Here is a 54,318-nt window from a genome sequence, read left to right as displayed (position 1 = left end):
CTAGTCTAAAAACTAGTATTAAGACTATCACTTAAATAAGTGATATTGGTTGTCTGGAGATTCAGGGGGCCAGTCTATTCTTGCCGATGCTATCATTTTTTAAATTACTTTCAACAAGAGCGATAGCTTTGATCAAATTTGGTTCGATTCTGAAAATTGATCCTGCTTCATTAAAGCAAGCGCTACTGGCGAAAGACATTTTTGTAATTAATACAGAAAACATGAAGATGGATAAGATTTTAACTTTGGGTAAGCGCATATATTTTTATGTGTAGGATTGAAGGAAAGGAACGAGATACTAATATAATCAGTATCTCGTTAAACATTTAAGTGGTCAATTGTCTACCACTCCAGTTCATAGTAAGGAGAGATAGGATTATCTTTCGAATACATATCATTTTGAAAAGATGCCATCCATGTTGAAACTATAAATGCTTGTATTTGATCTGTATCAGTAGCACTGGTGGTGATGTGTTTAACTAATGAAACTACTTCTTCACCCGTTGCAGTTGCTATATTTAAACTTTGAGAAAAATTATTCATATTGATTGGATTAGTCATAAAGTTCCCTTTTTATTTGTCCAGGCCAATAGCCTATACACAATACTTTTTAATCTAGAGTATTTGATATATATTGCAATAAGGTAAATATCTTAGATATTTTCATCTCTGCTGTTTAAATAACTAGCTGCATACATCTAAACAATAAAATTGCGACAATAAAGATTTATCGCATACAAATTCTCGTCAGTTGCTTTAGTTTCAAAATGTTGTCAATTATAACTCGATGGCTTTCACTCGAAGTTTCTTTATAGTAGCGTTTCATGTTGCTTTTGAGCGGGTTAGGCACATACATATCTACACACTCTTTTATCACAACTGCTTTTCGTCTTCTGGGTTCGAGTTGTAGTGATTTGTCTATACAAATCCTTGCCTCTTCAATTCTTTCATTATGAAAGTTGACAAGTGCTCTATAGTAGTAGAGAGAGGCTATATCAGTTGTGTTTATCTTAGCCTGTTCAAATAAGATATGAGATACTTTTGCTTGTCCAGACAGGCCAGTTATCAGTCCCATAATAGCTAAAATTTTTCCATCGACATTGGTTATGTCTGATACATAATGTAAAAGCTCTAATGCTTTTTGAGCAGCAAGTTCAAGTTCATATTTTCCATGAAGTGCCAAAGACATATGGCATTCCGCTAGCAGACAATAACATTCTGTTTTTAGCGTCTGTATATCACTTTTATTTTGTAATCCATCAAATATAGTCATAGCCCTGTAAATGCTTTCAGGAGTAAACTCGTAAAGTTCTTTCTTACCAGCCAACAGTTCATCTGATAAATAATGATTCTTGTAACCTTGATCCGGTTTAGCTAATCTTACAGAACGCTCTGGATTATGTACCGTTTGAAGGATATTATCTATAATAAATTGTGATGTGTTATGTAGTTCATCAACAGGAAGATGATTACTGGCGATGAGGAAAAGATTTTTAGCGTCGATCAGTTCAATATATAAAGTTTTCACTGCGTTATTCTGGTTTATTCTTCCTGTAACGAAATAATCTGGCTTGAATCTTCTCAAAAATGAATTTTGCGATATGTGATCATTACAAAAATTTGTCGCAGCCATCGGATAGGTATAAAGGCCCTCGATTTTTTTATTTGAAATGTTTTGCACTAATTCCTGATTAAGTATTAACGGATCCAGGGTATTCAATGAAGTGGTGAAAGGAAATATAGCTATGGAATAGTCTGAAGTGTTATCTTCATTTATTCTAGTTTTGAAAACCTGTCCACTGAAACGATAACCTTTCCGGTAGATTGTTTCTATGCAACGATCATAGCCAATTTTTTCAAAAATGCAGCGCAAAGAATAGATACATCTTGTCAGGGACTCGTCACTTACAATAATATTTTTCCATACTGATTCGATGATCATATCTTTCAGGACAACATGACCAGCGGATTCAAGTAATACGATCAATACTCCTAACTCTTTCGGTGGAATATAAATTTGCTCATTTCCTTGAGTAAGAATTCCATCTTCCGTGAGCGTTAATCCCTCAAGAAAATGATATGAGAATTTATTTTCTAAGTCCATTAGTTAACCTCTATGAAAAAATTGGTTTCTTGCATCCTGCATAAGCAATAGAAATAGTGGCTATTCATATTTATGTGTCATTAATGCTATAGGAGTTTACATTCGACATATCTATGGTTGTGTTCACTAATTTATCTTAGGAATTCAGTGATGTAATCTGAAATAGCCTTATTCAATTTTGATAAAATAGATTGTTCTCTAACGCGTTGAAAAATAATAATTTATAGTGTGTTCTTAACTGTTTTAAGATGTTGATTTAAGAAAACATAAGAGAAGCTGGTCATAGTGGTTAACTGCACTATAACCAGCAATTTTAACCAAATGATTGTAATGCTTAGCCATTATCTTCTGAATTATCAGTTAAGAGTTCAATATATGCCTGCGCTTTGCTCTTAACACTTTCATCCTCACAATTGTTAATAATATGATAGAAACATTGCATTGCGTTATCGATATTTTTAGCCCCAATTTGACATTGACCCATACGATAAATAACTGAATAGTCATCATACGGGGAGTAATTGTAACTTAGTTTGTAAAGGTCATATGCTTGTTGATATTTCTTTTTTTACTGGCATACTGATGCAAAACCTTTTAGATATTCATGATTTTCGAACGCATAAATGCACAGAAATTTATAATAAATTTCTGCGTCCGTTATGTTACCTTTTTCATGGTAGTCGAATGCATATGCATATATTCTATCAAGGATATCAGGAGTCAATCCATGTAGTAATGCCAGATTTTCTCCTTGCGATAATGCGTGTTTTAGTTGACTTGCCCATTCATCACTGTTATTGAATATTTCAAGTGTATCTGTGCTCATAATATTCCTCTGTGATGTGTTTCGTGATGCTAAATTATTATTGATTGACTCATTAATTTTTTTGTATTTATCTTTTTTGAATTATGAGTTTTAAGCTTGCATTGCTTATGGGTATATTGGTTCATTATTAGTAAAAATATTGACCACTATAAACCAATAATGTCATTAGTTGTTTTCTAATATTCACCTTATTAGTTATCTTATTTACGATATTTCATAAATGCCTTAATATGCATGACCTTGATTCATATTATCAATTTCCATTTTTTCGATGAAAATTAAAAAGGGGATTTTTGCGAAGGGTAGTAAGTCGTCTGGTTTTTTTTCTTTATTATGTCTGATGACGAGGGGGGATAGTACGTCGGTGCATATAGTAGAGAATTTATTCAGGTCTAAATTATTCTCTATTTTGGCCAGTTTTATGAGTTCATTTGTAGCCATACTCATTAAATCATCTGTTATCGGAAATTTATATATGCTCATAGCAGATAATATTGCTTGCTGAATTATTTCTTCAGAAATATCCGCTATCTTTATTGACAAATCATGTGTTAGATATTTTCCTCCAAGAGATTCTTGTTCAATATAATTTAAACCAGACCTCATCGTAATTTTAACTGGATTCACGAATTTCTCTTCGTTTTTCTTATTTTTGTTCTCTTGATCAGGAACTAATGGTTGCAGTGGTAGGCTATTATTAATATTTCGTGGCTTCATTTTACATTTCTCTCATTTGATTAGAGCAAAATCCGAATTCGCAGCTTCTGATAATGTCAAATATCACCTTTTCTAATGCTTTATTCTATCAAAAATCGCTCATTTTTACTTTTTTTACCATAATGTTACTTAGTAGCATCGGCAATTTACATAACTTACATGTTGTTTTTTATATCCTGAAAAAACAGATAGATAGTGTGCACACTCGAAATGATATTGGTAACATAAATAGCTTTATTCGTGACAAACATCTCAAAAGATTTCCTTTTATTATTTTTGAAATTCATTTGATCAAGGTTATCACCTTATGGAGACGTTACGTAGAATGACTATATTTGTTATCGGCACATTAGGGGTATTAAATTTAGTATTGATGGAAGGTGATTATTGAACAGTAACATCGAGTCACGGTAAAAATGTGAGGTATATAATGGACATTGAGTTTTCGCAGATTCATGAAATGGTCTATATGCATGATATTGTAAATTCGGACTCGAAAAAGAAACCAAGGATTCCGTTAAAAAAATTCCTTAATGCTGAGAAGGTTCTCACGCAAACAACATCATGGGCACTAAATTCAAGATATGTGAATGTTAATTCTGTCAGTAAAGTCAACGTAAAGAGTAAAGTTAAAAACAGTTATATCTCACGATCTGTCAATGATGAGTTTAGTTTAACAGATGATGAAATCAATTCTTTTAAAGAAACGTTAGTCCTTTCCTCTATTGATTCACTAAGTAAACTGGTTCTTAATAATCCTCTTTCTGTATTGTTTACATCGACTGTACGAAGGAATAATAATAGAGCTAAGATGAATGTTGAGTTCGACTCATGGATTTGCACCAGATGTTGTTGATACATGATATTTTACATTGCAAGGTGATGTCTAAAATGAAAGATGTTGATCAAAACTTTGATGCTTTATACTGGCATATACTACAAGCATATTTAATTTTATTGTTTTATGATTAACGAGGTTCCATCTTTTTGTTATCTATTTAAGTTTACCTTGCACAATGCATGATTGCTCTGTTACCAATACTCAAAATAAAAGCATGCTTACCTTGCTTTAGTATATTATAGCTTACACTTTTTTCTGGAAAGACATAAAAATCAGGAATAAGTTCTGCAAGTCTATCATCATCGACTTGATCCATGATCTCAAATTTATTAACTTTCTTTGATGTTAAATGGGCTGTGTCATAGTTTTCAATCCATGTGTATTCAATATTTCGCCGTATTGATTTACTTTCTCTGTTGCCTTGTTGCCAGGTTCCGCTCAACGCAACAGTTCCTGTTTTATTTTTTTGGTTATACATAAAGTCGATGGTAAGATTTGCTCGCCCCTTGTCATTAAAAATTACCCAATTTGCAGTGCATGTTTCATTATATATCATTTTTTCTGCAGTATAAGAGTAAACAATGAAGAGAATAAACCCACTGATGAAAACTAAAATAAATAATAAGTTTTTTTTATAATCAATCACGATTAACCTCACGGTAAGACAGGGTTAAACAGCCTGCCACTTCATGTTGGTTATAATTTTTATTGCATGCCATAACAATCATCCTTGGTGAGGATTTTGCAAGAGGGAAGTATAACCACGGATATTTTTTACAGTTAATCCCCGAATCCAGTATCCGTGTCTTATATTTATCGAACTCTTTCAACCCATCAATTGTATCTTCTGTCACATTAAAATGGCAGCCATTAATTTCCGCAACAGTCTTGTAATCCTTGAAGAATGGCTTCGGTTGATTATTATTCCATAGCCAATGTGCAGAATATACGCCTATAGCAAATATGCTCAACATAATTAGATAACTTTTTATATGTTTGAGGATTTTGTTATTGAAATTGTTTGCGCTACCAATGCTCTCTTTGTACCCCGCATTACCTTTTACGGCAGGTGGGGTATTGTGTGTATGTGCGTCTGTTGAAGAGTTTATTGCATGATTTTGTATGTTAATGTCATTATGAATCTTGAATCCTCTTCTCGGCACGGTTGCAATAAGCGAGTGGGTGGTATCACCAACAGCGCGAAATCCGCGTCTGATAATGGATATGTTCTGATATAACGTGTTAGTTGGCACACGCATACCTTCTTCTTCCCAGACTCTGGTGAAAAAATCTTGTTGTGCAACCACATCAGGAAAAGCTTCAAGTAGAAGTGATAAACAACGACTGGCTGGCGTTGTCAGAACGACGTTAAGATCGGCGTTATGTACCGATATTAATTTTCGGTGCTCAGGCCAGAACTCGATATTATCGTTAATAATCCAGTACATACGTCAATAGACACTAAATCAATCGAAATGGAAATCACATAGTTTGCTAAGTATATTGGTATTTACGGCATAAATATATATTAATTTTATATTTATCATAATGATTGAAATGAGGCTTTAATGTCGCAACGTAAAACTTTACGTAAATTAACATGATTAACATTTACGCCACTATTGTTTGTAAATTCATATTTCGTAATGCTTCTGAATTTTTCGTGTGATGGTTTTAAATACCATGTTGTTTACTCTTGGGGTTACTGCTTATTTATAAAATACGGGCATTTCAATAGATGCCCGTATAAGCAGAGTATGATTCTGGCAGATTGTTGAGTATCAATGTTGGACCGAATGTGAACGAATAAATAACTCGTTTATTTTACCACCCATTCTCTTTTCGATTCGTTGCTTGTACGCGTAGATGCTACGGATATCCATATCCAGAACTTCAGCAATCTGATATGGATTATAACCAGAAACCATATACCCCATTATGGTGAATTCCATCTGAGTTAATGTGTTCCCTCTGGTAAATGATAAATAACGACCAATAAATAGTTGTCTGATCTTTTCATTGGCAACATCAAGACCATCATCATTATATATGACAGCAGATATTGCAGAGTTGTGTTTTCGCCAGTAGTTAGCTAACGATTGCATATTGCGGTCGCTGACTAAAACAATCCCCATGTCAGTACTTGCAAGATAGTCAATCCAGTCTTTTTCAAGGAATAGACGTAAAAAACTTACTGAAAAATCGACAAAAATATATCCGCTTAATCTCGCATTGTGGTTTTTTGTTAAGATACCTTCCACCACACCACGATTAAAATATGAACTTTCTTCGGGCCACATACAAAAACACGAGTTTGCGCAATACTGCAAACGCGGTGACTCTTCTGGCATTATTTGGCAATGCATTGAGCAACTATTGCATGTAAGACTTTTATAACGACTACAAAGCCCCATGTTAAGAACCTCCCTATCCGTATATAATTGCATAATTTCATTGGTTATTGATGATGTCAATACACCATGATTTTGTAATTTTGCTGGGAAAAATTGCGATTAATCTGTATTTGCTATAATTCTGAGTAAGGCATTTAAAAATGCATTTCTCGTTATCAAATATGATTATGTTTCACTGATTTAATCTTGCATGGTTGAGAACGGTTCAGATAACTATCTCATGGTATAAGAATATCTATATCGCAAATTGTTTTTGAATGACCAGAAGATATCTTGCGAATCTAAGTTATGCATCTTAAATAGTCTTATTTAAGATGTTCAGATCTCTTTGTGTGTTTAACTAACTGATAATACTACGATATGACGAGAGAAGTGATAGAGCGGAATAATAACAAATGAACATTATGAAAACTGGAATGGTTCAAAATTGTAGCAATTTTGAACCATTCACAACGGATATTAGCTAAAGAACATTACCGATACGCACAGGATACCCACGATCAGCGTAATCAGATTTCCGATGGAACGCCAGGGTTTAAGCGCCGGGATGAGATATGTTGACAGCGTAGGCATGATGAAAAGTATCATGGCAATGAGCGGGCCGCTGATCGCGTAAATCATCGAAATCGCGTTCGGGTTAATGCAACAAACAAAGAAGGTAATGAGCGATACCAACATAATTGATAGTGCGCGGTTAAATGCACGACTTTTCTTTACACCAACCTGCTGTAGTGTTGTTTTGACGACCTCCGTGGCACCTTCAATAACGCCAAAGTACGTACCCAGGAATGATTTCGACATCGCAACTACTGCGACAATAATCCCGGAAATTGACAACCATGCTGGGGCGTTCGGCAGCATAGAAAGTGCCGATAAAATGGTAACCCCTTCTTCTTTAGCCGCTTCAATATACGAAGGTGGAATAGAAAGCAGGCAGCTAAAGACAAAGAACAATACACTTATGCAGATGATGAGATAAGCGACTTTCATAATTTTTTTGCATTTATCCATAGCATGTTCGCCATATTTTTCACGTCTGTCTATGGCAAACGTAGAAATAATGGGCGTATGGCTAAAAGCGAAAACCATCACGGGAATCGATATCCATATCTGGTGAAGGGTATTCTGATTGAACTCTACCTGGGTAGTTAATAGATCAGGTTGCCAACTACCGACCAGGTAAATAGATAGAAATAAGAAATAGGCAATCAATGGGAATACCAAAAATCCCATTACCCGAATAGTGGCATGGCGTCCCATCAGAAAAATGAGATTCAGGATTAATACAACACCCAGACTCACCAACATACGGATGCGAAGATCAATAACCATATGCTTTGCCAGCTGTTCCGTAAGTGAGTTGGTAATTGCCACGGCATATATCAACACGACGACAAAAAAGGCGATGAAGTACAGCGTGGTAATCAGATTACCAATCTTCTTGCCATAGTAGTGTGTTACCGCGCCCGTTATCCCTTCACCTGCTGATGTTTTTGATGAGAGGATGAATTGGCATAAGGCTTTATGTGGCCAATATGTTAAAGGCCAGGCGACCAGAGCAGTAATAAACAGGACCACAGCCCCTGCCGAACCTAACTGAATAGGAAGGAAGAGCGTGCCTGCACCAACGGCTGTGCCGTAGAGCGCGAAACTCCACAGAGTTTCTTCTTTTGACCAAATATTAGACATTATCTGAACGTATCATCTACAAATTAAACAAAATGGAGGGCAATTTACCATAAACCAGGTTAAGTATGGGAGATTAACGCCCTTTCTACCTCTCTATTGGTGGGTTAGTGGTTGCAAACCTTACGTGCCAGTTATGTCTCTGACTGCTGGTCAGGCGTATTTCCTTTGTGATAAAAATCACTTTTTTTAAACAATTAAGATAACTGTAATTAACAATCATTTACTATTGCACTGTTAATTGGTGCGAGGTTGTGATGAAAGACGTTGTGATTGTCGGGGCGTTACGGACACCTATCGGCTGTTTTCGTGGTGCGTTAGCGGGTCATTCCGCCGTGGAACTTGGCAGCCTGGTCGTGAAAGCGTTAATAGAACGTACCGGTGTTTCTGCATATGCGGTGGATGAAGTGATTCTTGGTCAGGTGTTGACTGCAGGAGCAGGGCAGAATCCGGCAAGGCAATCGGCTATTAAAGGTGGTCTTCCTAACAGCGTTTCTGCAATCACGATTAATGACGTTTGCGGTTCCGGGCTTAAAGCACTGCATCTGGCTACTCAGGCGATCCAGTGTGGCGAGGCGGATATTGTCATCGCCGGTGGCCAGGAAAACATGAGCCGCGCACCACACGTTCTTACAGATAGCCGCACCGGTGCACAGCTTGGCAATAGCCAGTTGGTTGATAGTCTGGTGCATGACGGCTTGTGGGATGCCTTCAATGATTATCATATTGGTGTCACCGCCGAAAATCTGGCTCGCGAATATGGCATCAGCCGTCAGTTGCAGGATGCTTACGCACTTAGCTCGCAACAAAAAGCGCGAGCGGCGATTGACGCCGGACGATTTAAAGATGAAATCGTCCCGGTAATGACCCAAAGTAACGGTCAGGCGTTGGTTGTTGATACCGATGAACAGCCACGCACTGACGCCAGTGCAGAAGGCTTGGCCCGTTTAAATCCTTCATTTGATAGTCTCGGTTCTGTGACAGCGGGTAATGCATCATCCATAAACGATGGCGCAGCTGCGGTAATGATGATGAGCGAAGCCAAAGCGCGAGCGTTGAATTTACCCGTGCTTGCCCGCATTCGCGCATTTGCCAGCGTTGGTGTAGATCCGGCATTAATGGGCATTGCGCCGGTGTATGCGACACGCCGTTGCCTGGAACGTGTCGGCTGGCAGTTGGCTGATGTCGATCTTATTGAGGCTAATGAAGCGTTTGCTGCTCAGGCGCTTTCGGTTGGCAAGATGCTTGAATGGGATGAGCGTCGGGTCAATGTTAATGGTGGCGCGATCGCGCTCGGTCACCCAATAGGCGCGTCCGGTTGCCGAATCCTGGTTTCTCTGGTTCATGAAATGGTGAAACGTAATGCCCGCAAAGGACTGGCTACGCTTTGTATCGGCGGGGGCCAGGGCGTGGCATTGACCATTGAACGTGACGAATAGCTCTGCATTTCCTCCTTACCGATAAATATCAGCCGTCATTAATCTGTTGAATAATGGTGGCTGGCGAGTCGACATACATTTTCAGGGCTCCCTGATTTTTCCATTCTCATGACATATTCGTGATCGACACTGCACTTTTTTCAGTCCTTACCTTAAAAATGAAACATTGTTTTATTTTTAATTGAAAACCCTATCCTGTGGGCATATCATCCCCTTATAGAGAAAACGAAACAGCGTTTCACTATCGTTTTCTATTTTCACGCTTCACTGATTATCGGAGGTTGATGTGGACGTAAGACAGAGTATCCACAGTGCGCATGCAAAAACGCTGGATACCCAGGGGTTGCGCAATGAATTTTTGGTTGAAAAGGTATTTGTCGCCGATGAGTACACCATGGTTTACAGCCACATTGACCGTATTATTGTTGGCGGCATTATGCCGGTAACTAAAACGGTTTCCGTTGGCGGGGAAGTTGGTAAACAACTCGGGGTAAGCTATTTCCTGGAACGTCGCGAGCTAGGTGTTATCAATATTGGCGGTGCCGGTACGATTACCGTCGATGGTCAATGCTATGAAATCGGTCACCGCGAAGCCCTGTATGTTGGTAAAGGCGCAAAAGAAGTTGTCTTTGCCAGTATTGATACCGCTACTCCGGCGAAGTTTTATTACAATTGCGCACCTGCGCATACGACGTATCCCACCAAAAAAGTCACACCGGACGAAGTATCTCCAGTCACGTTAGGCGATAACCTCACCAGCAACCGTCGCACGATTAACAAATATTTTGTCCCGGATGTGCTGGAAACCTGCCAATTGAGTATGGGGCTGACGGAGCTGGCTCCGGGTAACTTGTGGAACACCATGCCGTGTCACACCCACGAGCGCCGGATGGAAGTTTATTTCTATTTCAATATGGATGATGACGCCTGCGTTTTCCACATGATGGGGCAGCCGCAAGAAACGCGTCATATTGTGATGCATAACGAGCAGGCGGTGATCTCCCCGAGCTGGTCGATCCATTCCGGTGTCGGAACCAAAGCTTATACCTTTATCTGGGGCATGGTCGGTGAAAACCAGGTCTTTGATGATATGGACCATGTGGCCGTTAAAGATTTGCGCTAGTTGTGGGCATAAACGAATAAGGTATTGTTATGATTTTAAGTGCATTTTCTCTCGAAGGTAAAGTTGCGGTCGTCACTGGTTGTGATACTGGACTGGGTCAGGGGATGGCGTTGGGGCTGGCGCAAGCGGGCTGTGACATTGTTGGCATTAACATCGTTGAACCGACTGAAACCATCAAGCAGGTCACGGCGCTGGGGCGTCGTTTTTTAAGCCTGACCGCCGATCTGCGAAAGATTGATGGTATTCCTGGACTGCTGGATCGCGCGGTAGCTGAGTTTGGTCATATTGATATCCTGGTGAATAACGCCGGATTGATTCGGCGCGAAGATGCTCTCGAGTTCAGCGAAAAAGACTGGGACGATGTCATGAACCTGAATATCAAGAGCGTATTCTTCATGTCTCAGGCAGCGGCGAAACACTTTATCGCACAAGGCAATGGCGGCAAGATTATCAATGTCGCGTCAATGCTCTCCTTCCAGGGCGGGATCCGTGTGCCTTCTTATACCGCATCAAAAAGCGGCGTGATGGGCGTGACGCGATTGATGGCGAATGAATGGGCTAAACACAACATTAATGTTAATGCGATAGCTCCGGGTTACATGGCGACCAACAATACTCAACAACTACGGGCAGATGAACAACGTAGCGCGGAAATTCTCGACCGCATTCCAGCTGGCCGTTGGGGACTGCCGAGTGACCTGATGGGGCCGGTAGTGTTTCTTGCCTCCAGTGCTTCAGATTATGTGAATGGTTATACCATTGCCGTGGATGGCGGTTGGCTGGCTCGTTAATCCATTCTTCTTACTTTTATGACCCTGCCGCATGGCAGGGTTTTTTATACCTGTAGATCATCATAATCCATATCATGGTTATGAAATAATCCATATCAATTATCAATTAGTGAACTTTATGAATTTTATCTGCTTTAAAATTAGTTGGTTAATAATAATCTCAATAATTCAACTTAATTTGAAAATTGGAATATCCATCACATAACGACATGTCGCAGCAATTTAATCCATATTTATGCTATTTCCGACCTGACACCTGTTTGAATTGTTCACGTATTTTTTCACTATGTCTTACTCTCTGCTGGCAGGAAAAAATGGTTACTATCAATACGGAATCTGCTTTAACGCCACGTTCTTTGCGGGATACGCGGCGTATGAATATGTTTGTTTCGGTAGCTGCTGCGGTCGCAGGATTGTTATTTGGTCTTGATATCGGCGTAATCGCCGGAGCCTTGCCGTTCATTACCGATCACTTTGTGCTGACCAGCCGTTTGCAGGAATGGGTGGTCAGTAGCATGATGCTCGGCGCAGCAATTGGTGCGCTGTTTAATGGGTGGCTGTCGTTCCGCCTGGGGCGTAAATACAGCCTGATGGCGGGGGCTATCCTTTTTGTGCTCGGTTCGATAGGGTCCGCTTTTGCGACCAGCGTAGAGATGTTAATCGCCGCTCGTGTGGTGCTGGGCATTGCTGTCGGGATCGCGTCTTACACCGCTCCTCTGTATCTTTCTGAAATGGCAAGTGAAAACGTTCGCGGTAAGATGATCAGTATGTACCAGTTGATGGTCACACTCGGCATCGTGCTGGCGTTTTTATCCGATACAGCGTTCAGTTATAGCGGTAACTGGCGCGCAATGTTGGGGGTTCTTGCTTTACCAGCAGTCCTGCTGATTATTCTGGTGGTCTTCCTGCCAAATAGCCCGCGCTGGCTGGCGGAAAAGGGGCGTCATATTGAGGCGGAAGAAGTGTTGCGTATGCTGCGCGATACGTCGGAAAAAGCGCGAGAAGAACTCAACGAAATTCGTGAAAGCCTGAAGTTAAAACAGGGCGGTTGGGCACTGTTTAAGATCAACCGTAACGTCCGTCGTGCTGTGTTTCTCGGTATGTTGTTGCAGGCGATGCAGCAGTTTACCGGTATGAACATCATCATGTACTACGCGCCGCGTATCTTCAAAATGGCGGGTTTTACGACCACAGAACAACAGATGATTGCGACTCTGGTCGTAGGGCTGACCTTTATGTTCGCCACCTTCATTGCGGTCTTTACGGTAGATAAAGCAGGGCGTAAACCGGCTCTGAAAATTGGTTTCAGCGTGATGGCGTTAGGCACTCTGGTGCTGGGCTATTGCCTGATGCAGTTTGATAACGGTACGGCTTCCAGTGGCTTGTCCTGGCTCTCTGTTGGCATGACGATGATGTGTATTGCCGGTTATGCGATGAGCGCCGCGCCAGTGGTGTGGATCTTGTGCTCTGAAATTCAGCCGCTGAAATGCCGCGATTTTGGCATCACTTGTTCGACGACGACAAACTGGGTGTCGAATATGATTATCGGCGCGACCTTCCTGACTCTGCTCGATAGCATTGGTGCGGCAGGTACGTTCTGGCTCTACACTGCGCTGAACATTGCGTTTGTGGGCATCACTTTCTGGCTCATTCCGGAAACCAAGAATGTCACACTGGAACATATCGAACGCAAACTGATGGCTGGTGAGAAGTTGAGAAATATCGGCGTCTGATTTCACGGGCCGGATGTGCTGTACATCCGGCCCTTTTTTCGTTAATAGAGATTGGGCACCTGGCCGTTGAGGCGTTTGTCTCGTTCCTTATTCAGCCTTGTTGCGGTAACACACATCAGGAGAGAGGAATGAAAACAATTGGTTTGCTGGGAGGAATGAGTTGGGAATCCACTATTCCTTATTATCGTCTGATTAATGAAGGTATTAAACAGCGGCTTGGTGGGCTTCACTCTGCGCAAGTGCTGCTACATAGCGTCGATTTTCATGAAATAGAAGAGTGCCAGCGTCGCGGCGAGTGGGACAAAACCGGGGATATTCTGGCTGAGGCGGCGCTTGGCTTACAGCGGGCGGGCGCAGAAGGCATTGTGTTATGTACCAATACGATGCACAAAGTGGCGGATGCCATTGAGTCTCGTTGCTCGCTGCCTTTCTTACATATAGCGGATGCCACCGGACGTGCAATTACCGGGGCCGGAATGACTCGTGTGGCGCTGCTGGGTACGCGTTACACCATGGAACAGGATTTTTATCGCGGGCGGCTGACGGAACATTTTTCCATCAACTGTCTCATTCCTGAAGCGGATGAACGGGCGAAAATTAATCAGATTATTTTTGAAGAACTGTGTCTGGGGCAATTTACCGAAGCGTCACGCACTTATTATGCGCAAGTGATTGCTCGCCTTGCAGAACAGGGCGCACAGGGTGTCATTTTTGGCTGTACGGAAATTGGTTTACTGGTGCCAGAAGAGCGCAGTGTTCTGCCTGTGTTTGATACTGCGGCGATCCATGCCGAGGATGCTGTCGCTTTTATGCTGTCGTAGCTGACGACAAAATAGCGTCAAGAGAAGTGACCAGTTTCGGTAATCCCGCTTGTAAATGCTCACTAAACGCCTGAACCAGCGCTGATGACGGGCGGTGCAGGGGGCGGATCAGGCTGACGGTGAACGGAACCGCAATACTGAACCGCCGTACCACTAAACCGCTTGCCGCATAATCCAGTGCGGTGAGCGGGTTAACCACCGAAACACCTACCCCCGCCCGTACCATTGCGCAGACTGACGCGGCGCTGTGGGTTTCTACGATCATGCGTCGTTTAACCTGATTCTCAGTAAACAATTGATCCAGCAACTGGCGATAGCTGTCAGTACGGGAAAGGCTGATGTAGTTCTCACCCTGAAAATCATCCGGCGTTAATACCTTTTTTACCGCTAGCGGATGACCCGGAGGTAACACACACACTTCATCTAAAGAGAGTAATTCGGTACGTTCTGTTCCCGCAGGCGTATGGAGCGTCTCAGTGAGCCCTAAATCATGACGCTGGGCCGAGAGCCACTCTTCAAGTAGCGGTGATTCCTGGGGCACGATATTTAAGCTGACATCGGGATAACGTGCCAGAAAGGGTTGCAGGAGCTGCGGTAAAAAAGATTGCGAAAAGACCGGCAGGCAGGCTATAGACAGTTCTCCCTGGCGAAACTCGCGCAGACTTTCTGCGGCGCTGACTATGCGATCCAGTCCGTACCAGGATCGTTGCACTTCTTCAAACAGACGCAGTCCTTGCACGGTAGGATGTAATCGTCCACGTATGCGCTCAAACAATTTCAGCCCGATCACCTTCTCAAAGCGCGCCAGTTCGCGGCTGACGGTTGGCTGTGAGGTGTGTAGCAGGTGTGCCGCCTCAGTCAGGCTTCCGGCGGTCATTACCGCATGAAAAATTTCAATATGACGTAAGTTAACGGCGGCCATTAGCGCTCTCTCGCAATCCGGTAATCCATATCATTTTTGCATAGACTCGACATAAATCGATATTTTTTATTCTTTTTATGATGTGGCGTAATCATAAAAAAGCACTTATCTGGAGTTTGTTATGCCACATTCACTGTTCAGCACCGATACCGACCTCACCGCCGAAAATCTGCTGCGTTTGCCCGCAGAATTTGGCTGCCCGGTGTGGGTCTACGATGCGCAAATTATTCGTCGGCAGATTGCAGCGCTGAAACAGTTTGATGTGGTGCGCTTTGCACAGAAAGCCTGTTCCAATATTCATATTTTGCGCTTAATGCGTGAGCAGGGCGTAAAAGTGGATTCCGTCTCGTTAGGCGAAATAGAGCGTGCACTGGTGGCGGGTTACAATCCGCAAACGCACCCCGATGATATTGTTTTTACGGCAGATGTTATCGATCAGGCGACGCTTGAACGCGTCAGTGAATTGCAAATTCCGGTGAATGCGGGTTCTGTTGATATGCTCGACCAACTGGGTCAGGTTTCGCCAGGGCATCGGGTATGGCTGCGTGTTAATCCGGGGTTTGGTCACGGGCATAGCCAAAAAACCAATACCGGTGGCGAAAACAGCAAGCACGGTATCTGGTACACCGATCTGCCCGCCGCACTGGACGTGATACAACGTCATCATCTACAGCTGGTCGGCATTCACATGCACATTGGTTCTGGCGTTGATTATGCCCATCTGGAACAGGTATGTGGTGCTATGGTGCGTCAGGTCCTCGAATTCGGTCAGGATTTACAGGCTATTTCTGCGGGCGGTGGGCTTTCTATTCCTTATCAACAGGGTGAAGAGGCGGTTGATACCGAACATTATTATGGTCTGTGGAATGCCGCGCGTGAGCAAATCGCCCGCCATTTGGGCCATCCTGTGAAACTGGAAATTGAACCGGGTCGCTTTCTGGTGGCGCAGGCTGGCGTATTAATTACTCAAGTGCGGAGCGTCAAACAAATGGGTAGCCGCCACTTTGTGCTGGTTGATGCCGGGTTCAACGATCTGATGCGCCCGGCAATGTACGGTAGTTACCACCATATCAGTGCCCTGGCATCTGATGGTCGTTCTCTGGAACACGCACCAACGGTGGAAACCGTCGTCGCCGGACCGTTATGTGAATCGGGCGATGTCTTTACCCAGCAGGAAGGGGGAAATGTCGAAACCCGCGTCTTGCCGGAAGTGAAGGCGGGTGATTATCTGGTACTGCATGATACGGGGGCATATGGCGCATCAATGTCATCCAACTACAACAGCCGTCCGCTGTTACCAGAAGTTCTGTTTGATAATGGTCAGGCGCGGTTGATTCGCCGTCGCCAGACCATTGAAGAATTACTGGCGCTGGAATTGCTTTAACTGCGGTTAGTCGCTGGTTGCATGATGACTTGCCTCCAGCGATGGCGTTGACACTGAATGGCGACGTACCAGCGTCGGACTAAAGACATTAGTGATTTCCGGGAGAGGGCGATTATTAGCCAGCGCCAAAGCCAGTTCGGCAGCCTGGGTCGCCATCGTCACGATTGGGTAACGCACGGTGGTCAGACGCGGGCGCACATAGCGTGACACCAGCACATCATCAAAGCCAATTAACGAAATCTCACCCGGTACTTCAATACCATTATCATTGAGAACGCCCATCGCACCCGCCGCCATTGAATCGTTATAACAGGCTACCGCAGTGAAATTCCTTCCGCGTCCCAAAAGCTCGGTCATTGCCTGTTCGCCGCCGCTTTCGTCCGGTTCGCCAAATGTCACTAGCCGGTCATTGGCCGGAATACCACTTTCAGCAAGGGCATCGTAATACCCTTGCAGACGATCTTCGGCGTCAGAAATAGAGTGGTTAGAGCACAGATAACCAATGCGGGTATGACCTTGCTGAATTAAATGACGCGTTGCCAGCCAGGCACCGTAACGATCGTCCAGAGCAATACAACGGTTTTCAAAGCCAGGCAGGATACGGTTGATCAGCACCATACCGGGCATTTGTTTCATTAATGAGGCTAAATCGGCATCCGGGATCATTTTGGCATGGACAACCAGCGCAGCACAGCGGTGGCGGATCAGTTGCTCAATGGCCTGACGCTCTTTTTGCTCGTTGTGGTAACCGTTGCCAATCAATAAAAAATTACCAGTGTGATAAGCCACCTGCTCGACCGCTTTCACCATTGCACCGAAAAACGGATCGGAAACATCACCAACGACCAGACCGACCGTTTCAGTGGTCTGTTGCGCCAGCGCACGGGCGTTGGCGTTCGGGTGATAACTAAGAGACTCCATTGCACTATGCACAGCCAGCCGGGAGGCTTCGCTGGCTTTGGGTGAATTATTAATGACGCGGGAAACGGTGGCGACTGAAACGCCTGCCAGTCGGGCTACATCCTTTATGGTCGCCATGAAAATACCTTAGTGGGTAAACGCTTACATTCTGTCAGTGTTACGGAAAATACCTGTTGGTTCAAGTGGCGACGTGTTTTCATCGTGGGAATGTGAGCCAAACGCAAATAAATAAGACAAAAAAAGAGATTGCAAACCTTTGGTTACACTTTGCGAAACGCTGTTGCGATTGACCGCTGGTTGCGTTTGGCTTCAGGTTGCTAAAGTGGTGGTCCCAGAGGTATTGATAGGTGAAGTCAACTTCGGGTTGAGCACATGAATTACACCAGCCTGCGCAGATGCGCAGGTTTTTTTTTGCCGGTCATCAATCTGTAACAGTAACCGACAATTTACACACCTCGTTGCATTTCCCTTCATTCCTTTGCGTTTTATCGCTGGCGAAGAGTCGTCGTGCAGACCACAATCAAGATCCCAGAGGTATTGATTGGTGAGATTATTCGGTACGCTCTTCGTACCCTGTCTCTTGCACCAACCTGCGCGGATGCGCAGGTTTTTTTTCGCACCTAATTTACTGTCGCTCGCGTTCTTTATCTCGTGTAATCTCCCTCCATTCGCTTTTACTGAATCAGAGCAAAGGGAGTTGGAATGCTTTTTAGCTTTTTTCGAAATTTGTGCCGTGTTTTGTATCGCGTTCGCGTTACGGGTGACACCAAGGCACTGAAGGGCGAGCGCGTTCTAATTACGCCTAATCACGTCTCTTTTATTGATGGCATACTGCTGGCATTGTTTTTACCCGTACGTCCGGTATTTGCCGTTTACACCTCAATAAGCCAACAGTGGTATATGCGTTGGCTGAAATCATTTATCGACTTTGTTCCTCTCGACCCGACGCAACCTATGGCGATTAAACATCTGGTACGTCTGGTGGAACAGGGCCGACCAGTGGTGATTTTCCCTGAAGGACGCATCACCACCACTGGCTCGCTGATGAAAATCTACGATGGCGCAGGATTTGTCGCGGCGAAGTCTGGTGCAACGGTTATTCCTGTGCGTATTGAAGGGGCGGAACTTACGCACTTCAGCCGCCTGAAAGGTCTGGTTAAACGTCGCTTGTTTCCGCAAATTACTCTGCATATTTTGCCACCAACGCAGGTGGAGATGCCGGATGCGCCGCGTGCCCGTGACCGTCGTAAAATCGCTGGCGAAATGCTGCATCAAATAATGATGGAAGCGCGTATGGCGGTGCGCCCGCGTGAAACGCTGTACGAATCTTTACTGAGCGCAATGTACCGCTTCGGAGCCGGGAAGAAATGTGTCGAAGACGTTAACTTTACCCCGGACTCCTATCGCAAATTGCTTACGAAAACGCTGTTTGTTGGACGCATCCTTGAAAAATACAGTGTTGAAGGCGAACGCATCGGCTTAATGCTGCCCAATGCAGGCATCAGTGCGGCAGTGATTTTTGGGGCCATCGCCCGTCGCCGCATTCCTGCAATGATGAACTACACCGCCGGGGTAAAAGGGCTGACCAGTGCTATTACGGCGGCTGAAATCAAAACCATCTTCACTTCCCGCCAGTTTCTCGATAAAGGCAAACTCTGGCATCTGCCAGAGCAACTTACTCAGGTGCGCTGGGTCTATCTGGAAGATTTAAAAGCGGACGTCACCACTGCCGACAAAGTGTGGATTTTCGCTCATTTGCTGATGCCGCGTCTGGCACAGGTAAAACAGCAGCCGGAAGAAGAGGCGCTGATCCTCTTTACCTCCGGTTCTGAAGGCCATCCGAAAGGCGTCGTCCATAGCCATAAAAGCATTCTGGCGAACGTCGAGCAAATTAAAACGATTGCCGACTTCACCACCAACGATCGCTTTATGTCGGCGTTACCGCTGTTTCACTCCTTTGGGCTGACGGTAGGCCTGTTTACGCCACTGCTCACAGGTGCAGAAGTGTTCCTTTATCCAAGCCCGCTGCATTACCGCATTGTGCCGGAGTTGGTGTATGACCGCAGTTGCACCGTGTTGTTCGGTACCTCGACTTTCCTCGGTCACTACGCGCGCTTTGCCAACCCGTATGACTTCTATCGTCTACGCTATGTGGTGGCAGGCGCAGAAAAACTACAAGAAAGTACTAAACAGCTTTGGCAGGATAAATTTGGCCTGCGCATCCTTGAAGGCTACGGTGTGACCGAATGCGCGCCTGTCGTTTCTATCAACGTACCGATGGCGGCGAAACCCGGTACGGTAGGGCGTATTCTACCAGGAATGGATGCGCGCCTGTTGTCGGTTCCTGGTATCGAAGAGGGCGGACGCCTGCAACTGAAAGGGCCGAACATAATGAACGGCTATCTCCGGGTGGAGAAGCCAGGTGTACTGGAAGTGCCCACCGCCGAGAATGTTCGCGGCGAAATGGAGCGCGGCTGGTATGACACTGGCGATATCGTGCGTTTTGACGAGCAGGGCTTTGTGCAGATTCAGGGCCGCGCAAAACGCTTTGCCAAAATTGCAGGCGAAATGGTGTCGCTGGAAATGGTGGAACAACTGGCACTTGGTGTTTCGCCAGATAAAGTCCATGCCACTGCGATTAAGAGCGATGCCAGCAAAGGCGAGGCACTGGTGCTTTTCACCACAGATAACGAACTGACGCGCGATAAGTTACAACAGTATGCCCGCGAGCACGGCGTGCCGGAGCTTGCTGTACCGCGCGATATTCGCTATCTGAAACAGATGCCATTACTTGGCAGCGGCAAACCTGACTTTGTCACGTTGAAAAGCTGGGTAGACGAAGCGGAACAACACGATGAGTGAGTCAGTGCACACTAACACTTCGTTGTGGTCGAAGGGGATGAAAGCGGTTATCGTGGCGCAGTTTCTCTCTGCGTTTGGCGATAACGCGCTGCTGTTTGCCACTTTGGCGTTACTGAAAGCGCAGTTCTATCCGGAGTGGAGCCAGCCCATCCTGCAAATGGTGTTTGTAGGTGCTTACATTCTGTTTGCGCCGTTTGTCGGGCAGGTGGCGGATAGCTTCGCCAAAGGCCGGGTGATGATGTTTGCCAACGGCCTGAAGCTGCTGGGCGCAGCCAGTATCTGCTTTGGTATCAATCCGTTTCTCGGCTATACGCTGGTGGGTGTTGGTGCTGCAGCCTATTCACCGGCGAAATACGGTATTCTCGGCGAATTAACCACGGGTAGTAAGTTAGTGAAAGCTAACGGTTTAATGGAAGCGTCTACCATAGCGGCGATTTTGCTCGGTTCCGTAGCCGGTGGTGTACTGGCTGACTGGCATGTCCTGGTCGCCCTGGCCGCATGCGCACTGGCCTACGGTGGTGCGGTCGTTGCCAATATCTACATTCCTAAACTGGCGGCGGCGCGTCCGGGGCAGTCCTGGAATCTCATCAGCATGACCCGCAGTTTCCTGAATGCCTGCACATCGCTATGGCGCAATGGTGAAACGCGTTTTTCGCTGGTGGGTACCAGTTTATTCTGGGGAGCGGGTGTCACGCTGCGTTTCCTGTTGGTGCTGTGGGTACCGGTGGCGCTGGGTATTACCGATAACGCTACGCCCACCTATCTCAACGCGATGGTAGCGATTGGTATCGTGGTTGGTGCAGGTGCGGCAGCGAAGTTAGTTACGCTGGAAACCGTGTCACGCTGTATGCCAGCCGGGATTTTGATTGGCGTGGTGGTACTGATTTTCTCCCTGCAACACGAGCTGCTGCCAGCCTATGCTTTGTTGATGCTGATTGGCGTGCTGGGAGGCTTTTTTGTCGTTCCGCTCAATGCGTTGCTACAGGAGCGGGGTAAAAAAAGCGTCGGGGCGGGGAATGCGATTGCAGTACAAAACCTTGGCGAAAACAGCGCCATGTTGTTGATGCTGGGCATTTACTCGCTGGCGGTAATGGTAGGCATCCCGGTCGTGCCCATTGGCATTGGCTTCGGTGCGCTATTTGCGCTGGCAATAACGGCGCTGTGGATCTGGCAGCGCCGTCATTAAGCTTTCACCAGATGGCATATTCAGCCATCTGGTGAAGATCACATTCCCGAAGGGTGCATACCTTTCGGATACTTCACGCTGTATGAGAATGGCAGACTCACGTTCTCTTTGCCTGACAGTTTCAGCGTCCAGGACAGTTCACCCGTTTTCGCATCAAACTGTGCCTGGCCATATTGCATTTTTTCCACCGTAATATCACTGTTAGCACTGACTGGGATCTGGTCGAGTAGAGTGATATCCACCGCTTCGCCGTAGCTGTTCTTTACATTGAGGGTGTAACTGAAGTTGCGTACCGCGCTGTCGTTAAAGATAGATAACGCATTCTCTTTTTTGAGTACGGCTTTACGCTGAATAATCAGCTTAGGATCGCGGTTAAGCTGAATATCCAGCGACTTACCATCTTCTGGCGGCTGCAAATAGCCCACGCCGGTACGGTTGTTACCAAAGAAGATCTGACTTTCGCCGGGGATTAAATTTAACTGTTCCCACTCTTTAATTTGCACCTGGAGATACGCGTCATTACTGATCTTCGGAATAGCAAAGAAGCGATATTTACCGCTGACCGACTCTTCCTTAATGACCACCGTGCGCGCGGTATTATCGCTGTCGATTTGCCACGGCAGCGAAAGCGCATAGCGGACATTTTGCGCAGTGAAACTTTCTGGTCGAGCCGAAGCTGGCACTGCCTGTTCGGCATACTTGCGCCCGGCTTGTCGCTCCCTTGTTTTTTGCATCTCTGCCACCAGGGTTTTCTGCAATTCTGAGGCATCCTGGTTAGACGAATATTCCGAACGCTGTTCCATCACGGGTGATGCTGAAAGCGAGCCGCTTACACCACCATACTCCGGAACATCCACATACAGGGTTTCCAGGTGTGGCAACGTAAGATGAGTATCAGGTTCACTGGTCGAGAGCACGAGATTAACGCCTTTCCAGGGCAACCCCGTATACTGGCGAATATTAGCCTTGTAAACCAGACGCAGCGGCTGGTTTATGGCAGTGGCGTGAATATCATAGATCGGCGTCCAGGTAGCATCAGGGGTCATATAACGTACCACCGCTTTCGCTGTGACGGCTTTTGGGGCATAGACCTTAGCGACAATAACCTGCGGATCATTGGCTGCCACCGAATCGCCGTTACTCATGCTCTCGCGTTGCTCCAGCTTTTCAATTTCAAGCTGCTTATCAGCAAGTTTCTGCGTCAACTCATTGTCGGCTCGTAATAACTCACCATTTTTCTCTTTCACCATTTGCAGATACTTGCCAACTTCGGCGGCACTTTTATTGGTTAATGTGCTATTTGCCTCTAATACCTTAATTTGAGCCGCGATATTGTTTTTCTCGGCGGTCAGTTTTGCCTGTTCCACCTTTGCTGCTTTTAACTGTTGCTGAATATCTGACGGCAGCGCATTCGGCTGTGTTTCCATTAGCGCGATACGTGAGGAAAGCACAGTCACTCCGTTATCGATAGAAATGGCGATGCTGTCGTCGGTTACCGAATTGGCGATATTAGTGAAAATAATTTCGCTTTCACCTGCCGGTAAGTTGAGTGTCTCTTCACCTTGTAGGCTGGCACCATGCAGATAAACAGTGACGTCTTTGAGTGTTAGCGGTTGAGTTAACTGCGCCCCCCAAGCGGAGGACAGACACCCGGTAAGCAACATGGCGAGGGGAATAGGTTTGAAAATCAACATGGTTATCCTTAACAATGGGCACAGACATTGAAACGCGCGCTGGCGTTGGCCAAAGGAGTCTATTGCTCTTTGTCAGGAAAGATGTGGCGAAAAGTAGTGAATATATTCTGAAAAGTGGGGAAAAGAGACGCCTGGTGCAAAACACCAGGCGAAAGGATCACGGTGCCGGATAAGTATAAACCTGATGCACCGCTTCAATTTCAGCTAATACGTCTTCGCTTAACTCCAGATGCAAACTTTCGACGTTAGTTTTCAGCTGCGCCATCGTGGTTGCGCCCAGCAGAGTGCTGGCAACAAACGGTTGACGGCGTACAAAAGCGAGCGCCATCTGAGCAGGATCCAGGCCATGACGTCTGGCGATATCGACATACGCCGCGACGGCTTTTTGCGTTTGCTCACCGCTATAGCGAGTGAAGCGGCTAAAGAGCGTATTACGTGCGCCAGCAGGTTTTGCACCGTTGAGGTATTTCCCGGTCAGCGTGCCGAAACCCAGACACGAATAGGCCAGCAGCTCGACCCCTTCATACTGGCTGACTTCTGCCAGACCCACTTCAAAACTGCGGTTTAACAGACTGTAGGGGTTCTGAATGGTGACAATACGCGGCAGATCGTGTTTGTCCGCCAGATGCAGGTAACGCATTACGCCAAATGCAGTTTCGTTCGACACGCCGATATAACGAATTTTTCCCGCGCGTTGGTACTCTGCCAGTGCGTCCAGCGTATCCAGCAGCGAAACCGCAGGGGCAGAATCTGTCCAGCTATAACCGAGTTTGCCGAAGCAGTTGGTTGGGCGCTGCGGCCAGTGCACCTGATAAAGATCGAGGTAATCAGTCTGCAGGCGCTTGAGGCTGTCATGCAGAGCTTCGCGGATATTCTTCCGATCCAGCGCCTGATCCGGGCGGATGCCCTTGTCATTATTGCGCGACGGTCCGCTCACTTTGGAAGCGATAATTAACTTTTCGCGGCTGCCATGTTTTGCCAGCCAGTTACCGACGTAGGTTTCGGTTAACCCTTGCGTTTCGGGGCGCGGCGGCACTGGGTACATTTCGGCAACGTCGATAAGGTTAATGCCCTGAGCGACGGCATAGTCGAGTTGTGCGTGGGCGTCGGCTTCGCTGTTCTGTTCACCAAACGTCATCGTGCCAAGCCCCAGCGTGCTGACTTCCAGCGAACTGTGGGGTATACGGTGATATTGCATAGCCGTTTCCTTTTTATAATCACGACATAAGGAATATAAAAATGGCAGAGGGAAGGGAAAAGGGAAAGCGAAAAATCTTAAGGCCAGCCGGATGCTGACCTTATTTTTTAACGTTCAATAATTTGCGAAACATCATCACGGTTAATTTGCATCGCGTTACCTTGCTGATCGTGATAACTCACCAGCCCGGTATCATCATCAATTTCAGGTTTTCCATCGGTCAAAATCATACGGCCATCTTTGGTCGCCATGACGTAATCACTGGAACACCCGGAAACAGCAAACGCCAGTCCGACTGCAGAAATTATTACTGCCCATTTTTTCATCCGGTTATCCTCATTTGGCCCACCTATGATAATAGTCTTTTTATAAACCGACGTTATATATCTTGAAAGCAGGAAAATCTTAAACTGTGAGGGTAACAGGAGTGAGTACGCTCTCCTGCAGGAGAGCGTACGGAGTATCAGAGCGGATTCTTTTTGTTGCGAATCAGGTTGAGACTTTCAACCGCAATAGAGAAGAACATCGCGAAGTAGATGTAACCTTTCGGTACGTGGATGTCGAAACTTTCCAGAATCAGGGTAAAGCCCACCAGAATCAGGAAAGAGAGCGCCAGCATTTTTACCGAAGGATGGCGTTCGACAAAATCACCAATCGAGCGCGCGGCAAACATCATCACGCCTACGGCAATCACCACGGCTGCCATCATAATAAACAGGTGATCTGACAGACCCACAGCGGTAATCACCGAGTCGAGGCTGAAGATAATATCCAGCAGCATAATTTGCACGATAGCGCCGAGGAATGATGAAACGCGTGTTTTCAGCCCTTCTTCTTCACCTTCGATGGATTCGTGGATTTCCTTGCTGGCTTTCCAGATAAGGAACAAGCCACCCAGAAGCAGAATCAAATCACGGGCGGAAATTTCCTGGCTGAATATTGTAAAAAGCGGATTTGTCAGGCGCGTAACCCAGGCTATTGACGCCAGCAGCGCCAGACGCATAACCATGGCTCCCGCCAACCCCAGACGCCGCGCATGAGCACGTTGTGCTGTGGGGAGCTTTGCCACCACCAGAGAAAGAAAAATAATATTGTCGATCCCAAGAACGATCTCCAGCAGCGTCAGCGTACCGAGCGCAAGCCAGGCGTTAGGATCGGTTATCCATGCAAATAACATCTAAAAAGCCCTGCCAAAAAAATGAAGCGGTAATTATATGCCCGGAAAGCGGCAGGTCAAAGCGATGGCTACTGGATCAGAAAATGACGGGCCAGCAGCGCACTGGTGAAATTCTTCTTCAAATAAAAGCCACGCGGCAGCGTCAAAATCCGTTCGCCCCGGGCACCAATGGCTTCGGTAAGCGCTTTCGCATTCGCTGCTTTCGGGCGTATCTGTAAATACTCCCCGTGACGAGCGGTGATCCGCTCAACCTGACCGAGAACAATCATATCCATTAATTCTTCCCAGTCTTCGCGCAGTTGCCGGTCTTCCTCTTCATTCGGGCTCCATAGCAATGGTGATCCTACGCGACGCTGCGCCAGCGGGATGCTACGTTCGCCTTCAACCGGTATCCACAACACGCGTTTGAGCTTGTGGCGCACGTGGCTGGTTTCCCAGGTCACTCCACTATTGCCCGTTAATGGGGCAACACAAACGAATGTTGTTTCCAGCGGACGCCCAAGACTATCCACAGGAATAGTTTTAAGTTCCACACCCAGAGCAGCAAAATCTTGTTCTGGTTTACTCCCTGCACTGGCACCTAGCCAGATCTCCAGCAACACGCCGATCCAGCCCTTATCGCGTTTTAAATTCTCCGGCGTAACCAGCCCGGCAAGTGCCGCCAGTTCACCCAGTGTATAACCGGAAAGTTGCTGTGCTTGCGCTAACAACTGTGCTTCTGTTTCGGGAGGAGAAAGCAGTGGGCGAGGTTGGGACATGTCGTGATACCTTGATTAAAAAACAAACAGCTGTTCTTTGCCGAATATTCGCAGTGTAACTTTTTCCACATGCGTTATTCAATTCTATGATTTATATTGCTTTTTAGATTGTCGGTAATCGAGTTGCGCAACACTGCAACGGGTTTTCCAAATCTGGTCACTGAAAATAAACAGGATCTTACACCATGTTATCCACAGAAAGCTGGGATAACTGTGAAAAACCTCCACTACTGTTTCCATTTACAGCCTTGACGTGCGACGAAACTCCAGTTTTTAGTGGTTCAGTGCTTAACTTAGTGGCACATTCTGTGGATAAATACGGCGTTGATTGATATTTCGCCAACCTGTAAATGAGAGGTGTGACCTGGGTCACGAATTACTCCTTTTTATTACTTAAATTACATGTAATGCATTGACTAATAATGATTATTTTAAAGTATCGATATCAGGCTTATTCAGAATGCTCCGGGTTTTCCCGTAGTAATTCCGTAGTTCTTCACAACTCTATCCACAGAAAAGGTGAATAAAAACGGCTATCCACCCCTTCCTCTGTTTATAACTCTGCACATAACTGTGAGTTATTCAATTGTTATTAGTGTGTAATGCCCTGCAGAGAGTGGTTTACCGTCTTCATGGAGTATGAAACAATCATTCGTATATAAAGCTTTATTTTGAGGTAGTCCGGTGATTGATGACGATGGCTACCGCCCAAACGTAGGTATCGTGATTTGTAATCGCCAGGGGCAGGTAATGTGGGCCCGGCGATTTGGTCAGCACTCCTGGCAATTTCCGCAAGGCGGAATTAACCCAGGAGAATCCGCAGAACAGGCGATGTACCGTGAATTGTTTGAAGAAGTAGGATTAAGCCGCAAAGACGTTCGAATCCTTGCTTCAACGCGTAACTGGTTGCGCTACAAATTACCGAAACGTTTGGTGCGTTGGGACACGAAGCCGGTTTGTATCGGCCAAAAACAAAAATGGTTTCTCTTGCAGCTGGTGAGCGGCGATGCAGAAATCAATATGCAAACCAGCAGTACACCAGAGTTTGATGGCTGGAGATGGGTAAGTTACTGGTATCCGGTCAGACAGGTGGTGTCATTTAAACGTGATGTCTACCGTAGGGTAATGAAAGAGTTCGCGAGTGTGGTGATGGCGCTGCAGGATAATACGCCAAAACCACAAAACGCATCTGCTTATCGACGTAAAAGAGGTTAAGTCACGCCAATTATGCTCACTCGCCTGCGCGAAATAGTCGAAAAGGTAGCCAGCGCACCACGCCTGAATGAGGCGTTAAATATTCTGGTTACCGACATCTGTCTTGCGATGGATACCGAGGTCTGTTCGGTCTACCTGGCCGATCATGACCGACGTTGTTACTACCTGATGGCGACCCGGGGGCTGAAAAAACCACGCGGTCGCACTGTAACGCTTGCGTTTGATGAAGGGATCGTCGGCCTGGTTGGCAGGCTGGCGGAACCGATAAACCTTGCAGATGCGCAAAAGCACCCCAGCTTCAAATACATCCCCTCCGTAAAAGAAGAACGTTTCCGCGCGTTTTTAGGCGTACCAATTATTCAACGTCGCCAGTTGCTTGGTGTACTGGTGGTACAGCAACGAGAGTTGCGCCAGTATGACGAAAGTGAAGAATCCTTCCTGGTGACGCTTGCCACCCAGATGGCAGCGATTCTTTCTCAGTCGCAGTTGACTGCCTTGTTTGGGCAATATCGCCAGACGCGAATCCGTGCATTACCGGCAGCGCCTGGTGTGGCGATTGCCGAAGGCTGGCAGGATGCCACGTTACCTTTAATGGAACAGGTGTATCAGGCATCAACGCTGGATCCGGCTCTGGAACGCGAACGACTGACCGGGGCGCTGGAAGAAGCGGCAAACGAGTTTCGCCGCTACAGCAAACGCTTTGCCGCCGGTGCACAAAAAGAAACGGCGGCTATTTTCGATCTTTACTCGCACCTGCTTTCGGACACCCGGCTGCGTCGCGAATTGTTTGCCGAGGTTGATAAAGGCTCGGTGGCAGAGTGGGCGGTAAAAACGGTCATTGAAAAATTTGCCGAACAGTTTGCCGCGCTAAGCGATAACTATCTCAAAGAGCGGGCTGGCGATTTACGTGCGCTGGGTCAGCGATTGCTGTTTCATCTTGATGACGCTAATCAAGGGCCGAACGCCTGGCCGGAACGTTTCATTCTGGTGGCAGATGAACTGTCAGCGACAACGCTTGCTGAGCTGCCCCAGGATCGCTTAGTCGGTGTTGTCGTGCGAGATGGCGCAGCCAACTCCCATGCTGCGATCATGGTACGTGCGCTGGGGATCCCTACCGTAATGGGCGCGGATATTCAGCCTTCGGTGCTGCATCGTCGGACGTTGATCGTCGATGGTTATCGCGGTGAATTGCTGGTCGATCCGGAGCCGGTACTGCTGCAAGAATATCAGCGGCTAATTAGTGAAGAGATTGAGCTTAGCCGTCTGGCGGAAGATGACGTCAATTTACCCGCCCAGTTAAAAAGCGGCGAGCGCATTAAAGTCATGCTCAATGCCGGTTTAAGCCCGGAACATGAACAAAAACTGGGCAGCCGTATTGATGGCATAGGACTTTATCGCACTGAAATCCCATTCATGTTGCAAAGTGGTTTTCCGTCGGAAGAAGAACAGGTGGCGCAGTATCAGGGGATGCTGCAAATGTTCAATGATAAACCCGTCACCTTGCGTACGCTGGATGTCGGAGCAGATAAGCAGCTGCCTTACATGCCGATCAGCGAAGAGAATCCATGCCTGGGTTGGCGTGGGATTCGCATTACGCTCGATCAGCCGGAGATCTTCTTGATTCAGGTGCGTGCGATGCTGCGTGCTAATGCCGCTACGGGCAACCTGAATATTCTGTTGCCGATGGTCACCAGCCTCGATGAAGTTGACGAAGCACGCCGCCTGATTGAACGTGCCGGACGTGAAGTCGAGGAGATGATCGGTTACGAAATTCCCAAACCACGTATCGGCATCATGCTTGAAGTGCCGTCAATGGTATTTATGCTGCCGCATCTGGCAAAGCGGGTCGATTTTATCTCTGTTGGCACCAACGATCTGACTCAATACATCCTGGCCGTTGATCGCAACAATACCCGGGTGGCGAACATTTATGACAGTCTTCATCCTGCAATGTTACGAGCTCTGGCGATGATCGCTCGGGAAGCGGAAATACATGGTATCGATCTCCGTTTGTGCGGTGAAATGGCGGGCGATCCCATGTGCGTGGCAATCCTCATTGGGCTTGGGTATCGCCATCTGTCTATGAATGGACGTTCTGTAGCGCGCGTAAAATACCTGCTGCGGCGCATTGATTATGCCGAAGCAGAAAATCTTGCGCAGCGTAGTCTGGAAGCGCAACTGGCGACCGAAGTTCGCCATCAGGTTGCAGCCTTTATGGAGCGTCGCGGCATGGGCGGGTTGATTCGCGGAGGGTTATAGCGCGGATCATATACATATCTTTTAACGGTATCCGGCAACCAGCCAGGTCCCCTTGTGCTATTATTCGCACCTTTGGAGCGCCTGAAACCTGCGGCGCGCATTTCAATCGCTGTTCTCTTTCAGCGAAATAACAAGAACTTGTGGTGACAGATGACCAGTAGCTATCTGCATTTTCCGGAGTTTGATCCGGTCATTTTCTCAATAGGACCCGTAGCGCTTCACTGGTACGGCCTGATGTATCTGGTGGGTTTCATTTTTGCAATGTGGCTGGCAACACGTCGGGCGAATCGTCCGGGCAGCGGCTGGACCAAAAATGAAGTTGAAAACTTACTCTATGCGGGCTTCCTCGGCGTCTTCCTCGGTGGACGTATTGGTTATGTTCTGTTCTACAACTTCCCGCAGTTTATGGCCGATCCGCTGTATCTTTTCCGTGTCTGGGACGGCGGCATGTCCTTCCACGGCGGCCTGATTGGCGTTATCGTGGTGATGATTATCTTCGCCCGCCGTACTAAACGTTCTTTCTTCCAGGTTTCTGATTTTATCGCACCACTCATTCCGTTTGGTCTTGGTGCCGGGCGTCTGGGCAACTTTATTAACGGTGAATTGTGGGGCCGCGTTGACCCGAACTTCCCGTTTGCCATGCTGTTCCCCGGCTCCCGTACAGAAGATATTTTGCTGCTGCAAACCAACCCGCAGTGGCAATCCATTTTCGACACTTACGGTGTGCTGCCGCGCCACCCATCACAGCTTTACGAGCTGCTGCTGGAAGGTGTGGTGCTGTTTATTATCCTCAACCTGTATATTCGTAAACCGCGCCCAATGGGAGCTGTCTCAGGTTTGTTCCTGATTGGCTACGGCGCGTTTCGCATCATTGTTGAGTTTTTCCGCCAGCCCGACGCGCAGTTTACCGGTGCCTGGGTGCAGTACATCAGCATGGGACAAATTCTTTCCATCCCGATGATTGTCGCGGGTGTGATCATGATGGTCTGGGCATATCGTCGCAGCCCACAGCAACACGTTTCCTGAGGAACCATGAAACAGTATTTAGAACTGATGCAAAAAGTGCTCGACGAAGGCACACAGAAAAACGACCGTACCGGAACCGGAACGCTTTCCATTTTTGGTCATCAGATGCGTTTTAACCTGCAGGATGGATTCCCGCTGGTGACAACCAAACGTTGCCACCTGCGTTCCATCATCCACGAACTGCTGTGGTTCCTGCAGGGCGATACTAACATTGCTTATCTACACGAAAACAATGTCACCATCTGGGACGAATGGGCCGATGAAAATGGCGACCTCGGTCCGGTGTATGGTAAACAGTGGCGTGCCTGGCCAACGCCAGATGGTCGTCATATTGACCAGATCACTACGGTACTGAACCAGCTGAAAAACGACCCGGATTCCCGCCGCATTATTGTTTCAGCGTGGAACGTTGGTGAACTGGATAAAATGGCGCTGGCACCGTGCCATGCATTCTTCCAGTTCTATGTGGCAGACGGCAAACTCTCTTGCCAGCTTTATCAGCGCTCCTGTGACGTCTTCCTCGGCCTGCCATTTAACATTGCCAGCTATGCGTTACTGGTACATATGATGGCGCAGCAGTGCGATCTGGAAGTGGGTGATTTTGTCTGGACCGGTGGCGACACGCACCTGTACAGCAATCATATGGATCAAACCCATTTGCAATTAAGCCGTGAACCGCGCCCGCTGCCGAAGCTGATTATCAAACGTAAACCTGAATCCATCTTCGACTACCGTTTCGAAGACTTTGAGATTGAAGGATACGATCCACATCCGGGCATTAAAGCGCCGGTGGCTATCTAATTACGAAACATCCTGCCAGAGCCGACGCCAGTGTGCGTCGGTTTTTTTTACCCTCCGTTAAATTCTTCGAGACGCCTTCCCGAAATTTTGCAACCTCCTGCAACGGCGTAAATAGTCCGGAAGATGCGCCGAAGAAATAGAAACTGGCCCTCGTCTTTTTTTCTCCTCGCTCCATACTGCCGGCATGAAAACACAACGTGGTTATACGCTGATTGAAACGCTGGTCGCGATGCTGATTCTGGTCATGCTAAGCGCAAGTGGACTCTATGGCTGGCAATACTGGCAGCAGTCGCAACGGCTATGGCAAACCGCCAGCCAGGCGCGGGACTATTTGCTCTATTTACGTGAAGATGCCAACTGGCATAACCGCGACCACAGTATCAGCGTTATCAGGGAGGGGGCGTTATGGTGCCTTGTGAGTTCCGCGGCTGGGGCCAATACCTGTCATGGCAGTTCACCATTGGTCTTTGTGCCACGCTGGCCCGAAGTCGAAATGAGCGACCTGACACCTTCGCTTGCTTTCTTTGGCCTGCGCAATACCGCTTGGGCCGGACATATTCGCTTCAAAAACTCAACGGGCGAGTGGTGGCTGGTGGTTTCGCCGTGGGGAAGACTCCGGCTTTGTCAGCAAGGAGAAACAGAAGGATGCCTGTAAAAGAGCTAGGTTTTTCTCTGCTGGAAGTGTTGATTGCTATGGCGATCAGTAGCGTATTGTTGCTGGGGGCTGCACGCTTTCTGCCCGCGTTACAGCATGAAAGTTTAACGAGCACCCGTAAGCTGGCGCTGGAAGATGAAATCTGGCTGCGGGTCTTTACTGTCGCGAAGCATCTCCAGAGGGCGGGTTATTGTCATGGCAACTGTACTGGCGAAGGGCTGGAAATTGTCGGACAGGGTGACTGTATCATTGTGCAGTGGGATGCGAACAGTAACGGTATCTGGGATCGCGATCCGGTAAAAGAGTCTGACCAGATTGCATTTCGTGTGAAGGAGCATGTGCTGGAAACGCTACGCGGTGCGACATCCTGTGAAGGTAAGGGCTGGGATAAAGTCACTAATCCGGATGCCATCATTATCGACACTTTTCAGGTTACCCGACAGGATGTCAGCGGTTTCTCGCCGGTGTTGACGGTTAATATGCATGCTGCCAGCAAGGCTGATCCACAAACTGTGGTGGATGCCAGCTATAGCGTGACAGGATTCAACCTGTGAACCGCGAAAAGGGGGTTTCGTCACTGGCTCTGGTCCTTATGCTGCTGGTTTTGGGTAGCTTGCTATTGCAAGGAATGAGTCAGCAGGATCGCAGTTTTGCCTCTCGCGTGAGCATGGAAAGTCAGTCATTGCGCCGCCAGGCCATCGTTCAGTCGACGCTGGAGTGGGGAAAAATGCACGCCTGGCAGACGCAGCCCGCAGTTCAGTGCTTACTGTACGCTGCCACCGGTGCCCGGGTTTGTCTGCGTTTATTGGCAGATAATGAAGCCTTATTGATTGCCGGTTATGAAGGCGTTTCGTTGTGGCGAACAGGCGAAGTCATCGATGGAAACATTGTTTTTTCGCCACGCGGCTGGAGCGATTTTTGTCCGCTGAAAGAGAGGGCGTTATGTCAGCTTCCCTGAAGAATCAACAAGGCTTTAGCCTGCCGGAGGTGATGTTGGCGATGGTGCTGATGGTGATGATTGTCACTGCGTTATCGGGTTTCCAGCGAACATTAATGAACAGTCTTGCCAGTAGAAACCAGTACCAACAGCTCTGGCGGCATGGCTGGCAGCAAACGCAACTGCGCGCGAATTCGCCACCTGCCCACTGGCAGGTCAACCGAATGCAGACATCGCAGGCGGGATGTGTCAGCATCAGCGTTACGCTAGTTTCACCCGGGGGCAGAGAAGGCGAGATGACCCGCCTGCATTGCCCGAATCGTCAGTAGTCAGGAGCCGCTATGTTAAGGGTCTACCATTCCAATCGTCTGGACGTGCTGGAAGCGTTGATGGAGTTTATTGTCGAACGCGAACGGCTGGACGATCCTTTCGAACCAGAGATGATTCTGGTGCAAAGTACCGGTATGGCGCAGTGGCTGCAAATGACCCTGTCGCAAAAGTTTGGTATTGCGGCAAACATTGATTTTCCGCTGCCAGCGAGCTTTATCTGGGATATGTTCGTCCGGGTGTTACCGGAGATCCCCAAAGAGAGCGCCTTTAACAAACAGAGCATGAGCTGGAAACTGATGACTCTGCTGCCGCAATTGCTGTATCGCGAAGACTTTACCCTGTTGCGGCATTATCTGACTGACGATAGCGACAAGCGAAAACTGTTCCAGCTTTCCTCAAAAGCGGCGGACCTGTTTGACCAGTATCTGGTCTATCGCCCGGACTGGCTGGCACAGTGGGAAGCCGGGAATCTGGTAGAAGGACTTGGAGAGGCGCAGGCCTGGCAAGCGCCGTTGTGGAAGGCGCTGGTGGAATATACCCATGAACTCGGGCAACCGCGCTGGCACCGCGCCAATCTCTATCAGCGCTTTATCGAAACGCTGGAGTCCGCGACGACCTGCCCGCCGGGGTTACCTTCGCGCGTCTTTATATGCGGTATTTCCGCGTTACCGCCTGTTTATCTCCAGGCGCTACAGGCGCTGGGTAAACATATTGAAATCCATCTCCTGTTTACCAACCCTTGCCGTTATTACTGGGGCGACATTAAAGATCCTGCTTATCTGGCGAAACTACTGACTCGTCAGCGCCGACACAGTTTTGAAGATCGCGAATTACCGCTATTTCGCGACAGCGAAAATGCCGGGCAGCTCTTTAACAGCGATGGTGAACAGGATGTCGGCAACCCGCTGCTGGCCTCATGGGGCAAGCTTGGGCGCGACTACATTTATCTCCTTTCTGATCTGGAGAGCAGCCAGGAGCTGGACGCTTTTGTCGATGTGACGCCAGATAACCTGCTGCATAACATTCAGTCTGACATTCTGGAACTGGAGAACCGCGCCGTTGCGGGTGTGAACATCGAAGAGTTTTCCCGTAGCGATAACAAACGCCCTCTTGATCCACTGGATAGCAGTATCACCTTCCACGTTTGCCATAGCCCGCAGCGTGAAGTTGAAGTTTTACACGATCGCTTGCTGGCGATGCTGGAGGAAGACCCGACACTGACTCCGCGCGACATCATCGTGATGGTGGCCGACATCGACAGCTACAGTCCGTTTATTCAGGCTGTGTTTGGTAGCGCACCTGCGGATCGTTACCTGCCTTACGCCATTTCCGACCGTCGGGCGCGGCAGTCGCATCCGGTACTTGAAGCGTTTATCAGCCTGTTATCGTTGCCAGACAGCCGATTTGTGTCGGAAGACGTGCTGGCATTACTGGATGTGCCGGTGCTGGCGGCGCGGTTTGACATCACCGAAGAAGGGCTGCGTTATTTACGTCAGTGGGTCAACGAGTCCGGAATTCGTTGGGGGATAGATGACGATAACGTTCGCGAGCTGGAACTCCCCGCCACCGGTCAACACACCTGGCGGTTTGGCCTGACGCGCATGTTGCTGGGCTACGCGATGGAGAGCGCGCAGGGCGAGTGGCAATCGGTTCTGCCTTATGATGAATCGAGTGGCTTAATTGCAGAACTGGTGGGGCACCTGGCGTCGCTGCTAATGCAACTGAATATCTGGCGTCGTGGGCTGGCGCAGGAGCGTCCGCTGGAAGAGTGGTTGCCGGTTTGTCGCGATATGCTCAACGCCTTCTTCCTGCCGGATGCGGAAACCGAAGCGGCGATGACGCTGATCGAACAACAATGGCAGGCGATTATCGCCGAAGGTTTAGGTGCGCAGTATGGCGACGCGGTGCCGTTGTCACTATTGCGTGATGAACTGGCACAACGTCTGGATCAGGAACGTATCAGCCAGCGTTTTCTCGCCGGGCCGGTTAACATTTGTACTCTGATGCCAATGCGTTCCATCCCATTCAGAGTGGTGTGCCTGCTGGGAATGAACGACGGCGTTTACCCACGCCAGCTTGCGCCATTGGGCTTTGACCTGATGAGTCAGAAACCGAAGCGTGGCGACCGTAGCCGTCGCGATGACGACCGCTATCTGTTCCTGGAAGCGTTAATTTCCGCGCAGCAAAAACTCTATATCAGCTATATCGGGCGTTCCATTCAGGATAACAGTGAACGTTTCCCGTCGGTACTGGTGCAGGAACTGATCGACTACATCGGGCAAAGCCATTATCTACCGGGCGATGAAGCGCTCAACTGTGATGAAAGCGAGGCAAGGGTAAAAGCGCATCTTACTTGCCTCCATACCCGAATGCCGTTTGATCCGCAAAACTACCAGCCAGGCGAACGACAAAGTTATGCTCGTGAATGGCTACCTGCGGCCAGCCAGGCTGGTAAAGCACATTCTGAATTTGTTCAGCCGCTGCCGTTTACCTTACCGGAAACCGTGCCGCTGGAAACGCTACAACGATTCTGGGCACATCCGGTGCGGGCATTTTTCCAGATGCGTTTGCAGGTGAACTTCCGTACCGAAGACAGCGAAATTCCCGACACCGAACCTTTTATTCTTGAAGGGCTTAGTCGTTATCAAATCAACCAGCAGTTATTGAATGCACTGGTTGAGCAGGATGATGCCGAACGCTTGTTCCGTCGCTTCCGGGCGGCAGGGGATTTACCGTATGGCGCTTTTGGTGAAATTTTCTGGGAAACACAGTGCCAGGAGATGCAGCAGCTTGCCGACAGAGTCATTGCCTGTCGCCAACCGGGGCAAAGTATGGAAATTGATCTCGCCTGCAACGGTGTGCAAATAACGGGTTGGTTGCCGCAGGTGCAGCCGGATGGCCTGTTACGCTGGCGTCCCTCTTTATTAAGTGTGGCGCAGGGAATGCAACTTTGGCTGGAACACCTTGTCTACTGTGCCAGCGGTGGTAATGGTGAAAGTCGCCTTTTTCTACGCAAAGACGGCGAGTGGCGTTTTCCGCCGCTTGCAGCCGAACAGGCTTTACATTACCTCTCAGAACTGATTGAGGGGTATCGTGAAGGGATGTCCACGCCGCTGCTGGTGTTACCTGAAAGTGGCGGCGCGTGGCTAAAAACCTGTTATGACGCGCAAAACGATGCCATGCTGGATGACGATTCCACGTTGCAAAAAGCCCGTACGAAATTCCTTCAGGCTTACGAAGGCAACATGATGGTGCGTGGCGAAGGTGATGATATCTGGTATCAACGGCTCTGGCGGCAATTAACGCCAGAGACAATGGAAGCCATCGTTGAACAGTCGCAACGTTTCCTGTTACCGCTGTTTCGCTTTAATCAGTCATGAGTGCTGTATAAAAATTGCGCAATTCATCTGCTTACTTTATGATGCGCACCAGTCACGGACTGATGGTTATATAGACATAGGCTGACTCGTGCAGCACAAGATTAAATTCTGCCGGATAATTTTCGTTAACGTATTGAATCTGGTTAGAAAATAAAGTTGATAATGAGGTCCGTGAATGCCCCGCAGCACCTGGTTCAAAGCATTATTGTTGTTTGTTGCCCTTTGGGCACCCTTAAGTCAGGCAGAAACGGGATGGCAGCCGATTCAGGAAACCATCCGTAAAAGTGATAAAGATAACCGCCAGTATCAGGCTATACGTCTGGATAACGGTATGGTGGTCTTGCTGGTTTCTGATCCGCAGGCGGTTAAATCGCTCTCGGCGCTGGTGGTGCCCGTTGGGTCGCTGGAAGATCCCGAGGCGTACCAGGGGCTGGCACATTACCTTGAACATATGAGTCTGATGGGGTCGAAAAAGTACCCGCAGGCTGACAGTCTGGCCGAATATCTCAAAATGCACGGCGGCAGTCACAATGCCAGCACGGCACCGTATCGCACGGCTTTCTATCTGGAAGTTGAGAACGACGCCTTGCCCGGTGCGGTAGACCGCCTGGCGGACGCTATTGCAGAACCCTTGCTCGACAAGAAATACGCCGAACGTGAACGTAATGCAGTGAATGCCGAATTAACCATGGCGCGTACGCGTGACGGGATGCGCATGGCACAGGTCAGCGCAGAAACCATTAACCCGGCACACCCCGGTTCAAAGTTTTCTGGTGGTAACCTCGAAACTTTAAGCGACAAACCCGGAAATCCGGTGCAGCAGGCGCTGAAAGATTTTCACGAGAAATATTACTCTGCCAATCTGATGAAGGCGGTTATTTACAGCAATAAACCGTTGTCGGAGTTGGCAAAAATGGCGGCGGACACTTTTGGTCGCGTGCCGAACAAAGAGAGCAAAAAACCGGAAATCACCGTGCCGGTAGTCACCGACGCGCAAAAGGGCATTATCATTCATTACGTCCCGGCGCTGCCGCGTAAAGTTCTGCGCGTTGAGTTTCGCATCGATAACAACTCAGCGAAGTTTCGTAGTAAAACGGATGAGTTGATTACCTATCTGATTGGCAATCGCAGTCCTGGAACGCTTTCTGACTGGCTACAAAAGCAGGGATTAGTTGAGGGCATTAGCGCCAACTCCGATCCTATTGTCAACGGCAACAGCGGCGTATTAGCCATCTCTGCGTCTTTAACCGATAAAGGTCTGGCTAATCGCGATCAGGTTGTGGCGGCAATATTCAGCTATCTCAATCTGTTGCGTGAAAAAGGTATTGATAAACAATATTTTGATGAACTGGCCAATGTACTGGATATCGACTTCCGTTATCCGTCGATCACTCGCGATATGGATTATGTTGAATGGCTGGCGGATACCATGATTCGCGTTCCTGTTGAGCATACGCTGGATGCAGTCAATATTGCCGATCGGTACGACGCTAAAGCGGTAAAAGAACGTCTGGCGATGATGACGCCGCAGAATGCGCGTATCTGGTATATCAGCCCGAAAGAGCCGCATAACAAAACGGCTTATTTTGTCGATGCTCCGTATCAGGTCGATAAAATCAGCCCACAAACTTTCGCTGACTGGCAGAAAAAAGCCGCCAATATTGCGCTCTCCTTACCGGAGCTTAACCCTTATATTCCTGACGATTTCTCGCTGATTAAGTCAGAGAAGAAATACGACCATCCAGAGCTGATTGTTGATGAGTCGAATCTGCGCGTGGTGTATGCGCCAAGCCGTTATTTTGCCAGCGAACCCAAAGCCGATGTTAGCCTGATTTTGCGTAACCCGAAAGCCATGGACAGCGCCCGCAATCAGGTGATGTTTGCGCTCAATGATTATCTTGCCGGACTGGCGCTTGATCAGTTAAGCAACCAGGCGTCGGTTGGTGGCATAAGTTTTTCCACCAATGCTAACAACGGCCTTATGGTTAATGCCAATGGTTACACCCAGCGCCTGCCGCAGCTGTTCCAGGCTCTGCTGGAGGGCTACTTTAGCTATACCGCTACGGAAGATCAGCTTGAGCAGGCGAAGTCCTGGTATAACCAGATGATGGATTCCGCAGAAAAGGGCAAAGCGTTCGAGCAGGCGATTATGCCCGCGCAGATGCTCTCGCAAGTGCCGTACTTCTCGCGAGATGAACGGCGCAAAATTTTGCCTTCAATCACTTTGAAAGAGGTGCTGGCCTATCGCGACGCCTTAAAATCAGGGGCTCGACCAGAGTTTATGGTTATTGGCAACATGACCGAAGCCCAGGCAACAACGCTGGCACGCGATGTGCAAAAACAGTTGGGCGCTGATGGTTCGGAGTGGTGTCGTAACAAAGATGTCGTGGTCGATAAAAAACAATCCGTCATCTTTGAAAAAGCCGGTAACAGCACCGACTCCGCACTGGCAGCGGTATTTGTACCGACTGGCTACGATGAATACACCAGCTCAGCCTATAGCTCTCTGCTGGGGCAGATCGTACAGCCGTGGTTCTACAATCAGTTGCGTACCGAAGAACAGTTGGGCTATGCCGTGTTTGCGTTTCCAATGAGCGTGGGACGTCAGTGGGGCATGGGCTTCCTGTTGCAAAGCAATGATAAACAGCCTTCATTCTTGTGGGAGCGTTACAAGGCGTTTTTCCCAACCGCAGAGGCAAAATTGCGGACGATGAAGCCAGAAGAGTTTGCGCAAATCCAGCAGGCGGTAATAACCCAGATGCTGCAGGCACCGCAAACGCTCGGCGAAGAAGCATCGAAGTTAAGTAAAGATTTCGATCGCGGCAATATGCGCTTCGATTCGCGTGATAAAATCGTGGCCCAGATAAAACTGCTGACGCCGCAAAAACTTGCTGATTTCTTCCATCAGGCGGTGGTTGAGCCGCAAGGTATGGCTATTCTGTCGCAAATTTCCGGCAGCCAAAACGGGAAGGCAGAATATGTGCATCCTGAAGGTTGGAAAGTGTGGGAGAACGTCAGCGCGTTGCAGCAAACAATGCCCCTGATGAGTGAAAAGAATGAGTGATGTCGCCGAGACACTAGATCCTTTGCGCTTGCCCTTACAGGGCGAGCGCCTGATTGAAGCCTCTGCCGGCACAGGCAAAACCTTTACGATTGCGGCGCTCTATTTGCGCCTGTTACTTGGACTAGGCGGTTCTGCCGCCTTTCCCCGCCCGCTGACCGTTGAAGAACTGCTGGTGGTGACCTTTACCGAGGCTGCCACGGCAGAATTGCGCGGTCGTATCCGTAGCAATATTCACGAGTTGCGTATCGCCTGTCTGCGTGAAACCACCGACAATCCACTGTACGAACGCCTGCTGGAAGAGATCGACGATAAAGCGCAAGCCGCGCAGTGGTTGTTGTTAGCCGAACGGCAGATGGATGAAGCGGCAGTCTTTACTATTCACGGTTTTTGCCAGCGCATGCTCAACTTGAATGCCTTTGAATCCGGCATGCTGTTTGAGCAGCAGCTGATTGAAGATGAGTCTCTGCTACGCTACCAGGCCTGCGCCGATTTCTGGCGTCGCCACTGCTACCCGCTGCCGCGTGAAATTGCCCAGGTGGTCTTTGAAACCTGGAAAGGGCCGCAGGCGTTGCTGCGCGATATTAATCGTTATCTGCAAGGCGAAGCACCGGTTATCAAAGCACCGCCGCCCGATGATGAAACGCTGGCTTCCCGCCACGCGCAAATTGTGGCGCGTATTGATACGGTAAAACAGCAGTGGCGCGACGCAGTGGGTGAACTGGATGCGCTGATCGAATCTTCTGGTATTGATCGACGCAAGTTTAACCGTAGCAATCAGGCTAAATGGATCGAGAAGATCAGTGCCTGGGCAGAAGAAGAGACCAACAGTTATCAGTTACCGGAGTCGCTGGAAAAATTCTCTCAGCGTTTCTTAGAAGATCGCACGAAAGCCGGGGGGGAAACCCCGCGACATCCACTGTTTGAGGCGATCGATCAACTGCTTGCAGAACCATTGTCGATCCGTGATCTGGTGATCACCCGCGCATTGGCTGAGATCCGCGAAACAGTAGCGCGTGAAAAACGCCGCCGTGGCGAATTGGGTTTTGATGACATGTTAAGTCGGCTCGATTCCGCGCTGCGTAGCGAAAGCGGCGAGGTGTTGGCAGCGGCGATCCGTACGCGATTCCCGGTGGCAATGATTGATGAATTTCAGGATACCGACCCCCAGCAGTACCGAATTTTTCGCCGTATCTGGCACCATCAGCCGGAAACCGCTTTGTTGCTGATTGGCGACCCGAAACAGGCCATATATGCATTCCGGGGTGCGGATATCTTCACTTATATGAAGGCGCGTAGCGAAGTTCACGCCCACTACACCTTAGATACCAACTGGCGCTCCGCACCAGGAATGGTGAACAGCGTGAATAAGCTTTTCAGTCAGACTGATGACGCGTTCATGTTTCGCGAAATACCGTTTATTCCAGTGAAATCAGCCGGGAAAAATCAGGCGTTACGTTTTGTGTTTAAAGGTGAAACGCAGCCTGCGATGAAAATGTGGCTGATGGAAGGCGAAAGCTGCGGCGTTGGCGACTATCAAAGTACCATGGCGCAGGTATGTGCTGCGCAAATCCGCGACTGGCTACAAGCCGGACAGCGGGGCGAAGCGTTGCTGATGAACGGCGACGACGCGCGTCCGGTGCGTGCTTCGGACATCAGTGTGCTGGTGCGCAGCCGCCAGGAGGCCGCTCAGGTGCGCGATGCCTTAACGCTGCTGGAAATCCCTTCCGTTTACCTTTCGAACCGCGACAGTGTTTTTGAAACTCTGGAAGCGCAGGAGATGCTTTGGCTGTTGCAGGCGGTGATGACACCAGAACGTGAGAACACCCTGCGCAGTGCGCTGGCAACGTCAATGATGGGGCTGAATGCGCTGGATATTGAAACGCTGAATAATGACGAACATGCGTGGGATGCGGTAGTCGAAGAGTTCGATGGTTATCGGCAAATCTGGCGCAAACGTGGCGTTATGCCGATGCTGCGGGCGCTGATGTCGGCGCGTAACATTGCAGAAAACTTGCTGGCAACAGCAGGCGGTGAGCGGCGTCTTACCGATATCTTGCATATCAGCGAATTGCTACAAGAAGCCGGAACGCAGCTGGAAAGTGAACATGCGCTGGTACGCTGGTTATCACAACATATCCTCGAGCCAGACAGTAATGCCTCCAGCCAACAAATGCGTCTCGAAAGTGATAAACATCTGGTGCAGATTGTCACGATCCACAAATCGAAAGGGCTGGAATATCCATTGGTCTGGCTGCCGTTTATCACCAATTTCCGCGTCCAGGATCAGGCGTTTTATCACGATCGCCACTCGTTTGAGGCTGTTCTGGATCTTAATGCTGCGCCAGAAAGCGTCGACCTCGCGGAGGCCGAACGTCTGGCGGAAGATCTGCGTTTGCTTTACGTTGCGCTGACGCGTTCGGTTTGGCATTGCAGTCTCGGCGTTGCACCGCTGGTGCGCCGTCGTGGCGATAAAAAAGGTGACACCGACGTCCACCAAAGTGCGCTCGGGCGTTTGCTGCAAAAAGGGGAACCGCAAGATGCGGCAGGGCTTCGCACCTGTATTGAAGCGTTATGCGATGATGATATTGCCTGGCAAACGGCACAAACGGGTGATAACCAGCCCTGGCAGGTTAATGATGCTTTAACTGCAGAACTGAATGCGAGGACGCTACAACGATTGCCTGGCGATAACTGGCGCGTCACCAGCTATTCAGGTTTGCAGCAGCGTGGTCACGGTATCGCCCAGGATTTGATGCCACGATTGGATGTTGATGCCGCAGGCGTGGTCAGCACCGTAGAAGAACCGACGTTAACACCGCATCAGTTCCCGCGTGGTGCGTCACCAGGGACATTCTTGCACAGTTTGTTTGAAGACCTCGATTTTACCCAGCCGGTTGACCCGAACTGGGTACAGGAAAAACTGGAGCTCGGCGGCTTTGAATCGCAGTGGGAACCAGTGTTGACCGAGTGGATCACGGCTGTCCTCCAGGCACCTCTCAATGAAACGGGTGTTAGCCTGAATCAGCTTTCCGACCGCGATAAACAGGTGGAGATGGAGTTTTACCTGCCGATTAGTGAACCGCTCATCGCCAGCCAGCTTGATGCACTAATTCGCCAGTTTGATCCGCTATCCGCTGGCTGCCCGCCGCTGGAGTTCATGCAGGTACGCGGCATGTTAAAAGGCTTTATTGACCTGGTATTCCGCCACGAAGGGCGTTATTACCTGCTCGACTATAAATCCAACTGGCTGGGTGAAGACAGTTCGGCTTATACCCAACAGGCTATGGCAGCGGCGATGCAGGCACACCGCTATGATCTGCAATATCAGCTTTATACCCTGGCGCTGCATCGTTATCTGCGCCATCGCATTGCTGATTACGACTATGATCGTCACTTTGGCGGCGTTATCTATCTGTTCCTGCGTGGCGTTGATAAAGAACATCCGCAACAAGGGATTTACACAACCCGACCCAACGCCGGGTTGATTGACCTGATGGATGAGATGTTTGCCGGTATGACCCTGGAGGAGGCGTAATGAAATTGCAAAAGCAATTACTGGAAGCTGTGGAGCACAAACAGCTACGCCCGCTGGATGTGCAATTTGCCCTGACCGTGGCGGGAGATGAACATCCTGCCGTCACCCTCGCGGCAGCCCTGTTAAGCCACGACGCCGGGGAAGGGCATGTCTGTTTACCGCTCTCACGACTGGAAAATAACGAGGAGTCACATCCGCTGTTAGCAACCTGCGTCAGCGAAATCGGTGAGTTACAAAATTGGGAAGAATGCTTGCTGGCTTCACAAGCGGTCAGCCGGGGAGATGAACCAACGCCGATGATCCTCTGTGGTGATCGTCTTTATTTGAATCGCATGTGGTGTAACGAGCGCACAGTGGCACGCTTTTTCAACGAAGTGAATCATGCCATTGAGGTTGATGAAGCTTTACTGGCGCAAACCCTGGACAAACTTTTTCCAGTAAGCGATGAAATTAACTGGCAAAAAGTGGCGGCGGCAGTGGCGCTGACGCGGCGGATCTCGGTGATTTCCGGCGGCCCTGGCACCGGTAAAACGACCACCGTAGCGAAGTTGCTGGCAGCGTTAATTCAAATGGCAGACGGCGAACGCTGCCGTATCCGTCTGGCTGCACCAACGGGTAAAGCTGCTGCGCGCTTAACCGAATCTCTCGGCAAGGCTTTGCGCCAGTTACCGCTGCCCGATGAACAAAAGAAACGCATTCCGGAAGATGCCAGCACTTTGCACCGATTGCTGGGTGCGCAGCCGGGTAGCCAGCGTTTACGCCATCATGCCGGTAACCCGCTGCATCTTGATGTGCTGGTGGTAGATGAAGCGTCAATGATCGATCTCCCCATGATGTCGCGCCTGATCGATGCGTTGCCCGATCATGCCAGAGTGATCTTCCTCGGTGATCGCGATCAACTGGCCTCAGTTGAGGCTGGAGCTGTGCTGGGCGATATCTGCGCTTATGCCAATGCGGGCTTTACCGCAGAGCGTGCCGGGCAGCTAAGCCGCCTGACGGGAAGCCACGTCCCGGCGGGAAGCGGTACGGAAGCGGCATCTTTGCGCGACAGTCTCTGCCTGCTGCAAAAAAGCTATCGTTTCGGCAGCGATTCTGGCATTGGTCAGTTAGCTGCGGCGATCAACCGTGGTGATAAAACGGCAGTGAAAACCGTTTTTCAGCAGGATTTTACTGATATCGAAAAACGGCTTTTACAGAGCGGCGAAGACTATATTGCGATGCTTGAGGAGGCTCTTGCGGGTTACGGGCGTTATCTGGATCTGCTTCAGGCACGTGCCGAGCCGGATTTAATCATTCAGGCGTTCAATGAGTATCAGCTTTTGTGCGCCCTGCGGGAAGGGCCGTTTGGCGTGGCTGGACTGAATGAGCGAATTGAGCAGTTTATGCAACAGAAGCGCAAAATTCATCGTCATCCGCACTCTCGTTGGTACGAAGGCCGACCAGTGATGATTGCCCGTAATGACAGCGCGCTTGGGTTGTTTAATGGCGATATCGGTATTGCGCTGGATCGCGGGCAGGGGACGCGCGTCTGGTTTGCGATGCCGGATGGCAATATTAAGTCTGTGCAACCGAGCCGCCTGCCAGAACACGAAACCACGTGGGCGATGACGGTACATAAATCGCAGGGATCGGAGTTTGACCATGCGGCGTTGATTTTACCGAGCCAACGCACGCCAGTTGTAACGCGAGAGCTGGTTTACACTGCGGTGACCCGCGCGCGTCGCCGTCTGTCGTTGTATGCCGATGAGCGCATATTAAGTGCGGCAATCGCCACTCGTACTGAGCGGCGCAGTGGTCTGGCGGCGTTGTTTAGTTCGCGGGAATAAACGTGATTGCCTGATGCGACGCATGCGCGTCCTGTCATGCCTCCGGGCATTGCGCATATGCGCATCTGGCGATTTCCGTCGCTTACCCTAAATCCGCCATCAACACCTTTGATTTGATGTAGGTCGGATAAGGCGTTCACGCCGCATCCGACGATGAGCGTCAATACCTGATGCGATGCTAGCGTGTTTATCATGCCTCCAGGCATTGCGCATGTCGCATCTGGCGATTTCCACCACTTACCCCAAATCCGCCATCAACACTTTGGATTTACGCTGGTAGTTGTACAACTGCTTTTTGCTCTCGGGCAGTAAATCAATATCCACCGGGGTAAATCCACGTTCCTGGAACCAGTGAATACTGCGCGTGGTCAGTACAAACAATTTGCTTAATCCGCTTTGCTTCGCCTGAGCGGCAATGCGCTCCAGCAAAACCTCGCCCCTTGATGAGCTGCGGTAATCCGGGTGAACGGCCACACAGGCCATTTCCCCAATCTTCTCTTCCGGGAACGGATAGAGTGCTGCGCAGGCAATAGTCGTGTTATCGCGCTGAATAATAATGAATTTGTCGATTTCCATCTCCAGTTGCTCGCGAGAACGGCGTACCAGAATACCTTGCTGCTCCAGTGGGCGAATCAACTCCAGAATGCCGCCAATATCGTTGATGGTTGCGCGACGAATTTGCTCGGCGCTTTCCATCACAATCTGCGTACCGATACCGTCACGTGAGAACAACTCTTGCAACAGCGCGCCATCTTCCTGGTAACTAATTAAATGACAGCGACGTACGCCGCTGCGGCAGGCTTTCACCGCACCACGCAAAAAGCGCACCGTACCGGAGTTGTAATCGCCTTTCTCTTCCTGAGCTTCTACCCGCGCTTGTGCTTCGTTAGGGAAAAGCTCGGAGACAATATCGCCGTCGTCATTAGTGACGCCCTGTGAAGAGCAAAAACCAATCATCTTTTCAGCTTTCAGTTTGATGGCCAGTTGAGTGGCGATCTCTTCCGAGGTCAGATTAAAGCTCTCGCCAGTGACTGAAACCGCGACCGGCCCCAGCAGCACTATCGCACCGCTGTCCAGTTGACGATGAATCGCATCTTCGTCAATCCGCCGGATACGCCCGCTATGGCAGTAATCCACACCGTCATCCACGCCCAGCGGCTGGGCAATAATAAAATTGCCACTGACGACGTTGATATGCGCGCCCTGCAGCGGCGTGTTATTGAGACTCATCGACAGGCGAGCAGTAATATCCAGTTGCAATGTTCCCGCAGCCTGCTTCACCAGTTCTAGTGTTTTGGCGTCGGTCACGCGTATATTTTTGTGATATAGCGGTTCGTGGTGATGCGCTGCCAGATTTGCATCGATCTGCGGGCGCGCTCCATAGACCACGACCAGACGGATGCCGAGGCTGTGCAGCAACCCGATATCATTAACGATACTGGAGAAATTCTCATGCTCAATGGCTTCACCGCCGAGCATGATGACAAACGTTTTTCCCCGGTGGGTATTGATATAAGGAACCGAATGGCGGAATCCCTCGACCAACTCGGTTTTACGTTCCTTCACCACGGCACACCTCTTTGCATGATTATTCGTAATTATTGTATTTTTATTCTGTTTTTTCACTGGGTGCAAGTGCAAATTTTACGCATGAGCAACTTTTTTATCAGTAATGCCGTGAATATAAAAAGAATGTTTACCGTTTATTAGATGACAGATTATGCGTCTTTCGCTAAAGTTTCCGGTCAAATTAGTCGTTTATTTGTTACACAGCTTAGATTTTTTTGCTCGGGAGATGCATGTCGGGATCCAACACAGCAATCAGCCGTCGTCGTTTACTGCAAGGCGCGGGTGCCATGTGGCTATTGAGCGTAAGTCAGGTCAGTCTGGCTGCGGTCAGCCAGGTCGTGGCGGTGCGCGTCTGGCCTGCGTCCAGCTACACCCGTGTGACGGTAGAATCTAATCGTCAGCTGAAATATAAGCAGTTCGCGTTGAGTAACCCTGAACGCGTGGTGGTGGATATCGAAGATGTAAACCTGAACTCAGTGCTCAAGGGGATGGCGGCACAAATTCGTGCTGATGACCCGTTCATCAAGTCGGCGCGCGTCGGGCAGTTTGACCCGCAAACCGTGCGGATGGTTTTTGAGTTAAAGCAAAACGTAAAACCGCAGCTGTTTGCCCTTGCTCCGGTCGCCGGGTTTAAAGAGCGTCTGGTGATGGATCTCTATCCTGCCAATGCTCAGGACATGCAGGACCCGCTGCTGGCGCTGCTGGAGGATTACAATAAAGGCGATCTCGAAAAGCAGGTGCCGCCTGCGCAGAGTGGCCCGCAGCCAGGCAAAGCAGGGCGCGATCGTCCGATTGTCATTATGCTTGACCCTGGCCATGGCGGCGAAGACTCCGGTGCGGTGGGGAAATACAAAACGCGTGAAAAAGACGTGGTATTGCAAATTGCCCGCCGTTTGCGCTCTCTGATTGAGAAAGAGGGCAATATGAAAGTTTACATGACCCGTAATGAAGACATCTTCATTCCGTTGCAAGTGCGCGTAGCAAAAGCACAGAAACAGCGTGCTGACTTGTTTGTCTCTATTCATGCCGATGCCTTTACCAGTCGCCAGCCGAGCGGTTCCTCTGTGTTTGCGCTCTCTACCAAAGGTGCAACCAGTACCGCGGCAAAATATCTGGCGCAAACTCAGAACGCCTCGGACTTGATTGGTGGCGTGAGTAAGAGCGGCGACCGTTATGTCGACCATACTATGTTCGATATGGTGCAGTCGCTGACCATTGCCGACAGTCTGAAGTTTGGTAAAGCTGTGTTGAATAAGCTCGGTAAAATCAACAAGCTGCATAAAAATCAGGTTGAACAAGCCGGGTTTGCCGTGCTGAAAGCGCCTGATATACCCTCCATTTTGGTCGAAACGGCGTTTATCAGTAACGTTGAGGAAGAACGTAAACTGAAAACGGCAACCTTCCAGCAGGAAGTTGCGGAATCAATCCTCGCAGGGATAAAAGCGTATTTTGCCGATGGGGCGACGCTGGCGAGAAGGGGATAATGTTTTTATTTATTCAATGAATTTATATTTCGTTGAATAGATAATATTTACCTGAATATTAGACGTTGGTTTTGTGACTGATGTCGAATATTTGAATGTCGGCTTGAAAAATAAGCCGGCCATCTCTTTAATTAAGCACAATTCCGTGTAATGTATATGCATTAGTTAATCATCTTGTAACTGTTAAATCAGGCAAGGCAATGTTTGAAGTAATTATTACTTCTGACGTGCCTTGCCTTTTTTTTTGGAGCTATGGAATGATCATCGAAAAAGTCATGAACAATAATTGTGTACAGGCATCGATGAATGGACAGGAGGTTATCATTTCTGGGCCTGGCGTCGGTTACAACAAAAAATATGGAATGTCGGTCCCTGAGCATCCGGCTAACCGGATTTTTTATGTCAGAAATGAACAAAAAAATAAACTCTACAAATTGATTGAACATGTGGATATTGAGTATGTTTTTGTTGCCGAAAAAATAGTGCAATATGCGGAGAACAATCTCGAAAAAAATCTCAATCCATCGCTACTATTGATTCTTGCTGATCATATTTCGAATGCAATATCCCGAGTCGCTTCAGGCATACAAATTAATAATGTTTTCCTTGATGAAATCAAAGCGTTGTACAAAGCAGAGTATGCGATAAGTCGCGATGCATTAACTATCATTAATGAGCAATTCAGCGTTCAACTTCCTGATGATGAGATTGGTTTTATAGCATTGCATATCTTAAATAATTATGAAAATTCAGTTGATTATGAATCAGTACGGATTATTGAGTTGTCGCAAATAATCACGGGGCTTATTGAAGTTGTTTATAACAGAAAGGTGGACAGAAGTTCATTTAATTATTCCAGGTTCATGATACACCTTAAATATTTTTCAAGTCGCGTATTATGCAATGAAAAAATAAAACAGAAAGATATTGGTGATCTCTATGAACAGTTTCTTGAGAAAGACATTCTGTTACAGCGCGCAATTCATGAAATTGAAAGGTATTTGTACGCCACTTTTAAATATGAATTGATTTTGGAAGAAAAACTATATCTCTCTATTCGCACCAAAGTATTAATGGACTAATTATATATAACATTTATATGAGATAACCCGCATGAAACAAAAGAAAGCCTGGAGTTTTTTTCAGAGCCTGGGAAAGGCATTTATGTATCCCATCGCTCTGCTAAGTGTATGTGGCATGATGTTAGGGCTAGGAAGTGGTTTAGCCAGCGATGATATGGCAAAATTAATTCCACTACTGGCTATTCCCGTAATTAAAACCATACTTGATTTTATTGTTAGCCTTGGTTTGTTTGCCTTTGTCAATTTACCTGTATTGTTTGCGATAGCTATACCTCTGGGGTTATTAAAAGAGAAAGAGGATAAAGCCTATGGCGCTTTTTCTGGCTTAATTGGTTTCATGGCGATGCATCTGGGAACGAACTTTTATCTTAAACAACATGACTTATTGGTCGCTGCTGATCAAATGTCGACACATGGGCAAACCATTATTCTGGGAATCCAGTCCTACAATACCAGTGTGTTGGGTGGGATTATAGCAGGATTATTAGTCGCCAGTATGTATAAAAAGATCGTTAACTTACGTATTCCTGAATCATTAGGATTTTATAGTGGCCCACGCTTGGTGCCTATTATTACACTGATTGTGATGAGTGGATTTGGTCTGATCATCCCTTTTATCTGGCCGCCATTTTTCAATCTTTTCATGCTCATTGGCCACTGGATTTCAACTTCCGGTCCTGTTGGCTATTTTTTCTATGCAGTCGCCGAACGCGTGACGATACCTTTTGGTTTAAATCACCTGGTGACGTCAGTTTTCCGCTTTACCCCCATCGGCGGATCGGCAGTGATCGGCGGCGAAGAGTATTATGGCACCCTGAACATGTTTATGGCGTACGTCAAAGAGAATGCGGTCATTCCGCTGGATTTGGCGGGGAAAATGGAACAGGGCAAACTGATGATTCAGTATGGTCTGGCTGGTGCCGCGCTGGCGATGTATCGCACTGCTCATGCTCAAAACAGAAAAGCTATCAAAGCATTGCTTATTTCCGGGGTGCTTACAGTCATTATTGGCGGCGTCAGCGAACCGATTGAGTTTCTGTTCTTATTTGTCAGTCCACTGCTATTTGTCTTCCATGCTTTTATGAATGGATTCGCCAACATGGTCTTGCCATATATGGGCGTGAAGATGGGATTTACTGGCGATCTGATTCAATTTATTAGCTTTGGCGTATTGCGTGGCACAAGAACAGGTTGGCCAATAGCGGTGTGTGTCGAAGTGGCCTATTTCTTTATTTATTACTTTGTGTTCCGTTGGACTATTCTCAAATTTAACCTGATGACGGTAGGCCGTGAAGAGTCCAGTCCTGTCACGCTGAACGCTCATGAGGATACGGCTATAGCGGATATCCCAACGCTTGATAAATCAGAGCTGCAAGCAGCGGAGCAGATGGTTAAGGCACTTGGTGGTAAAGAGAATATTAAATCCCTGGATAATTGCGTAACTCGTTTACGTTTAACAATCGCAGATATGGGATTGATTGACGAGGCAGCAATAAAAAGAGCTGGCGGAATTGCGGTTGTTAAACTTGATCAAAATACCCTACAAGTCATTATCGGTACTAAAGTCATCGCCTTGCGTCGGGATATGGATAACTACATGGGGATATGCTGATGGATGTTTTTAATACTCCTATTTCCCGCAAAGGAACATATTGTACCCAATGGGACTTTTGCGAGGACAGATTTGGTGTAAAAGATGTATTACCATTCTCTATTTCAGATATGGATCTTCCGATACCGGAAGCTATCATCAGGGCATTAAGAAAACGTCTGGAACACCCGATTTTAGGGTACAGCCGTTGGCAGCATGATGACTATCTGAATGCGATAGTCAATTGGTATCATCAACAATATAAAACTGAAATCAAACCAGAATGGATCACCTATAGCCCAAGCGTGATGTACTCCATTGCTAAAGCAATAGAGTTATTGACATCGCATGGTGATAATATTCTCGTTTTTACACCTGTCTATAATGCATTTTTTGATATAATTAAACATAGCGAGAGAAATATTCTGACAGCCTCTTTGATTATAAAAAATGAGGGGGGCTACGCTATCAATTGGCAAGATTTTGATCTTAAGATTCAAAGCGCAAAGATGGTGTTATTATGTAATCCTCATAACCCGACAGGAACCGTCTGGTCGGAAGAAGATCTGCATAAAATCGCTGCAAGCTGTGCAAGACATAATGTCTGGTTATGTTCAGATGAAATTCACAGTGATTTTGTTTTTAATCGTAGCTTTACATCTGCGCTTAAAATAAAAAAAGAAAAATTAGTGGTGTTTAATTCGATATCGAAGACATTTAATGTTCCTGCGCTAACAGGATCGTATATTATTTCAACTGACGATAATTTTAATCATAAGTTCAGAACGATATCAAGATATCGCGATTTTGTAAACTCCCCATCCGTACTGAATATAATTGCAACTATTATTGCCTATAACGAATGTGAGGAATGGTTAAAGTCATTAAAGGCACATATTGCCTCTAACATTCAATTCACCCAGCAGTATCTGAACGAAAATACTCCAGAATTGATCGTAAGGCCAGCTGATGGTTGCTATTTTTCGTGGATAGATTGCTCTGCTATTGGTTATCCCTTTGATGAATTCTACAGTCGATTAATTCATGAAGGCAAAGTGGGCATTATGGCGGGGAATGTCTATGGAACGGAGGGGGAGGGCTACCTTCGTCTGAACCTGGCCTGCGGTCGAGAAAAATTATATATGGGGCTTACGCGTCTTGCGAGTGTAATTAAAAATATTAATCAAGGAAAATAAAAATGAACAGCACGGATCTTATCCATCTCATTAAACATTTTATGCGTAACGAACATAAAGCAGTTGAAGAAGTTATTGATTCCCCCCTTTCGGAGGTCGCAAATTTAATTAAAGTATTACAGTCTTGTCAGGGGAAAGTTGTTTTTATTGGTGTCGGTAAGTCCGGTATTATTGCCCGAAAACTCGCCGCAACATTTGCCAGCACTGGAACTCCCTCATTTTTTGTTCACGGTACTGAAGCCGTACACGGCGATCTTGGGATGGTGGCGAAAGATGATGTTGTTATTCTTATTTCAAACAGTGGTGAGACGACAGAAATCCTGGCAACACTACCTAGTCTGAAAAAAATGGGTAATTATTTGATCTCCTTTACCCGCAGTCATCGCTCATCGCTTGCGATAAGTTGTGATTTATCCGTTGAAATTCCCGTAAAAAGTGAGGCGGATAATTTAGGTTTAGCGCCGTCATGCTCATCAACAGTCGTTCTGGTTGTTGGTGATGCGGTGGCGCTTGCGCTCTCCGAATTGAAAAAGTTTACTCGTGCTGATTTCGGCTTATATCATCCAGGAGGTGCGCTCGGTATTAAAGCAAACTCATAATTTTAGAATATAAAACAGTAACCGGTCACGCCATCTTTTGGGGTGGCGTTCATTGATGTGAGTGTCAGCTATGAAAAACGTTCTGGTCACCGTTCCCAGCTTTTCAGCGCGTTGTGTTTCTGCCAGCAAGCTGCTAAGAGAAAATCATTTTAACCTTATTATCAAGAATAATGTGGAGCATCTGGTTAAATCAGAATCCACAGTATTACGAGAATCTATTTGCGCAGTCATTGCCGGAAAAGATTGTTATCAAGCGGATACGTTATCGCGACTACCAGGAGTGAAAATAATATCGAGATTCGGGACAGGGATTGATAATATTGATCTTCATACGGCTCGACAATCAGGTATTGTGGTCAATAATGCTGTTGGGATTAATTCAAATGCAGTCGCGGAATTTATCATTGGTCTTATTTTTGCGAGCATGAGAAATATCCCCGGTAGCTATCATGCGATGCAAAATGGTTATTGGGGCGAGTCGCATGGCTGCGAGTTACAAGGTAAACGTATTGGCCTGCTTGGCTACGGCAATATTGGCAAAACACTGGCGAAAAGGTTATCTGGTTTTGATGTTGAGCTTTTAGCTTTTGATAAACAACCCGATTTCCAGGCCGCAGGCAAAGATGGAGTTCAGTTCGTATCAATTGAAGATATCTTTATGCAGTCTCATGTCATCATCGTTCTTTTGCCATTTTCTCCGGAGCTGGAGAACTTCATTAGTCATAAATATTTGTCGATGATGCGCAATGGTGCTCTTATCATCAACGCCGCAAGGGGAAAGTTGCTGGATGAGGGTGCTTTACTTCAGGTAATTGAAGAACGAAATGTTTTTGCAGCACTGGATGTGTTTAGCTCTGAACCGCTAGCGCAATTTAGCCCATTGCTACATGCCAGGAATATCATTACAACGCCGCATATTGCGGCCGCCACCGTTGAGTCATACCAGCAAACCGGGATATACGTTGCCAGGTCGATAATAGATTTCTTTGCAGGAAGGGAGATAAAAAACGTGCTATGAGGTCAGCTAAGGAAGATTTCAGGTACAAAAAAACCGCAATCTGTGAAACACATTGCGGTTTATCAGCATCATAAGTGTTGGTTGCGGGGGCCGGATTTGAACCGACGACCTTCGGGTTATGAGCCCGACGAGCTACCAGGCTGCTCCACCCCGC

44 protein-coding genes and 2 pseudogenes are annotated in these 54,318 nt (G+C 47.8%); 29 read left to right on the top strand and 17 right to left on the bottom strand.

What is annotated here, in order from left to right:
- Window positions 1–73 precede the first annotated feature (73 nt).
- From BEB54_RS29015 to BEB54_RS22275, 5 genes and pseudogenes are all read right to left on the bottom strand, one after another.
- Window positions 74–259 (bottom strand): annotated as a pseudogene (locus tag BEB54_RS29015) (lytic transglycosylase domain-containing protein); the annotation flags it as partial.
- A gap of 83 nt (window positions 260–342) precedes the next feature.
- The gene (locus tag BEB54_RS22290) at window positions 343–561 is read right to left on the bottom strand and encodes a hypothetical protein (protein WP_105276693.1); all 219 of its coding nucleotides are present in this window, start codon (window positions 559–561) and stop codon (window positions 343–345) included.
- A gap of 166 nt (window positions 562–727) precedes the next feature.
- Complete coding sequence (gene ygeH, locus BEB54_RS22285; RefSeq protein ID WP_105276692.1) at window positions 728–2,104, bottom strand: HilA family transcriptional regulator YgeH; 1,377 nt, start codon at window positions 2,102–2,104, stop codon at window positions 728–730.
- A 334-nt stretch (window positions 2,105–2,438) separates the two neighbouring features.
- A pseudogene (locus BEB54_RS22280) lies at window positions 2,439–2,930 on the bottom strand (tetratricopeptide repeat protein).
- Window positions 2,931–3,155: 225 nt separating this feature from the next.
- The gene (locus BEB54_RS22275; protein WP_039020558.1) at window positions 3,156–3,647 is read right to left on the bottom strand and encodes a hypothetical protein; all 492 of its coding nucleotides are present in this window, start codon (window positions 3,645–3,647) and stop codon (window positions 3,156–3,158) included.
- A gap of 430 nt (window positions 3,648–4,077) precedes the next feature.
- Here BEB54_RS22275 and yqeK point away from each other — a divergent pair, with 430 nt between their 5' ends.
- Together yqeK and BEB54_RS22260 are read left to right on the top strand one after the other, a co-directional pair.
- Window positions 4,078–4,503, top strand: coding sequence for a protein YqeK (yqeK, locus tag BEB54_RS22265; protein ID WP_000350603.1), 426 nt, complete (start codon window positions 4,078–4,080; stop codon window positions 4,501–4,503).
- 35 nt (window positions 4,504–4,538) lie between these two features.
- A complete protein-coding gene (locus tag BEB54_RS22260; protein ID WP_072132081.1) occupies window positions 4,539–4,619 on the top strand; it encodes a hypothetical protein in 81 nt (26 codons plus the stop codon).
- A 32-nt stretch (window positions 4,620–4,651) separates the two neighbouring features.
- On the opposite strand, the gene yqeJ is transcribed toward BEB54_RS22260, so the two are convergent.
- The 4 genes from yqeJ to BEB54_RS22240 form a co-directional block, all read right to left on the bottom strand.
- The gene (gene yqeJ / locus BEB54_RS22255) at window positions 4,652–5,134 is read right to left on the bottom strand and encodes a protein YqeJ (RefSeq protein WP_000568331.1); all 483 of its coding nucleotides are present in this window, start codon (window positions 5,132–5,134) and stop codon (window positions 4,652–4,654) included.
- Window positions 5,127–5,936, bottom strand: coding sequence for a winged helix-turn-helix domain-containing protein (locus tag BEB54_RS22250; protein WP_088542177.1), 810 nt, complete (start codon window positions 5,934–5,936; stop codon window positions 5,127–5,129). Before BEB54_RS22250 ends, yqeJ begins: the two co-directional genes overlap by 8 nt.
- Window positions 5,937–6,269: 333 nt before the next feature.
- The gene (locus BEB54_RS22245) at window positions 6,270–6,902 is read right to left on the bottom strand and encodes a helix-turn-helix transcriptional regulator (protein ID WP_001305805.1); all 633 of its coding nucleotides are present in this window, start codon (window positions 6,900–6,902) and stop codon (window positions 6,270–6,272) included.
- 459 nt (window positions 6,903–7,361) lie between these two features.
- Window positions 7,362–8,591 (bottom strand): amino acid permease, encoded by a 1,230-nt coding sequence (locus tag BEB54_RS22240; protein WP_000065947.1) that lies wholly within the window; start codon window positions 8,589–8,591, stop codon window positions 7,362–7,364.
- 254 nt (window positions 8,592–8,845) lie between these two features.
- Here BEB54_RS22240 and BEB54_RS22235 point away from each other — a divergent pair, with 254 nt between their 5' ends.
- The 5 genes from BEB54_RS22235 (at window position 8,846) to ygeA (ending at window position 14,495) form a co-directional block, all read left to right on the top strand.
- Complete coding sequence (locus BEB54_RS22235) at window positions 8,846–10,027, top strand: acetyl-CoA C-acetyltransferase (protein WP_000656039.1); 1,182 nt, start codon at window positions 8,846–8,848, stop codon at window positions 10,025–10,027.
- A gap of 286 nt (window positions 10,028–10,313) precedes the next feature.
- Window positions 10,314–11,150 carry a 5-dehydro-4-deoxy-D-glucuronate isomerase gene (kduI, locus tag BEB54_RS22230; RefSeq protein WP_000383251.1) on the top strand — a complete coding sequence of 279 codons (837 nt, stop codon included), beginning with the start codon at window positions 10,314–10,316 and terminating at the stop codon, window positions 11,148–11,150.
- 29 nt (window positions 11,151–11,179) lie between these two features.
- Window positions 11,180–11,941, top strand: coding sequence for a 2-dehydro-3-deoxy-D-gluconate 5-dehydrogenase KduD (gene kduD / locus BEB54_RS22225; RefSeq protein WP_105276690.1), 762 nt, complete (start codon window positions 11,180–11,182; stop codon window positions 11,939–11,941).
- Window positions 11,942–12,255: 314 nt separating this feature from the next.
- Window positions 12,256–13,674, top strand: coding sequence for an arabinose-proton symporter AraE (gene araE / locus BEB54_RS22220; protein ID WP_000256438.1), 1,419 nt, complete (start codon window positions 12,256–12,258; stop codon window positions 13,672–13,674).
- Window positions 13,675–13,802: 128 nt separating this feature from the next.
- Complete coding sequence (gene ygeA, locus BEB54_RS22215) at window positions 13,803–14,495, top strand: amino acid racemase (protein ID WP_105276689.1); 693 nt, start codon at window positions 13,803–13,805, stop codon at window positions 14,493–14,495.
- On the opposite strand, the gene lysR is transcribed toward ygeA, so the two are convergent.
- Window positions 14,482–15,417, bottom strand: a complete 936-nt coding sequence (lysR, locus tag BEB54_RS22210) for a DNA-binding transcriptional regulator LysR (RefSeq protein WP_039020555.1) — start codon at window positions 15,415–15,417, stop codon at window positions 14,482–14,484. The two genes, ygeA and lysR, sit on opposite strands and share 14 nt — an antisense overlap.
- Before the next feature lie 121 nt (window positions 15,418–15,538).
- Here lysR and lysA point away from each other — a divergent pair, with 121 nt between their 5' ends.
- Window positions 15,539–16,801, top strand: coding sequence for a diaminopimelate decarboxylase (gene lysA, locus BEB54_RS22205; protein ID WP_105276688.1), 1,263 nt, complete (start codon window positions 15,539–15,541; stop codon window positions 16,799–16,801).
- A 6-nt stretch (window positions 16,802–16,807) separates the two neighbouring features.
- Here the strand turns inward: lysA and galR are convergent, their stop codons facing one another.
- On the bottom strand, window positions 16,808–17,839 hold the full coding sequence (gene galR, locus BEB54_RS22200; RefSeq protein WP_105276687.1) for an HTH-type transcriptional regulator GalR: 1,032 nt from the start codon (window positions 17,837–17,839) through the stop codon (window positions 16,808–16,810).
- Between the two features lie 585 nt (window positions 17,840–18,424).
- On the opposite strand from galR, the gene aas reads away from it, so the two are divergent.
- Together aas and lplT are read left to right on the top strand one after the other, a co-directional pair.
- The gene (gene aas, locus BEB54_RS22195) at window positions 18,425–20,584 is read left to right on the top strand and encodes a bifunctional acyl-ACP--phospholipid O-acyltransferase/long-chain-fatty-acid--ACP ligase (protein ID WP_000899026.1); all 2,160 of its coding nucleotides are present in this window, start codon (window positions 18,425–18,427) and stop codon (window positions 20,582–20,584) included.
- Window positions 20,577–21,770: a lysophospholipid transporter LplT gene (gene lplT / locus BEB54_RS22190; protein WP_000004624.1), complete on the top strand. Its 1,194-nt coding sequence runs from the start codon at window positions 20,577–20,579 to the stop codon at window positions 21,768–21,770. The genes aas and lplT overlap by 8 nt, the downstream gene beginning before the upstream one ends.
- 38 nt (window positions 21,771–21,808) lie before the next feature.
- Here lplT and BEB54_RS22185 read toward each other — a convergent pair whose 3' ends face one another.
- The 5 genes from BEB54_RS22185 to mutH all read right to left on the bottom strand — a co-directional run bounded on the left by BEB54_RS22185 (window position 21,809) and on the right by mutH (window position 26,597).
- Window positions 21,809–23,464 (bottom strand): DUF4139 domain-containing protein, encoded by a 1,656-nt coding sequence (locus BEB54_RS22185; RefSeq protein WP_105276686.1) that lies wholly within the window; start codon window positions 23,462–23,464, stop codon window positions 21,809–21,811.
- Between the two features lie 157 nt (window positions 23,465–23,621).
- Window positions 23,622–24,662: an NADP(H)-dependent aldo-keto reductase gene (locus tag BEB54_RS22180; protein WP_105276685.1), complete on the bottom strand. Its 1,041-nt coding sequence runs from the start codon at window positions 24,660–24,662 to the stop codon at window positions 23,622–23,624.
- A 107-nt stretch (window positions 24,663–24,769) separates the two neighbouring features.
- Window positions 24,770–24,988 (bottom strand): lipoprotein YgdR, encoded by a 219-nt coding sequence (gene ygdR / locus BEB54_RS22175; RefSeq protein ID WP_000758655.1) that lies wholly within the window; start codon window positions 24,986–24,988, stop codon window positions 24,770–24,772.
- Window positions 24,989–25,125: 137 nt separating this feature from the next.
- On the bottom strand, window positions 25,126–25,839 hold the full coding sequence (locus BEB54_RS22170) for a TerC family protein (protein WP_000895624.1): 714 nt from the start codon (window positions 25,837–25,839) through the stop codon (window positions 25,126–25,128).
- A gap of 68 nt (window positions 25,840–25,907) precedes the next feature.
- On the bottom strand, window positions 25,908–26,597 hold the full coding sequence (gene mutH / locus BEB54_RS22165) for a DNA mismatch repair endonuclease MutH (RefSeq protein WP_000082180.1): 690 nt from the start codon (window positions 26,595–26,597) through the stop codon (window positions 25,908–25,910).
- A 185-nt stretch (window positions 26,598–26,782) separates the two neighbouring features.
- Here mutH and ygdT point away from each other — a divergent pair, with 185 nt between their 5' ends.
- The 13 genes from ygdT to recD all read left to right on the top strand — a co-directional run bounded on the left by ygdT (window position 26,783) and on the right by recD (window position 45,625).
- A complete protein-coding gene (gene ygdT, locus BEB54_RS29745) occupies window positions 26,783–26,929 on the top strand; it encodes a protein YgdT (RefSeq protein WP_269555777.1) in 147 nt (48 codons plus the stop codon).
- 352 nt (window positions 26,930–27,281) lie between these two features.
- The gene (gene rppH, locus BEB54_RS22160; protein WP_000564486.1) at window positions 27,282–27,812 is read left to right on the top strand and encodes an RNA pyrophosphohydrolase; all 531 of its coding nucleotides are present in this window, start codon (window positions 27,282–27,284) and stop codon (window positions 27,810–27,812) included.
- A 12-nt stretch (window positions 27,813–27,824) separates the two neighbouring features.
- A complete protein-coding gene (gene ptsP, locus BEB54_RS22155) occupies window positions 27,825–30,071 on the top strand; it encodes a phosphoenolpyruvate--protein phosphotransferase (RefSeq protein WP_000957918.1) in 2,247 nt (748 codons plus the stop codon).
- A 150-nt stretch (window positions 30,072–30,221) separates the two neighbouring features.
- Window positions 30,222–31,097: a prolipoprotein diacylglyceryl transferase gene (gene lgt / locus BEB54_RS22150; RefSeq protein WP_000204658.1), complete on the top strand. Its 876-nt coding sequence runs from the start codon at window positions 30,222–30,224 to the stop codon at window positions 31,095–31,097.
- A gap of 6 nt (window positions 31,098–31,103) precedes the next feature.
- Entirely contained in the window at window positions 31,104–31,898 is a 795-nt protein-coding gene (thyA, locus tag BEB54_RS22145; protein ID WP_000816232.1) for a thymidylate synthase, read from the top strand.
- Window positions 31,899–32,082: 184 nt separating this feature from the next.
- The gene (locus BEB54_RS22140; protein WP_000857045.1) at window positions 32,083–32,553 is read left to right on the top strand and encodes a prepilin peptidase-dependent protein; all 471 of its coding nucleotides are present in this window, start codon (window positions 32,083–32,085) and stop codon (window positions 32,551–32,553) included.
- A complete protein-coding gene (locus BEB54_RS22135; RefSeq protein ID WP_105276684.1) occupies window positions 32,544–33,107 on the top strand; it encodes a prepilin peptidase-dependent protein in 564 nt (187 codons plus the stop codon). Before BEB54_RS22140 ends, BEB54_RS22135 begins: the two co-directional genes overlap by 10 nt.
- Window positions 33,104–33,511, top strand: coding sequence for a DUF2509 family protein (locus BEB54_RS22130; RefSeq protein ID WP_001078401.1), 408 nt, complete (start codon window positions 33,104–33,106; stop codon window positions 33,509–33,511). Before BEB54_RS22135 ends, BEB54_RS22130 begins: the two co-directional genes overlap by 4 nt.
- Window positions 33,496–33,819 carry a prepilin-type N-terminal cleavage/methylation domain-containing protein gene (locus tag BEB54_RS22125; RefSeq protein ID WP_001276462.1) on the top strand — a complete coding sequence of 108 codons (324 nt, stop codon included), beginning with the start codon at window positions 33,496–33,498 and terminating at the stop codon, window positions 33,817–33,819. Before BEB54_RS22130 ends, BEB54_RS22125 begins: the two co-directional genes overlap by 16 nt.
- A 12-nt stretch (window positions 33,820–33,831) precedes the next feature.
- Window positions 33,832–37,200, top strand: coding sequence for an exodeoxyribonuclease V subunit gamma (gene recC / locus BEB54_RS22120; RefSeq protein ID WP_105276683.1), 3,369 nt, complete (start codon window positions 33,832–33,834; stop codon window positions 37,198–37,200).
- Window positions 37,201–37,375: 175 nt separating this feature from the next.
- Window positions 37,376–40,264, top strand: a complete 2,889-nt coding sequence (gene ptrA, locus BEB54_RS22115; RefSeq protein WP_032185030.1) for a pitrilysin — start codon at window positions 37,376–37,378, stop codon at window positions 40,262–40,264.
- Complete coding sequence (gene recB, locus BEB54_RS22110) at window positions 40,257–43,799, top strand: exodeoxyribonuclease V subunit beta (protein ID WP_105282283.1); 3,543 nt, start codon at window positions 40,257–40,259, stop codon at window positions 43,797–43,799. Before ptrA ends, recB begins: the two co-directional genes overlap by 8 nt.
- Window positions 43,799–45,625, top strand: a complete 1,827-nt coding sequence (recD, locus tag BEB54_RS22105) for an exodeoxyribonuclease V subunit alpha (protein WP_105276681.1) — start codon at window positions 43,799–43,801, stop codon at window positions 45,623–45,625. Before recB ends, recD begins: the two co-directional genes overlap by 1 nt.
- 237 nt (window positions 45,626–45,862) lie before the next feature.
- On the opposite strand, the gene argA is transcribed toward recD, so the two are convergent.
- Complete coding sequence (gene argA, locus BEB54_RS22100) at window positions 45,863–47,194, bottom strand: amino-acid N-acetyltransferase (RefSeq protein ID WP_105282282.1); 1,332 nt, start codon at window positions 47,192–47,194, stop codon at window positions 45,863–45,865.
- Window positions 47,195–47,424: 230 nt separating this feature from the next.
- Between argA and amiC the strand changes: the two genes are divergently transcribed.
- The 6 genes from amiC to BEB54_RS22065 all read left to right on the top strand — a co-directional run bounded on the left by amiC (window position 47,425) and on the right by BEB54_RS22065 (window position 54,164).
- Complete coding sequence (gene amiC, locus BEB54_RS22090) at window positions 47,425–48,678, top strand: N-acetylmuramoyl-L-alanine amidase AmiC (RefSeq protein WP_000016907.1); 1,254 nt, start codon at window positions 47,425–47,427, stop codon at window positions 48,676–48,678.
- 257 nt (window positions 48,679–48,935) lie between these two features.
- Window positions 48,936–49,760, top strand: coding sequence for a PRD domain-containing protein (locus tag BEB54_RS22085; RefSeq protein ID WP_001318021.1), 825 nt, complete (start codon window positions 48,936–48,938; stop codon window positions 49,758–49,760).
- Window positions 49,761–49,791: 31 nt separating this feature from the next.
- Window positions 49,792–51,372, top strand: coding sequence for a PTS transporter subunit EIIC (locus BEB54_RS22080; RefSeq protein WP_000810571.1), 1,581 nt, complete (start codon window positions 49,792–49,794; stop codon window positions 51,370–51,372).
- Entirely contained in the window at window positions 51,372–52,547 is a 1,176-nt protein-coding gene (locus BEB54_RS22075; RefSeq protein ID WP_105276680.1) for a MalY/PatB family protein, read from the top strand. The genes BEB54_RS22080 and BEB54_RS22075 overlap by 1 nt, the downstream gene beginning before the upstream one ends.
- A 2-nt stretch (window positions 52,548–52,549) precedes the next feature.
- Window positions 52,550–53,146 carry a KpsF/GutQ family sugar-phosphate isomerase gene (locus BEB54_RS22070; RefSeq protein ID WP_001089172.1) on the top strand — a complete coding sequence of 199 codons (597 nt, stop codon included), beginning with the start codon at window positions 52,550–52,552 and terminating at the stop codon, window positions 53,144–53,146.
- A gap of 70 nt (window positions 53,147–53,216) precedes the next feature.
- Window positions 53,217–54,164, top strand: a complete 948-nt coding sequence (locus BEB54_RS22065) for a phosphoglycerate dehydrogenase (protein ID WP_001318019.1) — start codon at window positions 53,217–53,219, stop codon at window positions 54,162–54,164.
- The last annotated feature ends 154 nt before the right edge of the window (window positions 54,165–54,318 follow it).

This window comes from Escherichia sp. MOD1-EC6021 (assembly GCF_002965245.1).
Lineage (GTDB): Bacteria > Pseudomonadota > Gammaproteobacteria > Enterobacterales > Enterobacteriaceae > Escherichia > Escherichia coli_F.
The sequence above is the reverse complement of the archived record's forward strand: the minus strand, read 5'-3'. Positions and strand labels throughout refer to the sequence as shown.

Bases quoted from the DNA above. Each gene is read 5' to 3' on its own strand.
- lysR (WP_039020555.1), bottom strand. From the start codon at position 15,417: ATGGCCGCCGTTAACTTACGTCATATTGAAATTTTTCATGCGGTAATG.
- BEB54_RS22075 (WP_105276680.1), top strand. From the start codon at position 51,372: ATGGATGTTTTTAATACTCCTATTTCCCGCAAAGGAACATATTGTACC.
- BEB54_RS22245 (WP_001305805.1), bottom strand. From the start codon at position 6,902: ATGGGGCTTTGTAGTCGTTATAAAAGTCTTACATGCAATAGTTGCTCA.
- BEB54_RS22085 (WP_001318021.1), top strand. From the start codon at position 48,936: ATGATCATCGAAAAAGTCATGAACAATAATTGTGTACAGGCATCGATG.
- ygdT (WP_269555777.1), top strand. From the start codon at position 26,783: ATGTTATCCACAGAAAGCTGGGATAACTGTGAAAAACCTCCACTACTG.
- BEB54_RS22070 (WP_001089172.1), top strand. From the start codon at position 52,550: ATGAACAGCACGGATCTTATCCATCTCATTAAACATTTTATGCGTAAC.
- ptsP (WP_000957918.1), top strand. From the start codon at position 27,825: ATGCTCACTCGCCTGCGCGAAATAGTCGAAAAGGTAGCCAGCGCACCA.
- BEB54_RS22240 (WP_000065947.1), bottom strand. From the start codon at position 8,591: ATGTCTAATATTTGGTCAAAAGAAGAAACTCTGTGGAGTTTCGCGCTC.
- ygeH (WP_105276692.1), bottom strand. From the start codon at position 2,104: ATGGACTTAGAAAATAAATTCTCATATCATTTTCTTGAGGGATTAACG.
- recB (WP_105282283.1), top strand. From the start codon at position 40,257: ATGAGTGATGTCGCCGAGACACTAGATCCTTTGCGCTTGCCCTTACAG.
- BEB54_RS22065 (WP_001318019.1), top strand. From the start codon at position 53,217: ATGAAAAACGTTCTGGTCACCGTTCCCAGCTTTTCAGCGCGTTGTGTT.
- recC (WP_105276683.1), top strand. From the start codon at position 33,832: ATGTTAAGGGTCTACCATTCCAATCGTCTGGACGTGCTGGAAGCGTTG.
- yqeK (WP_000350603.1), top strand. From the start codon at position 4,078: ATGGACATTGAGTTTTCGCAGATTCATGAAATGGTCTATATGCATGAT.
- BEB54_RS22275 (WP_039020558.1), bottom strand. From the start codon at position 3,647: ATGAAGCCACGAAATATTAATAATAGCCTACCACTGCAACCATTAGTT.
- BEB54_RS22235 (WP_000656039.1), top strand. From the start codon at position 8,846: ATGAAAGACGTTGTGATTGTCGGGGCGTTACGGACACCTATCGGCTGT.
- mutH (WP_000082180.1), bottom strand. From the start codon at position 26,597: ATGTCCCAACCTCGCCCACTGCTTTCTCCTCCCGAAACAGAAGCACAG.
- araE (WP_000256438.1), top strand. From the start codon at position 12,256: ATGGTTACTATCAATACGGAATCTGCTTTAACGCCACGTTCTTTGCGG.
- BEB54_RS22180 (WP_105276685.1), bottom strand. From the start codon at position 24,662: ATGCAATATCACCGTATACCCCACAGTTCGCTGGAAGTCAGCACGCTG.
- aas (WP_000899026.1), top strand. From the start codon at position 18,425: ATGCTTTTTAGCTTTTTTCGAAATTTGTGCCGTGTTTTGTATCGCGTT.
- lgt (WP_000204658.1), top strand. From the start codon at position 30,222: ATGACCAGTAGCTATCTGCATTTTCCGGAGTTTGATCCGGTCATTTTC.
- ygeA (WP_105276689.1), top strand. From the start codon at position 13,803: ATGAAAACAATTGGTTTGCTGGGAGGAATGAGTTGGGAATCCACTATT.
- amiC (WP_000016907.1), top strand. From the start codon at position 47,425: ATGTCGGGATCCAACACAGCAATCAGCCGTCGTCGTTTACTGCAAGGC.
- kduD (WP_105276690.1), top strand. From the start codon at position 11,180: ATGATTTTAAGTGCATTTTCTCTCGAAGGTAAAGTTGCGGTCGTCACT.
- BEB54_RS22135 (WP_105276684.1), top strand. From the start codon at position 32,544: ATGCCTGTAAAAGAGCTAGGTTTTTCTCTGCTGGAAGTGTTGATTGCT.
- BEB54_RS22125 (WP_001276462.1), top strand. From the start codon at position 33,496: ATGTCAGCTTCCCTGAAGAATCAACAAGGCTTTAGCCTGCCGGAGGTG.
- lysA (WP_105276688.1), top strand. From the start codon at position 15,539: ATGCCACATTCACTGTTCAGCACCGATACCGACCTCACCGCCGAAAAT.
- galR (WP_105276687.1), bottom strand. From the start codon at position 17,839: ATGGCGACCATAAAGGATGTAGCCCGACTGGCAGGCGTTTCAGTCGCC.
- BEB54_RS22170 (WP_000895624.1), bottom strand. From the start codon at position 25,839: ATGTTATTTGCATGGATAACCGATCCTAACGCCTGGCTTGCGCTCGGT.
- BEB54_RS22140 (WP_000857045.1), top strand. From the start codon at position 32,083: ATGAAAACACAACGTGGTTATACGCTGATTGAAACGCTGGTCGCGATG.
- ptrA (WP_032185030.1), top strand. From the start codon at position 37,376: ATGCCCCGCAGCACCTGGTTCAAAGCATTATTGTTGTTTGTTGCCCTT.
- BEB54_RS22260 (WP_072132081.1), top strand. From the start codon at position 4,539: ATGAAAGATGTTGATCAAAACTTTGATGCTTTATACTGGCATATACTA.
- BEB54_RS22080 (WP_000810571.1), top strand. From the start codon at position 49,792: ATGAAACAAAAGAAAGCCTGGAGTTTTTTTCAGAGCCTGGGAAAGGCA.
- recD (WP_105276681.1), top strand. From the start codon at position 43,799: ATGAAATTGCAAAAGCAATTACTGGAAGCTGTGGAGCACAAACAGCTA.
- BEB54_RS22185 (WP_105276686.1), bottom strand. From the start codon at position 23,464: ATGTTGATTTTCAAACCTATTCCCCTCGCCATGTTGCTTACCGGGTGT.
- lplT (WP_000004624.1), top strand. From the start codon at position 20,577: ATGAGTGAGTCAGTGCACACTAACACTTCGTTGTGGTCGAAGGGGATG.
- ygdR (WP_000758655.1), bottom strand. From the start codon at position 24,988: ATGAAAAAATGGGCAGTAATAATTTCTGCAGTCGGACTGGCGTTTGCT.
- BEB54_RS22250 (WP_088542177.1), bottom strand. From the start codon at position 5,936: ATGTACTGGATTATTAACGATAATATCGAGTTCTGGCCTGAGCACCGA.
- BEB54_RS22290 (WP_105276693.1), bottom strand. From the start codon at position 561: ATGACTAATCCAATCAATATGAATAATTTTTCTCAAAGTTTAAATATA.
- thyA (WP_000816232.1), top strand. From the start codon at position 31,104: ATGAAACAGTATTTAGAACTGATGCAAAAAGTGCTCGACGAAGGCACA.